The 56,923-nt window shown below is 71.4% G+C and carries 44 protein-coding genes and 1 pseudogene (1 of these 45 cut by a window edge); 15 read left to right on the top strand and 30 right to left on the bottom strand.

Going from position 1 to position 56,923, the window contains the following annotated elements; genetic code table 11:
- The first annotated feature begins 194 nt into the window (after window positions 1–194).
- The gene (locus ACZ69Q_RS41880) at window positions 195–1,241 is read left to right on the top strand and encodes a tellurite resistance/C4-dicarboxylate transporter family protein (protein ID WP_471053188.1); all 1,047 of its coding nucleotides are present in this window, start codon (window positions 195–197) and stop codon (window positions 1,239–1,241) included.
- Here ACZ69Q_RS41880 and ACZ69Q_RS41875 read toward each other — a convergent pair.
- Window positions 1,219–1,572 (bottom strand): hypothetical protein, encoded by a 354-nt coding sequence (locus tag ACZ69Q_RS41875; protein ID WP_471053186.1) that lies wholly within the window; start codon window positions 1,570–1,572, stop codon window positions 1,219–1,221. The genes ACZ69Q_RS41880 and ACZ69Q_RS41875 overlap by 23 nt on opposite strands.
- 565 nt (window positions 1,573–2,137) lie before the next feature.
- Here ACZ69Q_RS41875 and ACZ69Q_RS41870 point away from each other — a divergent pair.
- Entirely contained in the window at window positions 2,138–3,199 is a 1,062-nt protein-coding gene (locus tag ACZ69Q_RS41870) for a C40 family peptidase (RefSeq protein WP_471053183.1), read from the top strand.
- Window positions 3,200–3,211: 12 nt separating this feature from the next.
- Here ACZ69Q_RS41870 and ACZ69Q_RS41865 read toward each other — a convergent pair whose 3' ends face one another.
- Window positions 3,212–3,931, bottom strand: a complete 720-nt coding sequence (locus ACZ69Q_RS41865; protein ID WP_471053181.1) for a LuxR C-terminal-related transcriptional regulator — start codon at window positions 3,929–3,931, stop codon at window positions 3,212–3,214.
- A complete protein-coding gene (locus ACZ69Q_RS41860; RefSeq protein ID WP_471053179.1) occupies window positions 3,928–5,253 on the bottom strand; it encodes an ATP-binding protein in 1,326 nt (441 codons plus the stop codon). The genes ACZ69Q_RS41865 and ACZ69Q_RS41860 overlap by 4 nt, the downstream gene beginning before the upstream one ends.
- 143 nt (window positions 5,254–5,396) lie before the next feature.
- Here ACZ69Q_RS41860 and ACZ69Q_RS41855 point away from each other — a divergent pair, with 143 nt between their 5' ends.
- Entirely contained in the window at window positions 5,397–6,785 is a 1,389-nt protein-coding gene (locus ACZ69Q_RS41855) for a PspC domain-containing protein (RefSeq protein WP_471053177.1), read from the top strand.
- Entirely contained in the window at window positions 6,772–7,011 is a 240-nt protein-coding gene (locus tag ACZ69Q_RS41850; RefSeq protein ID WP_471053175.1) for a hypothetical protein, read from the top strand. Before ACZ69Q_RS41855 ends, ACZ69Q_RS41850 begins: the two co-directional genes overlap by 14 nt.
- Window positions 7,012–7,044: 33 nt before the next feature.
- Here the strand turns inward: ACZ69Q_RS41850 and ACZ69Q_RS41845 are convergent, their stop codons facing one another.
- Complete coding sequence (locus ACZ69Q_RS41845; protein ID WP_471053173.1) at window positions 7,045–7,575, bottom strand: DoxX family protein; 531 nt, start codon at window positions 7,573–7,575, stop codon at window positions 7,045–7,047.
- 696 nt (window positions 7,576–8,271) lie between these two features.
- Window positions 8,272–9,552: a hypothetical protein gene (locus ACZ69Q_RS41840; RefSeq protein ID WP_471053170.1), complete on the bottom strand. Its 1,281-nt coding sequence runs from the start codon at window positions 9,550–9,552 to the stop codon at window positions 8,272–8,274.
- 319 nt (window positions 9,553–9,871) lie between these two features.
- On the opposite strand from ACZ69Q_RS41840, the gene ACZ69Q_RS41835 reads away from it, so the two are divergent.
- Entirely contained in the window at window positions 9,872–10,756 is an 885-nt protein-coding gene (locus ACZ69Q_RS41835; protein WP_471053167.1) for a DUF4429 domain-containing protein, read from the top strand.
- Window positions 10,757–10,976: 220 nt separating this feature from the next.
- Here the strand turns inward: ACZ69Q_RS41835 and ACZ69Q_RS41830 are convergent, their stop codons facing one another.
- Window positions 10,977–11,783 carry a class II aldolase/adducin family protein gene (locus tag ACZ69Q_RS41830; protein ID WP_471053165.1) on the bottom strand — a complete coding sequence of 269 codons (807 nt, stop codon included), beginning with the start codon at window positions 11,781–11,783 and terminating at the stop codon, window positions 10,977–10,979.
- A gap of 142 nt (window positions 11,784–11,925) precedes the next feature.
- Here ACZ69Q_RS41830 and ACZ69Q_RS41825 point away from each other — a divergent pair, with 142 nt between their 5' ends.
- The gene (locus ACZ69Q_RS41825) at window positions 11,926–12,399 is read left to right on the top strand and encodes a pyridoxamine 5'-phosphate oxidase family protein (RefSeq protein WP_471053162.1); all 474 of its coding nucleotides are present in this window, start codon (window positions 11,926–11,928) and stop codon (window positions 12,397–12,399) included.
- A gap of 22 nt (window positions 12,400–12,421) precedes the next feature.
- On the opposite strand, the gene guaA is transcribed toward ACZ69Q_RS41825, so the two are convergent.
- Window positions 12,422–13,996, bottom strand: coding sequence for a glutamine-hydrolyzing GMP synthase (gene guaA, locus ACZ69Q_RS41820; RefSeq protein ID WP_471053159.1), 1,575 nt, complete (start codon window positions 13,994–13,996; stop codon window positions 12,422–12,424).
- 321 nt (window positions 13,997–14,317) lie between these two features.
- Between guaA and ACZ69Q_RS41815 the strand changes: the two are divergent.
- A pseudogene (locus ACZ69Q_RS41815) lies at window positions 14,318–14,608 on the top strand (chorismate mutase); the annotation flags it as partial.
- A gap of 650 nt (window positions 14,609–15,258) precedes the next feature.
- Here ACZ69Q_RS41815 and ACZ69Q_RS41810 read toward each other — a convergent pair.
- The gene (locus ACZ69Q_RS41810; RefSeq protein ID WP_471053156.1) at window positions 15,259–16,386 is read right to left on the bottom strand and encodes a hypothetical protein; all 1,128 of its coding nucleotides are present in this window, start codon (window positions 16,384–16,386) and stop codon (window positions 15,259–15,261) included.
- 244 nt (window positions 16,387–16,630) lie between these two features.
- Between ACZ69Q_RS41810 and ACZ69Q_RS41805 the strand changes: the two genes are divergently transcribed.
- Entirely contained in the window at window positions 16,631–17,686 is a 1,056-nt protein-coding gene (locus tag ACZ69Q_RS41805) for an LAETG motif-containing sortase-dependent surface protein (protein WP_471053153.1), read from the top strand.
- 92 nt (window positions 17,687–17,778) lie between these two features.
- On the opposite strand, the gene ACZ69Q_RS41800 is transcribed toward ACZ69Q_RS41805, so the two are convergent.
- The 8 genes from ACZ69Q_RS41800 to ACZ69Q_RS41765 all read right to left on the bottom strand — a co-directional run bounded on the left by ACZ69Q_RS41800 (window position 17,779) and on the right by ACZ69Q_RS41765 (window position 33,620).
- On the bottom strand, window positions 17,779–19,596 hold the full coding sequence (locus ACZ69Q_RS41800) for a GMC family oxidoreductase N-terminal domain-containing protein (RefSeq protein ID WP_471053151.1): 1,818 nt from the start codon (window positions 19,594–19,596) through the stop codon (window positions 17,779–17,781).
- Window positions 19,597–19,644: 48 nt separating this feature from the next.
- On the bottom strand, window positions 19,645–21,258 hold the full coding sequence (locus ACZ69Q_RS41795) for a succinic semialdehyde dehydrogenase (protein WP_471053149.1): 1,614 nt from the start codon (window positions 21,256–21,258) through the stop codon (window positions 19,645–19,647).
- A 131-nt stretch (window positions 21,259–21,389) separates the two neighbouring features.
- The gene (locus tag ACZ69Q_RS41790) at window positions 21,390–23,243 is read right to left on the bottom strand and encodes a protein kinase domain-containing protein (protein WP_471053146.1); all 1,854 of its coding nucleotides are present in this window, start codon (window positions 23,241–23,243) and stop codon (window positions 21,390–21,392) included.
- 38 nt (window positions 23,244–23,281) lie between these two features.
- On the bottom strand, window positions 23,282–25,000 hold the full coding sequence (locus tag ACZ69Q_RS41785) for a serine/threonine-protein kinase (RefSeq protein WP_471053143.1): 1,719 nt from the start codon (window positions 24,998–25,000) through the stop codon (window positions 23,282–23,284).
- A 92-nt stretch (window positions 25,001–25,092) separates the two neighbouring features.
- Complete coding sequence (locus tag ACZ69Q_RS41780; protein ID WP_471053140.1) at window positions 25,093–26,313, bottom strand: serine/threonine-protein kinase; 1,221 nt, start codon at window positions 26,311–26,313, stop codon at window positions 25,093–25,095.
- A gap of 130 nt (window positions 26,314–26,443) precedes the next feature.
- On the bottom strand, window positions 26,444–28,147 hold the full coding sequence (locus ACZ69Q_RS41775; RefSeq protein WP_471053138.1) for a serine/threonine-protein kinase: 1,704 nt from the start codon (window positions 28,145–28,147) through the stop codon (window positions 26,444–26,446).
- A gap of 152 nt (window positions 28,148–28,299) precedes the next feature.
- Window positions 28,300–31,311 (bottom strand): protein kinase, encoded by a 3,012-nt coding sequence (locus ACZ69Q_RS41770; protein WP_471053135.1) that lies wholly within the window; start codon window positions 31,309–31,311, stop codon window positions 28,300–28,302.
- Window positions 31,312–31,496: 185 nt separating this feature from the next.
- Complete coding sequence (locus ACZ69Q_RS41765; RefSeq protein WP_471053133.1) at window positions 31,497–33,620, bottom strand: serine/threonine-protein kinase; 2,124 nt, start codon at window positions 33,618–33,620, stop codon at window positions 31,497–31,499.
- Between the two features lie 210 nt (window positions 33,621–33,830).
- Between ACZ69Q_RS41765 and ACZ69Q_RS41760 the strand changes: the two genes are divergently transcribed.
- Entirely contained in the window at window positions 33,831–34,916 is a 1,086-nt protein-coding gene (locus tag ACZ69Q_RS41760) for a serine hydrolase domain-containing protein (RefSeq protein WP_471053206.1), read from the top strand.
- Between the two features lie 84 nt (window positions 34,917–35,000).
- On the opposite strand, the gene ACZ69Q_RS41755 is transcribed toward ACZ69Q_RS41760, so the two are convergent.
- Window positions 35,001–36,707: a glycerol-3-phosphate dehydrogenase/oxidase gene (locus ACZ69Q_RS41755; protein ID WP_471053131.1), complete on the bottom strand. Its 1,707-nt coding sequence runs from the start codon at window positions 36,705–36,707 to the stop codon at window positions 35,001–35,003.
- A gap of 263 nt (window positions 36,708–36,970) precedes the next feature.
- Between ACZ69Q_RS41755 and ACZ69Q_RS41750 the strand changes: the two genes are divergently transcribed.
- Window positions 36,971–38,179, top strand: a complete 1,209-nt coding sequence (locus ACZ69Q_RS41750; protein ID WP_471053128.1) for a nucleotide sugar dehydrogenase — start codon at window positions 36,971–36,973, stop codon at window positions 38,177–38,179.
- Between the two features lie 98 nt (window positions 38,180–38,277).
- Here the strand turns inward: ACZ69Q_RS41750 and ACZ69Q_RS41745 are convergent, their stop codons facing one another.
- From ACZ69Q_RS41745 to ACZ69Q_RS41730, 4 genes are all read right to left on the bottom strand, one after another.
- Window positions 38,278–39,402, bottom strand: coding sequence for a GuaB3 family IMP dehydrogenase-related protein (locus tag ACZ69Q_RS41745; protein WP_471053125.1), 1,125 nt, complete (start codon window positions 39,400–39,402; stop codon window positions 38,278–38,280).
- Window positions 39,403–39,507: 105 nt separating this feature from the next.
- The gene (guaB, locus tag ACZ69Q_RS41740; RefSeq protein WP_471053122.1) at window positions 39,508–41,013 is read right to left on the bottom strand and encodes an IMP dehydrogenase; all 1,506 of its coding nucleotides are present in this window, start codon (window positions 41,011–41,013) and stop codon (window positions 39,508–39,510) included.
- 153 nt (window positions 41,014–41,166) lie between these two features.
- Complete coding sequence (locus ACZ69Q_RS41735) at window positions 41,167–41,754, bottom strand: sigma-70 family RNA polymerase sigma factor (protein ID WP_030946246.1); 588 nt, start codon at window positions 41,752–41,754, stop codon at window positions 41,167–41,169.
- A gap of 329 nt (window positions 41,755–42,083) precedes the next feature.
- Window positions 42,084–42,695 (bottom strand): response regulator transcription factor, encoded by a 612-nt coding sequence (locus ACZ69Q_RS41730; protein ID WP_003948568.1) that lies wholly within the window; start codon window positions 42,693–42,695, stop codon window positions 42,084–42,086.
- A gap of 381 nt (window positions 42,696–43,076) precedes the next feature.
- Here ACZ69Q_RS41730 and ACZ69Q_RS41725 point away from each other — a divergent pair, with 381 nt between their 5' ends.
- The gene (locus tag ACZ69Q_RS41725) at window positions 43,077–43,406 is read left to right on the top strand and encodes a WhiB family transcriptional regulator (RefSeq protein WP_150500306.1); all 330 of its coding nucleotides are present in this window, start codon (window positions 43,077–43,079) and stop codon (window positions 43,404–43,406) included.
- 58 nt (window positions 43,407–43,464) lie between these two features.
- Here the strand turns inward: ACZ69Q_RS41725 and ACZ69Q_RS41720 are convergent, their stop codons facing one another.
- On the bottom strand, window positions 43,465–44,361 hold the full coding sequence (locus ACZ69Q_RS41720) for a LysR family transcriptional regulator (RefSeq protein ID WP_471053118.1): 897 nt from the start codon (window positions 44,359–44,361) through the stop codon (window positions 43,465–43,467).
- A 79-nt stretch (window positions 44,362–44,440) separates the two neighbouring features.
- On the opposite strand from ACZ69Q_RS41720, the gene ACZ69Q_RS41715 reads away from it, so the two are divergent.
- The 3 genes from ACZ69Q_RS41715 (at window position 44,441) to ACZ69Q_RS41705 (ending at window position 46,805) form a co-directional block, all read left to right on the top strand.
- Window positions 44,441–45,109, top strand: coding sequence for an MOSC domain-containing protein (locus ACZ69Q_RS41715; protein ID WP_471053115.1), 669 nt, complete (start codon window positions 44,441–44,443; stop codon window positions 45,107–45,109).
- A gap of 145 nt (window positions 45,110–45,254) precedes the next feature.
- Window positions 45,255–46,028 carry an SDR family NAD(P)-dependent oxidoreductase gene (locus tag ACZ69Q_RS41710; protein WP_471053112.1) on the top strand — a complete coding sequence of 258 codons (774 nt, stop codon included), beginning with the start codon at window positions 45,255–45,257 and terminating at the stop codon, window positions 46,026–46,028.
- Window positions 46,029–46,112: 84 nt separating this feature from the next.
- Window positions 46,113–46,805 (top strand): ester cyclase, encoded by a 693-nt coding sequence (locus tag ACZ69Q_RS41705; protein ID WP_471053110.1) that lies wholly within the window; start codon window positions 46,113–46,115, stop codon window positions 46,803–46,805.
- A gap of 70 nt (window positions 46,806–46,875) precedes the next feature.
- On the opposite strand, the gene groL is transcribed toward ACZ69Q_RS41705, so the two are convergent.
- From groL to ACZ69Q_RS41685, 4 genes are all read right to left on the bottom strand, one after another.
- A complete protein-coding gene (gene groL / locus ACZ69Q_RS41700) occupies window positions 46,876–48,501 on the bottom strand; it encodes a chaperonin GroEL (protein WP_471053107.1) in 1,626 nt (541 codons plus the stop codon).
- 118 nt (window positions 48,502–48,619) lie between these two features.
- A complete protein-coding gene (gene groES / locus ACZ69Q_RS41695) occupies window positions 48,620–48,928 on the bottom strand; it encodes a co-chaperone GroES (RefSeq protein WP_003998759.1) in 309 nt (102 codons plus the stop codon).
- Between the two features lie 355 nt (window positions 48,929–49,283).
- The gene (locus ACZ69Q_RS41690) at window positions 49,284–50,114 is read right to left on the bottom strand and encodes a polysaccharide deacetylase family protein (RefSeq protein ID WP_471053104.1); all 831 of its coding nucleotides are present in this window, start codon (window positions 50,112–50,114) and stop codon (window positions 49,284–49,286) included.
- Window positions 50,111–51,118: a polysaccharide deacetylase family protein gene (locus tag ACZ69Q_RS41685; RefSeq protein ID WP_471053101.1), complete on the bottom strand. Its 1,008-nt coding sequence runs from the start codon at window positions 51,116–51,118 to the stop codon at window positions 50,111–50,113. The genes ACZ69Q_RS41690 and ACZ69Q_RS41685 overlap by 4 nt, the downstream gene beginning before the upstream one ends.
- Before the next feature lie 259 nt (window positions 51,119–51,377).
- Here ACZ69Q_RS41685 and ACZ69Q_RS41680 point away from each other — a divergent pair, with 259 nt between their 5' ends.
- Complete coding sequence (locus tag ACZ69Q_RS41680; protein ID WP_471053099.1) at window positions 51,378–52,604, top strand: THUMP-like domain-containing protein; 1,227 nt, start codon at window positions 51,378–51,380, stop codon at window positions 52,602–52,604.
- Here the strand turns inward: ACZ69Q_RS41680 and ACZ69Q_RS41675 are convergent, their stop codons facing one another.
- The 4 genes from ACZ69Q_RS41675 to ACZ69Q_RS41660 form a co-directional block, all read right to left on the bottom strand.
- A complete protein-coding gene (locus tag ACZ69Q_RS41675; RefSeq protein WP_471053096.1) occupies window positions 52,605–53,918 on the bottom strand; it encodes an RNA polymerase sigma factor in 1,314 nt (437 codons plus the stop codon). It abuts the gene before it with no gap.
- A gap of 46 nt (window positions 53,919–53,964) precedes the next feature.
- Complete coding sequence (locus ACZ69Q_RS41670; protein WP_471053093.1) at window positions 53,965–54,321, bottom strand: YciI family protein; 357 nt, start codon at window positions 54,319–54,321, stop codon at window positions 53,965–53,967.
- 173 nt (window positions 54,322–54,494) lie between these two features.
- A complete protein-coding gene (locus ACZ69Q_RS41665; RefSeq protein ID WP_471053090.1) occupies window positions 54,495–55,559 on the bottom strand; it encodes an LCP family protein in 1,065 nt (354 codons plus the stop codon).
- A gap of 289 nt (window positions 55,560–55,848) precedes the next feature.
- A protein-coding gene (locus ACZ69Q_RS41660; protein ID WP_471053087.1) for a LacI family DNA-binding transcriptional regulator crosses the window boundary here: on the bottom strand, window positions 55,849–56,923 show its 3' portion. The gene runs 68 nt beyond the window's last position; the window shows 1,075 of its 1,143 coding nt (coding positions 69–1,143); its start codon lies off the right edge, out of view; the stop codon is at window positions 55,849–55,851.

Genomic DNA, 56,923 nt, shown 5'->3' with positions numbered 1-56,923 from the left:
GAGGACGGACACCCCCCGGCACGGCCCCGACCCACCCACCGAACCGTCGGCGCTACACGCACCCCCACCCACCCCGCACAGGCGCCGCAGGCATCACCACGCACCCCCACCCCCACCCCCGGCAACGGGCGATTTCACCCCACCCCCGAGCGCGCCCCACCCCCATCCCCCACCCCGCTCCATAGCATCGCCCCATGCCCGGCCCCACGACCCCCACCTCCCCCCTCCACACCTGGTGGTCGCAGCGACCCCCCACAGCCGGCGCCGCGGTCATGGCCACCGGCATCATCTCGGTGGCCCTGCACCAGACGGGCTACGAGACCCTCTCCCGCATCGCCCTCGCCCTCGCCTGCGCAGCCTGGCTCGCCTTCGCCGCAGACTTCACCGCACGGCTCCTCCTGAACCGCCAGCGGTGGCTGAAGGAGGCGGCCACCCCGGCCGCCCTGACCGCCATCGCCGCGACGACAGTCCTCGGCACCCGTTTCACCACCCTCGGCTGGGTAACCCTCGCCGAGGCCCTCCTCGCCCTCGCCACCGCACTCTGGCCGGCCCTAATGTTCACCGTCCGGCGCCACTGGCGCCGCCACATGCCCGGCGCGGTCTTCCTGGGCTGCGTGGCCACGGAGGGCCTGGCGGTCCTGGGCGCGACACTGGCCGCCGCCGAGACCACGGCATGGCTCGCCCACATCGCTCTGGTGTTCTTCTGGCTCGGCCTGGTCCTCTACGCCGTGGCCCTGCCCCGCTTCGACCGGGCCCAGCTCGCCCGAGGCGCCGGCGACCAGTGGGTGGCGGGCGGCGCCCTCGCCATCTCCGCCCTGGCCGGCTCCAAGCTCCTCGCCGCCGACGGCCCCGACCTGTACCTCTGGAACGACGACGACTACGGCGTCCTGCGCACGGTGACCGTCGCCCTGCTGGTACTCGACCTCGCCTGGTACGCCGTCCTGCTCCTCGCCGAGTTCGCGTGGCCGCGCCTGCGCTACGACGTACGCCGCTGGGCGACGGTGTTCCCGATGGGCATGACGGCGGCGGCGACGCTCTCCGTCGGCACCGCCGTGGACGTCTCATGGCTGGAGCGGCCGGGCGAGGCACTGATGTGGATCGCGGTGGCGGCATGGCTCGCGGTAGCCGCAGGCGCGGCATGGAACTACACGAGCCGCGACTACCGGCGGCCCGGAACCCCGAAACCCCCCGGACCCGAGTCCGGCCCCGGGAGCGACGTCACGTCCACAACACAGCGATGAAGATGTTCGCCACGGTCAGCAGCCCCACGACCCCGAACAGCCGCTTGTCCACCGTCTCCTCGTCCCGCTTCACATAGACGAGCCCGAGGATCACGATCAGCAGCGCAAGCTTCACGCCGATCTTGATGTTGTTGACGGACTGGTCGTCCGCCTGATTGAGGCCGACGAGGATCACCCCGGTGACCAGCATGGTCAGCGCACCGTGCAGCATCGCCGGCACGAACCGGGCGGTGCCCTGCCCCATCGCCTTCATCTGGGTGAAGAAGCCACCGAGCAGCGCGGCTATACCGATGATGTGCAGCCCGACGAACAGATGGATGAGTACGTCCATGGCCCCGGAGCCTAACCACCAAGAAAAACCCACCCGACACCGCCCCGCACCGACTCCCCCGCCCCGCATAGGCACCCCCCGGCCCGGCACACCCACCTGCCCCGCATAGGCACCCCCCGGCCCCGCATATATGCGCGCCATAGCACCCCGCCACCCCCACGCACCCCTCAAACCGCCACTTCGGTCAGCACACAGCGTGAACCCGACGCCCCCGTCCCGGGATCACGCTCACTTACGGTCACCCGCGGTCCGCTCCCAGCACTTCCGCACAACGCGTCACCGACCCGACGCAGTCAGGTTTAGCGTCCTTCACCAGGTGGCCGGCTCCCCACCGCCGCCCGGGCCAGGGGCGGCAGTCGGACACCACCGCCGAGGAAAATCCGGCGGCGGCCCGCTCCCCCTGTGCGGGCCGCCGCCGGACGCATGACCCGCCCCGGGCGGTCGTACGTCCGCTCCCCCCCCAGGCGGTTCGTACACCCGCCGTTCCTCCGGGGCGGCGTACGCCCGGCGCCGCTCCGGCGGACGTACGGGACGTGGCGGTCGTACGAAAGGACGTGCAGTCCACGTGGCAGCGCACCGAAAGCCCCGTCAGCGCTCGGCCGGCGGCAATACGGCCCGCACGGCATGGACGATCGCGCTGGCGGGCGCGGCGACGGCGACCGGCTTCGACGGGGCCGCTCACGCCGAGCCGGAGCTGACACCGGCGCAGGTGAAGGCGAAGGTGGACAGGCTGTACCAGGAGGCGGAGGCCGCCACCGAGAAGTACAACGGTGAGAAGGAACAGGCGGATGAGGCCCGGCAGCGGATCAGGTCGCTCCAGGACGAGGCCGCCCGCAAGACGGAGAAGCTCAACTCGGCGCGGGAAGCGCTCGGTTCGATGGCGGCGGCGCAGTACCGCGACGGCGGCGTCGACCCGGCCCTCCAGCTCGCCCTCTCCGAGGACCCCGACCGCTACCTGGACGGCGCGGAGTTCGCCGAACGCGCCGGCAACCGGCAGGCCGCGTCCGTCGCGAGCGTCCGCAGGCAGCTTCGCGAGATCGAGCAGCTACGCGGCGCCGCACACCTCGAACTGACCGCACTGAAGTCCCGCCAGGCCGAGCTGAAGCGGCACGAGAGGACGATCACCGGCAAGCTGGACTCGGCCCGGGACGTACTCGCCGAGCTGACGGCCCAGGACCGCGCCCGCCTCGGCGACGCCACGAACCGTGCCGCCCGCTCCTCGACGGACGCCCGCGACGCCCTGACGTCCCCCGGCTCCGCCACCGCCCAGGCCCCCAACTCCCGCGCGGCGGCCGCGGTCTCCTACGCCTACGCCAAACTCGGCAGCCCGTACGTCTGGGGCGCGACCGGCCCGAACGCCTTCGACTGCTCCGGCCTCACACAGGCCGCGTACCGGGCGGCCGGTGTCTCCCTGCCCCGCACGACCTACGCCCAGATCGACTCGGGCCGCCGCGTCTCCCGCTCCGAACTGCTGCCGGGCGACCTGGTGTTCTTCTACTCCGGCATCAGCCACGTCGGCCTGTACATCGGCAACGGCCAGATGATCCACGCCCCGAACCCGTCCGCACCGGTCCGGGTGGCACCGCTGGACGAGATGCCGTTCGCCGGTGCCGCGCGCGTGGCCTGACCGACCCCGCTCTCACACCAGTCGCCGTGCCGTCGCCCACCGGGTCAGCTCGTGCCGATTCGACAACTGGAGCTTGCGCAGCACCGCCGAGACATGGGACTCGACCGTCTTGACGGAGATGAAGAGCTGCTTGGCGATCTCCTTGTACGCGTACCCCCGCGCGATCAGCCGCAGCACCTCCCGCTCGCGCTGGGTGAGGCGGTCGAGGTCCTCGTCGACCGGCGGCGCGTCCGTCGACGCGAACGCGTCCAGGACGAACCCGGCGAGGCGCGGCGAGAACACCGCGTCGCCGTCCTGGACCCGGAAGACGGAGTCGACGAGGTCCGTGCCGGTGATCGTCTTCGTCACGTATCCGCGCGCACCGCCGCGGATCACCCCGATGACGTCCTCCGCGGCGTCCGAGACGGACAGCGCGAGGAAGCGGACGGGCTGCTCGGCGTCCGCCATCAACGGGGCGCAGCGGCGCAGCACTTCGACCCCGCCTCCGCCCGGGAGGTGCACATCGAGGAGGACGACCTCGGGCCGGGTCGCGGTGATGACCGTGACCGCCTGGTCGACGTCCGCGGCCTCGCCGACGACCTCGACGCCGGTCTGCTCGGTCCGGCCGATCTCGGCCTGGACTCCCGTACGGAACATGCGGTGGTCGTCGACGAGGACCACGCGTACGTGCCGCTCGGCCGCTCCCCCGCCGGTCGACTCCACGGGCTCACTCGCCTCGGTCGGGTCGCTCATGACGTCTTCTCCGCCCTCTCCATCTCCAGCTCGACCTCCGTGCCGCCGCCGGGCACGGCCCGAAGCCGGGCCGTACCGCCGTTGCGCTCCATGCGGCCGATGATCGATTCTCTGACGCCCATGCGGTCGGCGGGTATCGAGTCGAGGTCGAAGCCCGGACCGCGGTCCCGGACGGACACGAAGACGGTCTTTCCCTCCACCTCGGCGTAGACCTGCACGGCGCCGCCCTCGCCACCGTACTTCGCGGCGTTCACCATCGCCTCGCGCGCGGCCTGCATCTGTGCGGCGATCCTCTCGTCGAGCGGGCAGTCGCCGACGACCACGACCTCTATGGGGACGCCGTGTTTGTCCTCGACCTCGGCGGCGTTGCGCCGCACCGCGTCGGCGAGGTTGGCGGGTTCGTCGGCCTCGTCCTTGCCGGTGCCCTCGGGCTTGTACAGCCAGGTGCGCAGGTCGCGCTCCTGGGCGCGGGCGAGGCGGCGGACCTCGTTCGCGTTCTCCGCGTTGCGCTGTATCAGGGTCAGGGTGTGCAGCACCGAGTCATGGACGTGGGCGGCGACCTCGGCGCGCTCCTGGGCGCGGATGCGCATCAGGCGTTCCTCGGAGAGGTCCTGGGTCATCCGGACCAGGTACGGCCCCGCGAGGAGCGTTATGCCGACGAGGACAGCGAGCGCCGCCTGGAGGACGGAGCCGAGGTGGGCGGCGGAGCCCTGGAGGACGAAGATGCCGGAGACGCCGGCCGTGACGAGGACGACGCCGCCCGCGGCACGCAGCAGGCTGAGGGTGCGCCGGCGTCGCCCGACCTCCATCCAGCGGGCCCGGCGGGCGTTGTCCGCCTGGCGCCAGACCAGGGCGACGCCCGCGCCGACGAGGACCGCTGGCAGCAGATACGCCTTGGCGCCGTTGCTCAGATCCACGCTGCCGACGAAGACCATCGCCACGGCCACCATGAGCAGCAGCGCGACGATCTGTCCCTTGTCCGGCTTGCGGGCGACGAGTTTGCGGCGGCCGTCGGAGGCGGTCTCGGTGGCGAAGGGGGGCGGCCGCTGCGCGTCGACCCCGCCGAGGCCGAGCGGCACGAAGAACCAGAACGCGGCATACAGCAGCGCACCGAGGCCGTCCGCCATGAACAGGCCGACGAAGACGAGCCGCACCCAGATGACGGGCAGGCCGAGATGCCCGGCGAGCCCCCGCGCCACGCCCCCGAGCCAGCGTCCGTCACTGCTGCGGTAGAGCTTGCGCGGCGGCCGCGGTTCGGCGAGTGGCGCTGTTGCGGCTTCCGGCATGCCATCGATGTTCACACGCCCGGCCGAGCAGGGCATCAGGGTCGACCCCCTAGACTCCCCTGATCTTCGAGGCCCACCGCCTCGAACACCTCCCCCGCACCCGCCTCAGGGCCGATATCAGGGTCCGACCAGGGTCATTCCGACTCCCGCCGGGCCGACCCGCCCGTCACCATGGACACATGACTGATCACCAGCACGCCGCGGACTCCGTGCCCGGGCCGGACGGCGTGCCCACCACGGGCACGCCGTCCGGCCCGGCACCCGCGAGCGCCGCGGGTGAGGAAGCGGGCGCACTCGCCCCGCCGCACCGGTTCCGGCGCGACCGCCGGCACAAGATGCTGGCCGGTGTGTGCGCCGGGCTCGGGCGGCAGTGCGACATGGACCCGGTGATCTTCCGGATCACCCTCGCCGTGCTCTCCGCGACCGGCGGCATAGGCCTCATCTTCTACGGCTTCGCCTGGCTCTTCGTCCCGTACGACGACGAGGACGAGAACGAGGTGCGCAAACTGCTGACCGGCCGCGTCGACGGCCAGGCGCTGACGGCCGTGCTGTTCGCGCTGGTCGGCTGCGGGGTGTTCCTGACGCTGCTGACGAACGGCGGCGTGCTGGCCTTCGCCGTCGTCCTCTCCCTCCTCGTGGCCGGCGCCGGCTACTGGTCACGGCACCGCGGCACCCCCGACCCGGACCCGCTCGCCGCCCAGGCCGTCGCCGACGCCCCGCCGGAGGCGCAGGCCCCGCCGGTCCCCGCCTACTCCTCCTGGTGGCGCGACCCGATCGTCAAGGACGGCACCCACGAGGGCGGCACGGGCTATCTCTGGGGCCCGCGCGACTCCCGCGACCGCGACATCGCGGCGGCCGTCAACATCGGCCTCGGCGGCACCTGGAGCAGCCGCCAGGACATCCGGACCCGACGCTCCCAGCAGCCCAAGCCCCGCGGCCCCCGCTGGATCGGCGGCTGGGTGTTCCTGCTGGCCCTCCTCGCGGGCGCCCTCGGCACGGGCGCGACCTGGGAGGAGCACGCGCTCGGCACCAGCCTCCAGACGGGCCTGGCGTGCGCGCTGCTGGTCATAGGCCTGGGCATAGCGATCAGCGCGTTTCTGGGCCGCACGGGAGCGGGCTCCGTCTTCCTGGCGATCATCACCGCGGGCCTGCTGGCCGCGTCGGCCGCCCTGCCCAAGGACATCAGCACTCACTGGATCGAAAAGAACTGGCAACCGGCAGCAGCCGCGGACGTACAGAACCAGTACGACCTGGGAACGGGCGTAGGCACCCTGGACCTCACCCGACTGAACCTCTCCAAGACACAGACAGTCACGACGGGGGCCGACGTAGGCGTAGGCCGGCTGAAGGTGATCGTCCCGAAGGACGCGACCGTGAAGGTGAGCATCGACGTGGGGGTGGGAGACATCCAGTTGCCGGGCGAGGACAAACAGGACGTGGACGTGGCACCCGGCAAGCACAAGGAACTGACCCTGAACCCGCCCACGGGCACCAAGAGTGCGGGCACGCTGGACATCGATCTGAGCGTCGGCGTCGGACAGGCGGAGGTGAGCCGTGCTACGTCATGAGTTCCAGCCGGGAAGGCTGGTGGCCGGCGCCTTCCTGACCATCGCGGGCATCGTCTACACCGGAGACGCGGGCGGCGCCTGGGAGACCCCGTGGTTCGCGGTGATCCCCCTGGTCATCGGTGGCCTGTGCCTGGCAGGCGCGACAGCACTACTGGCCCGAGCGATACGCAGACGCACCGGCGCCCCCCGAAGGCCTCACACACAACAGCCACCCCCACAACCCTGAATCCACCCCCCACCAACGGGAGCCGGCCGAGTACTACCGATACCCACCCGACCGCTGCCGTCGCCGCGCCCGCAAGACGGCATCCAGCGACAACAGGGGAGCGCCCGCGAGCACGAGCGGCAGCCAGGCCATCAGATAGGCCAGGTCATTGCCGTAGTAGTACGGATCGGAGGCCCAGCTCACCGTCAGCCACAGACTCAGCGAGATCAGTGCCCCGCCGAGCGCCGCCAGACGGGCGAACAGTCCGATCAGGGTGCCGATCCCGACGGCCAGCTCACCGAAGGCGATGGCGTAACCGAAGGCCACCGGGTGGTCCAGGGCCATGTCCACCATGGCCGGGATGGCCGCGGAGTCTCGAACGGCACGCATCATGTCGCCGATCGAGCCCGCCCCGGCGTCCTTCATGAACGCGCTGTCCGTGAGCTTGTCCAGCCCGGCGTAGATAAAGGTGACGCCGAGGAAGACGCGGAGGGGAAGCAGGGCGTAACGGCTGGCGGTGTCCCGCCAGCCCCGGTCGCCATCGAGGTAAGGGGAGTGCGTGTCCGTGTGCATACCGTGAGTCATCGCCCGTAGCCGCCTCTCGCCCGCCGTGCCGTGACCCCTCAAACGACGATACGTACGCAATCGCTGCGCCGCTCAACCATGCAGCCCGTATTCTCCGCCGCCCCCGCCCCCCTGAGAACCCCACGCCACCAAAACCCGACGGCGTACCCCCACGCACCCCGGGTCCGGCGACTGCGGGCCCGTCGTGGCCGGTCGCGCAGTTCCCCGCGCCCCTAGGGGGTAGCAGCCGACCCGCCTCACGAGGGGGCCGCGGGCTTCCACCGCGTCCGGCGGCTGCGGGCCCATGGGGGCTGGTCGCGCAGTTCCCCGCGCCCCTGGGCGGGTGCAGGCGGCCTGCGTCACGAGGGGGATGCGGCTTCCACCGCGTACATCGGCTGCGGGCCTGTGGGGGCTGGTCGCGCAGTTCCCCGCGCCCCTGGCGGGGTTGCAGGCGGCCTGCGCCAAGACGCGCCGCACCCGCGTACGGCGTAAGGAACCGTGCCAGCGATGGCGCAGCACCCGCGTACGGCGGCAAGGGGACGTGCCGGGGGGTGTCCGCCCGCAGCGGCGGGCGTCAACAAACAGCCCCTCCCTGCCCGACAGCAACCGCCCGACCGAGGACGGACACCCCCCGGCACGGCCCCGACCCACCCACCGAACCGTCGGCGCCACACGCACCCCCACCCACCCCGCACAGGCGCCGCAGGCATGGTCGGCTCACTCGGTCACGTCGATCACGTACCGATTCGTCTCCACCCCCACCGCAGTGACCACCTGCACCTCCACCCGCCCCGGCTCCACGTCCGCCGGCACAGGCACCGTCAGCACCGCGTCCGTCGGATTGCTGAACCCCCCGGCCACCGGCACCAACGGCACATGCACATGCACCGCCCCGATCCGCACCACCATCCGCGACAGCCGATCAGCGCCCTGCGCCCCCGGCGGCACGAACCCGGCCCCCCGGATCTCGATGTCGTCCCCGGTCCGGATCGGCGCGTCCAGATCGCCCGCCTCCCGCGCCCGCACCACGGACAGAATCACCGGCCGACCCCCCTCGGCGTACTTCCCGGCCAGATACGTGGCCGCCGAAACCAGCACCACCACCGCCAGCCCCCACGGCAGATCCGGCAACTGATCCGGCCGCCGCCCCAACCGCACCGCGGCGAACAGCAGCGCAACCCCACCGATCACGACGTACTGAATGTCCGCGAAGGTCCCCCGCCCCGCATCGTCCGTCAGCAGATCAGCAGCCCGAGGCCGATGCGCCCGCACCTTCTGCAACCGCTGCCCGAGCACCCGCACCCCGACGACCCGCCGCACCAGCACCGCGATCGCACACACCACGGCAAGCACGGTCACCACACCCGCGCCCCGCCCCAGATCGAGCCCGGCGATCAGCGCATCGCGCTCCGCGTGCCCGGACGCCGCCGCCAACCGCCCCACCAGCACGAGCACGGCGTACGCCACGAACAGCACCCACGCCCCGGCCACCGCCCGCGACGTGGACAGCCGGTTGTCCTCACCGATGAGCGGCGCCAGCGCACCGCCCCGCGCCCGGTGGAACCAGGACGCCGCCGTCAGCGCCCCGGCCGTCAGAACGGCCGCGAGCAGCCCGGCCGTACGCGCCGCCGTCCACCCGGCGCCGATCGCGGTCAGCGCCTGCACCAGCAGCAGCACGACCACGAGCCCCCAGGCCACGCACGCCGTACGCCACCACAGCCGCGCGAGCCACGCGTCACCCTCCGCCCGCCCCCGCTCGGCGACGAGTTCCGCCGACTGCGTCAGCTCTTCGGAGACCCACTGCCGAGAGGCCGACACCGAGTGCGCCACCGCTGCCGGCAGACCCTGGCCGGCGGCGAATTCGTCCCGCTTCAGCAGGAATTCGGCGACCGCCCGCCGATGTCCCGCACGCGCCCCGTGCGGGCAGTCCCCACAGGTGCAGCCGCCCCCGTGCGCGCCCATCACCGCGCCGCCCTGCCCAGCCTCCTGCACCGCCACGCCCGACGCCCGCCTTCCTCGAAGTCACCGACCCACAACCCACGGCCCAAAACCCACGGCCCAAAACCCGCAACCCGCAACCCGCAACACACCGCGGGTGTCCACATCCCCCCATGGCCTTATAGCCCACAACCCCACCACCGGCAGCCGCATCTCACATACCGGCCACCGCCGTTTTCGGGCAGCCGCCCGGGTCCCCCACAACTCCCCAACGACGACAGCGAATTGTGCCGTACGCCACCCGCCCCCCACCCGGCAGGTCCGGCCGACGCGGGTGATGAAAGCACCCACATGTTGACCCGGCTGCGAGAATTTCCCCATGGCCGAGATCATCCAGCGCGACGGGACCTGGGCCTTCGACGGCACAACGGTCCGGATCACGCCGGGCCTCCACCGCTCCGTGCCACTGTTCAGGCAGACGTACGGAGAGATCGCCGTGCCCCTCGAAGCCGTCGCGAGCATCGTCTTCGAGCCCGAACGCAAGCGCGGCCGGCTGCGCATGCGGCTGCGCGAGGGCGCCGACCCGCTGCTCCACGCGACCGGCGGCAGGCTGCCCGACACGGCGGATCCGTACCGGCTGGCGGTGGACGTCGACCGTGCGGGGATCGCCGAGTACGTCGCCGAGGAGATCCGCCGCGCGCTGCTCCTGGACCAGATCCCCAAGGACCCGACCAAGACCTATCTCCTCCCCGGCCCCCCGGTCCCGGTCTCCGTCCGCTCCTCCGACGGCACGGTCTCCTTCGACGGCACCCAGGTGCGGATCGACTGGTCCGACTCCTCCGACCGGGTCAAACGGGCGACCGGCCCGCGGATCATCCACGTGGGCGACCTGGTCCAGATCGAGTGGCTGCCCAACTCCGGCTACGAGGACGGCTTCCTGCGCTTCGTGACCCGCGAGACGGTGTTCTCCAAACTGCCGCCGGAGAAGGATCCGTACGCCCTGGACCTGTGGGGCAGTGCCCGTCGCGACCTGCTCACCGCCCTGGTCGCCACCGCGGTCACCGCCCGCCTGCCGCACCCGTCCACCCGCACGGGCGTCGACCAGGCCGACCGCCCGCAGCTCGCGGCAGCCGTCCCGCCCCCGGCCGACCACCACGACGTACTTCTGCGCAGACTGCGGGAATTGGGCGAGCTGCACCGCGACGGCGTCCTCACGGACGAGGAGTTCGCGATGACGAAGGCAGTGGTCCTCCGAGGCTTCTGACCAGCACCCACCGGTCGTTCAACGGATCCAGTCAGCACCCACCGGTCGTTCAACAGATCCAGTCAGCACCCACCGGCCAGCTCAACAGATCCGGCCAGCACCCACCGGCCGGCTCAACGGATCCAGTCAGCACCCACCGGTCGTTCAACAGATCCAGTCAGCACCCACCGGTCGTTCAACGGATCCAGTCACCACCCACCGGCCGGCTCAACGGATCCGGTCAGCTCAACAGATCCGGCTCGCTCCGGCTGATGTCCTGCCACAACGGCTGATAGTTGATCCACGCCACCAGATCCCCGCCCAGTTGCTCCCGCGTGGCGACGGCCTGCCGGTGCTCGATCAGCACCGGACGTCCCGCCGCCCTGGCGGTGAGCTGGACCTGGCAGGACCGTTCCATGGACAGGAACCACCAGGCCGCCGCGTCCACGGAGTCGCCGACGGTGAGCAGGCCGTGGTTGCGCAGGACGAGCGCCTTGTGGCAGTCGAGCGCCGTCGCGATGCGCCGGCCCTCCACGGCGTCGACGGCGACGCCGGAGTAGGCGTCGTAGAGCGCGTGGTCCTCGTAGAAGGCGCAGCTCTCCTGGGTGATCGGGTCGAGCAGGTCGCCCAGCGCCGCGAGGGCGCGCCCGTGCACCGAGTGGCAGTGGGCGACCGCGACGACGTCGGGGCGGGCGGCGTGGACCTGGGAGTGCACGGTGAACGCCGCCTGGTTGACGTGGTAGCGGCCTTCGATCACCTGGCCCTCCGAGTTGGCGAGGACCAGGTCGCTCACGGTGACGTGCTTGAACGGCATCCCGAACGGGTTGACCCAGAAGCAGTCGCTGAACTCGGGATCGCGCGCGGTGATGTGCCCGGAGACCCCGTCCTCGAACCCGAGCCGGCCGAAGATCCGCAGCGCGCCCGCGAGCCGTTCCTTGCGATGCCGGCGCTCGTCCTCGAGCGACTCGTGCATGGGCGGCATCGCGAACCGCAGCCGGTCGGTCGGCAGCGGCGAGGGCGGAGTGGGCCCGAGGGGCGTCCCGTGCATCTGTCCTCCAGCACTGGGTTGCTTACGGGGCGGAAGTTACCGTCGGTCAGCGCAGGAGAACAGAGATGTTCTGTAAAGATCCCACTCCCCGGACAGCGGAAACCGGACAGAGGATGTCGGGTATGGGCGCCAGACTGGCCGTATGACAGTGAACTGGGCAGCTTTCACCGCGGCGGAACCGGACCTCGCCCGCACCGCCGAGGAGCGCTTCGGCGCCTTCACCCACCACACCCTCGCCACCCTCCGCAAGGACGGCTCGCCCCGCACGACCGGCCTGGAGGTCCGCTTCCTGAACGGCGAGCTGTGGCTCGGCATGATGCCGGACTCGCTCAAGGCCCTGGATCTGCGCCGCGACCCGCGCTTCGCGCTCCAGGCGAACCCCGGGGTGGGCCAGTCCATGGGCGGCGGCGATGTGCGGATCGCCGGGCGGGCGGTCGAGGTCGAGGATCCGCAGCAGAAGGCCGCCTACGGCGAAGAGGTGGAACCGCCGGAGCCGTTCCACCTCTTCCGCACCGAGCTCACCGAGGTCGTGAGGACCTACATCGAGGACGACAAGTACCTGGTCGTCCAGATCTGGCACCCCGGCAAGCCCCTGCGCACGGTCAAGCGCACCTAGGGCAGGGGAAAGCCCAGCGGGCCTACTCCCACTCGATGGTCCCCGGCGGCTTCGAGGTCACGTCGAGGACGACACGGTTGACGTCCCGCACCTCGTTGGTGATCCGGGTCGAGATCCGCGCGAGGACGTCGTACGGCAGTCGCGACCAGTCGGCGGTCATCGCGTCCTCGGACGAGACGGGCCGCAGGACGATCGGGTGACCGTAGGTCCTGCCGTCACCCTGCACGCCCACGCTGCGGACGTCCGCGAGCAGGACCACCGGGCACTGCCAGATGTCGCGGTCGAGGCCGGCCGCCGTGAGCTCCTCACGGGCGATGGCGTCGGCGTCGCGCAGGAGGTCGAGACGCTCCTTGTTCACCTCGCCGACGATGCGGATGCCCAGGCCGGGACCCGGGAAGGGCTGGCGCTGGACGATCTCGTCCGGGAGGCCGAGCTCCTGGCCGACCATCCGGACCTCGTCCTTGAACAGCTTGCGCAGCGGCTCGATGAGCTTGAACTCGAGGTCCTCGGGGAGGCCGCCGACGTTGTGGTGGGACTTGATGTTGGCGGTGCCGGTGCCGCCGCCGGACTCGACCACGTCCGGGTACAGCGTGCCCTGCACCAGGAACTCGACCGCCGGGCCCTCGTCCGCGATGATCTCGGCCTGCGCCTGCTCGAAGACGCGGATGAACTCGCGGCCGATGATCTTCCGCTTCTCCTCGGGGTCGGAGACCCCGGCCAGCGCCTTGAGGAACCGCTCCTCGGCGTCCACGACCTTGAGCTGTACGCCGGTCGCGGCCACGAAGTCCTTCTCGACCTGCTCGGTCTCGCCCTTACGCATCAGGCCGTGGTCGACGTAGACGCAGGTCAACTGGGAGCCGATGGCCTTCTGGACCAGCGCCGCCGCCACGGCGGAGTCCACACCGCCGGACAGACCGCAGATGGCGCGCCTGTCGCCGACCTGCTCACGGATGGCCGCGACCTGCTCGTCGATGACGTTGCCGGTGGTCCAGTCCGGCTTCAGGCCCGCGCCCCGGTACAGGAAGTGCTCCAGCACCTGCTGCCCGTGCGTGGAGTGCATGACCTCGGGGTGGTACTGGACGCCGTAGAGCTTCTTGTCGTCGTTCTCGAAGGCGGCGACCGGTACGACGTCCGTGGACGCGGTGACGGCGAAGCCCTCGGGGGCGGCGGAGCAGGCGTCGCCGTGCGACATCCACACGTGCTGCTCGGCCGGGGTGCCCTCGAAGAGGGTGGAGGACGACTTCGACACGTGCAGGTCGGTGCGGCCGTACTCGCGCGCACCGGTGTTGTCGACCGTGCCGCCGAGGGACCGTGCCATGAGCTGGAAGCCGTAGCACATGCCGAAGACGGGGACGCCGGCCTCGAAGATCTCGCGGTCGAGGCCGGGGGCGCCCTCCTCGTACACGGACGAGGGGCCGCCGGAGAGGATGATCGCCGCCGGGTTCTTGGCGAGCATCTCCTGGACCGGCATGGTGCTCGGCACGATCTCGCTGTAGACCCGGGCCTCGCGGACGCGACGGGCGATGAGCTGGGCGTACTGCGCGCCGAAGTCGACGACCAGGACGGTGTCGGGGGCGGCGGGGTTCGCTGATGACACGGGTTGCCTTCCGGCGTTGAGCGAGGTGTGTGTGGGGCCGAGTCTACCGGGATCCGCCGGACCGCCCCCGGGGCAAGCCATGTCTCAGGATGCGAACCGGCTTGGACACCTGCTCGCCGCGCGGCATACTGACCCCATGCTCACGCAGACGACCTTCCTCTTTACCTATGGCACCCGGCCCGCCGGCTGCCATGGTCGTGCCGCTTGAGCAACTGACAAGCGACTTCCCAGGCGCCCCGGGCCGACAAGGCCCGGGGCGTCTGGCGTTTTCCGGGTCCTGTCGGCCCGGGGCACCCGCCGCCGCAACACGAGACCGACGAGGAGCCCCCTATGACCGCGACCGACGTGACCGGTGCCCGTACCCCCGAGGCCGCCGACGTGATCACCGGCGCCCGCGAGCGCATCGACTCACTGGACGACCGGATCATCGGTCTGATCCAGGAACGCATGGCCGTGTCAGCCGTGATCCAGCAGGCGCGAATCGCCTCCGGCGGCCGGCGCGTGAACCTCTCCCGGGAGATGGACGTCCTCGGCCACTACAGGGACGCCCTGGGCAAGCCGGGTACGTCCCTCGCCATGACGCTGCTCGAACTGTGCCGCGGTCGCATCTGAGTTCGGCCGCCCTCTCACCCGTACGGCGCGTGACGCCTCCGGCACCCCTTCGTTGGTATCGGTGTCCGTGCCAGCCAGGGGCGGGCCCGAAAGAACCACGCGTGGCTCGCTGGAGCGATGAGGCGGACGGATCAAGCCGTGCGCCGTGGGACCTCGCTCCAGGTAAGTGACCGGACGGCAGGGGACAGCAGCCCGGTCACCCAAGAGAACGGTCGGCTCCGGGGACGCCCGGGGCCGGCCGGCGGAAAAGGCAAGAAGGAGTACCGGGCCGGATCGAACGGTTGCGACGACCGCATCCTTCCAGCACGATGCACAGAAAAGCCCCATAGTCCCACCGCCGGTCCCACCGCCTGCGCCCTCACCGCTTCAAGTCCCGCCGCGGACAACCGCATCGCCCTGGCCCGGTCGTGCGTTGCCGCCCTGCCAGAGGTCGAGACCGAACGAGGCCCGCCGCGCGTCCGCCGAGACGGAACGCGGCGACCCGGACCAGCGGCGCGCCCCCCGGCGCCGCTCCCAGGCACCGACGCTGCCCTGACGTCGGTGCTGACGAAAGAAGGGCCCCGCGACTCCGTCCCGCGGGGCCCTTCTCATGCCGGTCGACTCGTGCCGGTCAGCTCATGCCGCCGGTCGGCTCATGCCGCCGCGCGTCGTCACGTGCGCGAGACGGTGCCGCAGTCCTCCTCCGCCCCGTTCAGCTCCCTGCTGCGGTCGTACGGGTCGACGGCCGCGCCGGAGGACTCGGGGCGGGACATCTGGTCGGCCTGGAACAGCGGGCGGATGACGCCGTCACCGAGCCGGCAGTCGTCGTTGGAGATCTCGCCGTCGATGGCGGACACCCAGATGCGCCCCTCCGTGCCCTGGTACTTGGCCGGGTCCGAGACGTCCACCTCGACGATCCGGCGGACGATGGCACGGGTGACCTCACTGCCGCCACCGGCCTTGGCCAGCGGATACACGAAGGTGTAGTCGGCCCGGATCGTTGCCGTGCCGCCGGCGTCACCGGGTTCGACGGTCATCCGGCCGCGGACCTTGACCTCGGTGCCCACGAGCTCGACCTCTTCGGGGTCGAAGCGGGTGAAGGTCCAGGTGGGGTCGTTCTTCACGGTGGGGTGGCGCAGCGCGGAGCGCACGTCCGCCAGGTAGTCCTTCTGCAACGGGTCGACGAGCGCCAGCGCGGCCTTCGGTTCGGCGCCGTACAGCACCTCGCGGTCGAGGTTGGCGGCGACCACGAAGTCCTTGGTCAGCCGCAGGGCCGTCCCGATCCGCGCGGCGGGGACCCCGCCGACGGCCTTGGCCTTCGGTACCTCGATCGCCCCTGCGCCTGCCGCCCAGCGGTCGGCCGGGGAGCCGGTGAACGGCCGCTGCCGGGTGGGGAGACCGGCGGCGTCGGCGGGCGCGCCACTGGGCCGGCTCGTCTCCGGGGCCAGCGGCGAGGCCGGGGCGGCGCCGGGTTCGGAATCCGAACCGCCGGACAGCCAGGGCAGGACGGCGGACGGCTTGAGGGCGATCACTGCCACCGCGACGGCGAGCAGCACGCCGAGTGCGCTCCAGACCTTGCGGCGGCGTGAGCGGCCGCTCATCTCCTGCCAGGCGGGTCCGGTACGCCAGCCTGCGGGCTCCTCGCCCCGCGCCTGCTGTTGGCGCAGTCGTTCGGTCACCATCCGGGCCCGCGCGGACGGTTCCTTCGGGGCGGCGTCCTGGTCGCGCTCGGCGTCCTGGACGAACTTCTCCCAGGCCTCGTCGGATATGGACGAGCCCTCGGACGACTTGTCGGTCACGGCGGTGTGCGCTTCCTCTCATCGGGCTGTCGGCCGGCTGAGCGTACGTCAGTTCCAAGCCGCCGAAATGAGCCCTCCGCGTGTGACGCAGGCCACATAAGAAATCTGTTAGTGAAGGCACAACCATTCACCCGTGTCACCGATCAAACCCTGCGAATCAAGGGCCACAGCCGCGCCCCACACGCGGAGGCCTCCCTATAGCGCGTGCTGCGAGGTCGCAGCACTCCGGACTTTCGAGGTCTTCATGAAGCTTCGCCGTGCACTGGCCGCCGCGGCCACGACGGCCGTCATAGCGCCTATCGCGCTGCTGTCGGCACCGGCCGCGTTCGCCACGGACGAGACCACCTCGACACCGACGGTGTCGGAGAGCACGCCGGCCGCCGAGGAGAGCACTCCCGCGGCCGAGGAGAGCACGCCCGCCGCCGAGGAGTCGACCCCGGCCGCCGAGGAGTCCACGCCCGCCGCGGAGGAGTCCACCCCCGCGGCCGAGGAGAGCACGCCCGCCGCCGAGGAGTCGACCCCGGCCGCCGAGGAGTCCACGCCCGCTCCGGAGGAGAGCACCCCGTCCGAGGGGGACGACTCCTGGAACCCGTACGAGGACTGCGAGACCTTCGACCTCGACGACAACCTCAAGGCCGAGATCTCCGGTCTGCCGAGCAAGATCGTCGCGGGTTCGGGCTGGCACAACTTCGAGTTCGTCGCCACGAACAACTCGGACAAGGACCTGGAGAACGTCTGGATCGAGGCGCTCACCGAGTACGCGGACGAGAACACCGACGAGTCGCTGTACCTGAACATGGCCGAGATCCAGGTCAAGCAGGACGGCAAGTGGACCAGCAGCTACCAGGACTCCTACAAGGACGAGGACGGCAACGTCGTCTTCACCGGCAGCTTCGTCGCCTCGCTGGACAAGCTGGAGGCGAACTCCACCTCCTCGCTGGACCTGCGTGTCCGCGTGAAGTCGTCCGCCCCGGCCGGTTCGTCCTTCGCGCTGAGCCAGGCGATCTACGCGGGCGAGGACTCCGCGTGCTACGGCAACGGTGAGTTCTACGAGTTCACCGTGCTCGCCGCGGGCACCGAGCCGGGCGACGTCGACCCGGCCAAGCCGAACGGCGAGAAGCCCTCGGGCATCGACGGCAAGAAGCCGCAGGGTGAGGTCGAGGAGGTCACCGGCAACCTCGCCGAGACCGGCTCCAGCTCCAACCTTCCGGTCATCGGCACCATCGGTGGCATCGCCATCGTCGCCGGCGCCGGCGTCGTGTTCGCGATGAAGCGCCGCAAGGTGGGCGCGGAGGCGTAAGCCTCGGCACAGCTTCACGCAAGACAGAGAAGGACCTGCGCTCGGAGGGGGGCGCAGGTCCTTTCTCTTTGTACGGCCGGTTCTGCCGCCCGCTACTTCTTCGGCGGTACCGCCGGCATCCCGAGGAAGGGCAGCTTCAGCGCGCCGAAGGCCTCCGCCGGGACCGCCGGGGACTTCGGCTCGACCGGGTTGAGGCGCTCGTACGCCGCTCCCTGCGCCGGACGCTGGTCGGCCTCGCCGCTGTTGGGCCAGTACGACATCGCCCGCTCGGCCTGCGCCGTGATCGTCAGGGACGGGTTGACGCCCAGGTTGGCCGAGACCGCCGCCCCGTCGACGACCGAGATGCCGGGGTGGCCGTACAGCCGGTGGTACGGGTCGATCACGCCGGTCTCCGGCGAGTCGCCGATCGGGCAGCCGCCGAGGAAGTGGGCGGTGAGCGGGGTGCCCATGAGCTCGCCGACGTTGGAGCCGGCGAAGCCGTTGATGTCGGCGGCGATGGCGGACGCGGCCTGAGAAGCGGCCTTGATCTGCTTGGGGTTGGGCGCCCCGTGGCCCTGGCGTGCGGTCAGCAGGCCCTTGCCGACACCGTCCGGCTTCAGGTACGTCGTCAGCGAGTTGTCCAGCGACTGCATCACCAGGCCGATGATGGTCCGCTCCGACCAGCGGCGGTTGGACAGGGAGCGCAGGACCAGCATGGGGTGCCGGACCGCGTTCGCCAGCCAGCCCGCGACCCGCGAGGAGCCCTCCGCGTAGGGGACCTGGAGGATCGACAGGCCGCCCATCGAGTTGGAGCCCTTGCCGTAACGGACCGGCTCGATGTGGGTGTTCTCGTCGGGGTGGATCGAGGACGTGATGGCGACGCCGCGGGTGAAGTCGACCTTCGCCTCGCCCGTGGCCCTGCGGTAGCGCCGGTTGTCGGTCTGCGCGCCGACCAGGGCCTCGGAGTTGGTGCGGGTCAGCTCGCCCAGCTTCGGGGAGAGGTACGGCAGTTGACCGCCGGCCTTCATCCGGTGCAGCAGGGTCTGGGTGCCGTACGTCCCGGCCGCCAGCACCACCCGGCGGGCCTTGAACAGCCTGCCCTCGCCGGTCTTCTTGCCGTCGGTCGGCAGCGTCGCGACCGCGTACCCGCCCTGCGAGTCGTCGGTGACGGAGACGACCGTCGTCATGGGGTGGACGACCGCGCCCGCCTTCTCGGCCAGGTAGAGGTAGTTCTCGTTCAGGGTGTTCTTCGCGCCGTGCCGGCAACCGGTCATGCACTCACCGCACTCGGTGCACGCCTTGCGCGACGGGCCCGCCCCGCCGAAGTACGGGTCGGCCACCTCCTGCCCCGGCGAGACCCGGGCCTCACCCTCGGCGTCCTCGCCGTCCCCGAAGAACACGCCGACCGGCGCCATGTGGAAGCTGTCGCCGACGCCCATCCGCTCGGCGGCCGCCTTCAGATGCACGTCGGACGGGGTCATCGTCGGGTTGAGCCGTACGCCGAGCATGCGCCGGGCCTGGTCGTAATACGGCTTCAGCTCCTCCTGCCAGTCGGTGATGCCACGCCACTGCGGGTCGTCGAAGAAGGCCTTCGGCGGTACGTAGAGGGTGTTGGCGTAGTTGAGGGAGCCGCCGCCGACGCCGGCTCCGGCCAGCACCATGACGTTGCCCAGCAGATGGATGCGCTGGATGCCGTACATGCCGAGCTTGGGGGCCCAGAGGTAGTTCTTCAGGTCCCAGGAGTTCCTCGGCAGGCTCTCGCGGGTCCAGCGGCGGCCCGCCTCCAGGACGCCGACGCGGTAGCCCTTCTCGGTCAGACGCAGGGCGGTGACGGAACCGCCGAAGCCCGACCCGACGACGATGACGTCGTAGTCGTATCCGTCGTGATCCGAGCCGTCGTCCTGTTTTCGGGCGGAGTTCTCCTGTGACACGTGCTCTCCTCGTTGAAAGCGGTGGTGCGGTGGGGCTCGGAACCGGGCCTAGCGGAAACGGAACGCCTTCATCAGGCGCAGGCTCCGGCTCATGAACTGCGCGTACTTCTCGTCGTCCATGCCCAGCGACGGCGCCATCGGCAGCAGCCGCTGCTGGGCGACCGTCTGGGCCTCCGTGTACTTGAGGATGCCCTCGGAGCCGTGGCGGCGGCCGAGGCCGGAGTCCTTCATGCCGCCCATGGGCGACTGGACGCTGCCGTACGCGGGGGCGTAGCCCTCGTTGACGTTCACCGTGCCGGTGCGCAGGCGGGCGGCGACCGCGCGGCCACGGCCGCCGTCCTTCGTCCAGACCGACGAGTTGAGGCCGTACGGCGTGGAGTTGGCGTGCTCGACCGCCTCGTCCTCGGTCTTGAAGCGGTAGATGGACACGACCGGCCCGAAGGTCTCCTCGGAGCAGACGGTCATCTCCGGTACGACGCCGTCGAGGATCGTCGGCTCGAAGAAGTACGGGCCGATGTCCGGGCGGGCCGTGCCGCCCGCGACGAGCTTGGCGCCCTTGGCGACGGCCTCCTCCACGTGCCGGGTCACCGTCTCGAGCTGGCGCTCGCCGACCAGGGAGCCCATGTCGGCGCCGTAGGCGAGGGACGTGCCGAGCCGCATCGCCTTGGTGCGGGCGGCGAAGCGCTCGACGAAGGCGTCGGCGATCGACTCGTGGACGTACAACCGCTCGATGGAGATGCACAGTTGGCCGGCGGAGGAGAAGCAGGCGCGGACGGCGCCGGCGGCGGCCTTCTCGATGTCGGCGTCCTCCAGCACCAGCATGGCGTTCTTGCCGCCGAGTTCGAGGGAGACGCCGACCAGCCGGGCGGCGGCACCCTGCGCGACCTGGCGGCCGGTGCGGGTGGAGCCGGTGAAGGAGACGTAGTCGGCGTGCTTGACGACCTCGGGGCCGACGACGGGGCCCTCGCCGAGGACGACCTGGAAGACGTCGGCGGGCAGCCCGGCCTCTATGAGCAGGTCGCGGGCCCACAGGGCGGTCAGGCAGGTCTCCGTGTCGGGCTTCATGACGACGGCGTTGCCCGCGACGAACGCCGGGAGCGCGTCACCGACGGACAGCTCCAGGGGGTAGTTCCAGGGGGCGATCTGGCCGACGACACCGCGCGGGTGGCGCAGCTCGGTGACCCGGGTGAGCGTGGGCACCGCGCCCGCGTGCCGCTTCGGCTTGAGGTAGGCGGGTGCCTTACGGCCGTAGTGGCGGGCGGCGACGGCGACGGCCTGCACCTCTTCGTGCGCGTGCAGCCTGGCCTTGCCGGTCTCCAACTGGATGAGGTCGAGGACCTCCGCCTGCCGTTCGAGCACCAGGTCGTGGAAGCGGAGCAGGACGGCGGCGCGCTGCCGCACCGGGACCTGGGCCCAGACGGCCTGCGCCGCACGGGCCGCCTCGAAGGCCCGCTCCACGTCCTCGGGCGTGGATTCCGGCAGGTCGGCCAGCTTCTCACCGGTGAACGGCGTGTGGTTCGCGGTACGGCCGGAACCCACCACGCCCTTGGTGAGCTGGGCCACCAGCTCGGGCGTGACCACGTCGGCGGCGGTACGGGCGCCCTGCGGGGCGGGGGCGAGGGGGTTGGTGCCGGTCTTGGCCGGGGCCTGCGCGTCCGTCATGAGGCGCAGAGTATGCCGGAGCGGGGGCTTTGTGTACCCGTCGGTAACGGGGATTCACCGAGTGCTCACATGCCGCCAGTGTCCACTGGCAACAAACGAGCTGATCAGGGCGTTGCCGAGTCGGCGGCGGATCACTCGATCTCGAGTCGGTCACGGGCGCCCTTGAAGACCGCGGTGCCCTTCTTCTCCGTGGGCGTGCCCTTGGGCATGTCGACACGCAGCTCGTACATGCGGTCCTCGGCCGTGACCACGATGAGCTGCATGACGCGGGTCGGGGAGACGTCCTTGTCGTAGGTGGTGTCGGAGAAGACGGCGTCGTGGCCCTTGAACGTGGTGCGGGTGGACTGGGTGCTCGCGTCGTGGTTGTAGCTGTCCCAGGTGTCGTGCGCCTCCTGCGCCTGCTCCAGCAGCGGGCGGGGCGCCTTGTCCCACTGGGTCAGGCGGACCTGGACGAGGCCGATGTCGTAGACGACGAGCCGGGGCTGGTCGGCGGCACCGCCCTCGCGCGCGGCCTCCTTGTACTCGGCGGGGAGGAAGAGGACCGCGTCCATGTCCCGCTCCCGGTGCTCGGTCCAGCCGCCGGAGGTGGGGCCGGGCTTGGTCGCCGGGGCCAGGGGGGCCGAGCTGTAGGTGGGGTTCATCTCCCGCACGTCGTCGCCCTTGTCCCTGTCGACGAGGAAGGAGGAGGCGGTGAACCAGGTGCCGACGACGAGGAGGACAGCGAGGACGGCCACGGGGACGGGGCGCAGCAGCCAGGAGCGGCGCCGCGGTTTCGAGGCGGCGGTGGTGGAGGAGGCGGTGGCCGAGGTGGCGGTCGCCGGTTCGGGATCGGTGGTGGCCGAGGTGGCGGTCGCCGGTTCGGGATCGGTGGTGGCCGAGGTGGCGGTCGCCGGTTCGGGAGAGGTAGTCGTGGCCGAGGTGGCGGTCGCCGGTTCGGGAGAGGTAGTCGTGGCCGAGGTGGCGCTCGCCGGTTCGGCAGTGGGGCCGGTGGCCGGTTCGGGGGTGGGCTCGGGTGTGCCGCCGGACGTCGGCCCGGTGACCGGCTCACCCCTCAGCCGTACGGTCCCGGAGTCCTCGGCGAACTCCCTGAGCCCGGAGGCGTCCTGAGGCCCCGACGCCGCCGCGCCCGCGGGCTCCGGTACCGGCCAGCCCTTCACGACCGCCTCCAGCACCGCCTCGACCTCGTCCGCGTCGGGCCGTCGCTCGGGGTCCTTCACCAGCAGCCGCACGATCAGCGACCCGAGCGGCCCCGCCTGTTTCGGCTCGGGCGGCTCGGCGGCGAGGATCGCGGCGAGCGTGGACTCCAGGGTCGTACGGCGAAAGGGCGACCAGCCCTCCACGGCGGCGTACAGCAGCACGCCCAGCGACCACAGGTCGGAGGCGGGGCCCGCGCCGCGGCCGGACATCCGCTCGGGGGCGATGAACTCCAGGGAGCCGACGAACTCGCCGCTGACCGTGAGGGATTCCTCGCCCTGGATGTGGGCGATGCCGAAGTCGGTCAGGACGACGCGGCGGTGCGCGCCGAGCAGCACGTTGGCGGGCTTGACGTCGCGGTGGACGATGCCGACGTTGTGCGCGGCGCGCAGGGCGCCGAGGACGGCGATGCCGATGCGGGCCGCCTCCGGCGCCTCCACGGGGCCGCGCTTGAGGGCCTCGTGCAGGGACTCGCCGCGGACCAGCTCCATGACGATCCACGGCAGTCCGTCCTCCTCCACGACGACGTCATGGATGGATACGGCGGCCGGATGGTCCACCCGGGCGGCGGCGCGGGCCTCGCGGTAGAGGCGGTTGGCGGCCCGCTGATGGGCGGCGTCCTCCGGGTCGCCGGGCAACCTCGGCTGCTTGACGGCGACTTCGCGGTCCACCAGCTCGTCGAGCGCCCGCCAGACGGTGCCCATCCCGCCGGATCCGATGCGCTCGACCAGGCGGTAACGCCCGCCGATCACACGCCCGTTGGGTCCGGTGCGGCCACCGTCTTCGCTCATGCCCCATGCCTACCTTGCGGGGTGGGCACTTCGCCAGTTCAGAGCTTGCCGATCTCCAGGTTCTCGATCACCGTCTTCGCCACCTCACGGCCTCGGTCGGTGAAGTCGCCCTTGCCGGGGTAGCCGATCTCCACCTTGTACATGTCGCCGGCCGAGGTCTTGTAGTAGAAGATCTTCAGCTCGCGGGGGCGCGGGTTCTCGGTGTCGGTCGTTTTGTACACGACCGTGTTCTCGGCCGACTGCCTGCCCTGGTACTTGGTCTGCTGCGGCTTCGTCGTGGGGCTTTCGGGCATGGAGAGGTCGTAGCTGCCCTGCTCCTTGAACACCTCGTTCTCGGCGTACATCTCGGCCGCGGCGGAGTTCTTGATCTGGTTCGAGGTGTCCTCGGACTTCTTGGCCAGATTCACGCGGACCCAGATGCTGCCGCTCCAGTCGGAGTAGGTGACCCAGTTCTTCTCGCTGTCGTCGGCGTCCGGCCTGCCGACCTGGTAGGTCGCGGGCACCTGGAGTGTCACCCCCAGCTTCGGGTTCGCCCGTTCCGCCCAGCCGTCCGGCAACGGCCCCGCGAACGGGTCGGCGATCACCAGATATGCCGCCACCGCACCGGCGACGATCGCCGCCCCGATGCCGAGCAGGGCCTTCGGCCCGATCCGTATCCCGGCCTTGACGCCCTCGGGTATCCGTACGACCTGGGTGGCGGCCTGCACGGGCGGGTTGGCGGCCTGTTCCAGCAGCGCCCGTGTCTGCGCGGCGTTCGGGCGGCGTGCCGGGTCCTTCTGGAGGAGGCCGTTGATGGCCTCGGCGAGCGGGCCCTTCGCGGAGGCCGGCGCCGCGGGCACGGCGTTCAGGACGGACTGGAGGGTCGCCGGGGTGTTGCTGCGGCGGAACGGCGAGACGCCCTCCGCCGCCGCGTACAGGACGACGCCCAGGGACCACAGGTCGCTGGCCGGGCCCGGGCGCTGGCCCAGCACCCGCTCCGGCGCGATGTACTCCGGCGAGCCGACGAAGCCGCCGGTGTCGGTCAGATTGGTCTCGCCCTCGATCTGGGCGATGCCGAAGTCGGTGAGGACGACACGGTCGTGGCGGCCGAGCATGACGTTGTCCGGCTTCACGTCGCGGTGCAGGATGCCCGCCGCGTGCGCGGCCTCCAGCGCGCCGAGCACTTCGAGGCCGATTCTCGCCGCGTCCCGGGCGCCGAGCGTGCCCTCCTGCAGCGCGTCGCCCAGCGAACGGCCCTGCACCAGCTCCATCACGATCCAGGGCCGGCCGTCCACGACGGCCACGTCATGGACGTTCACGACGGCCGGGTGGTCGAGCCGGGCCGCGGCTCGGGCCTCGCGGCGCATCCGCTCGAAGGCGTTGGCGCGTTCGCGTTCGGGAAGGTGATCCGGTACGCGGGGCTCCTTCACCGCGACTTCGCGGTCCACCGTCTCGTCCTTGGCCCGCCAGACGGTGCCCATGCCGCCGTGCCCGAGCTTGGCGAGCAGGCGGTAGCGTCCGGCGATCAGCCGACCGGTGCCGGGTTCGGGGGCGGGAGCCTGAGCGGGGGCGGCGGGGTGCGCGGGCCCGGCGGTCGCGGATGCGGCCTGCTGCGGTGCGGTCTGCTGCGGTGCGGCCTGCTGCGGTGCGGTCTGAGCGGGCGCCGCGTACGGATTGTCCGGGTGCGGCACCGGCGCCGAAAAGTTCGGCTGCGGTGGTTGCAGTTCAAAACTCGTCGGCTCGTCGGACCGATAAGGGGCTCCCCCGTTGCTGCTCATGGCTCCATTCGTATCGCGGGGGGCGTCCGGGTAGCCAGCGGGAATGCTTTCCAGTCACAGAGCCGTGACTCAGGTCGCTACTTATTTCCCCTTTATTCGGAGTTGGTGGGAGAGAGGCCCGGAGTGGCCGATGAGGGAGACATGCTCGGCGAGGGAGACGCGGTGGATGGGCTCGGTGAGGGAGACGCGGTGGATGGGCGCGGTGAGGGAGACGTGGTGGATGGGCGCGGCGACGGAGACTTGGTGGAGGGGCCGGCGGAACTCGCCGTAGGGGACGGCTTGTCCGAGCTCTCCGGCGCCGAACTGGTCGGCACGACGCCCCCGTCCCCACCCCCGTTCACCAGCAGCGCCGCCGCCGACACCCCCGCCACAGCCATGGCGGCGACCAGCACGACGGTGGCCAGCACGCTGCGGGGCGAGTAGGTGCGATCGGTTCGATCGGTGCGATCCGCCCTGCCGAACCGTTTCATCACAAGGGTGAGCCCCGTCTCCAGGAACTCCCGGAGCATCCGCTCCGCCTCCACGGCGTCCAGCCGCAGCCCCGGATCCCGCTCCAGCAGCCCCTGTACGACGGGCAGGATCGGCGCCGCCTGCGCGGGCGGACGTATCTCGTCGGACACCACGGCGAGCACCACGCCGCTCAACGAGTCGCGCCGGAACGGCGACTCGCCGCTCAGGGCCGCACACAGCAGCGCGCCCACCGACCACAGATCGGAGGCGGGGCCCGTCCCGGCGCCGGACATCCGCTCGGGCGCGGTGTACTCGGGCGAGCCGACGAAGGACCCGGACTCGGTGAGCGTGGAGGCGCCCGGCATCTGGGCGATGCCGAAGTCGGTGAGGACGACGCGGTCGGTGCCGTTCTCGATGAGCACATTGGCCGGTTTGATGTCCCGGTGCAGCACGCCGGCCTCGTGTGCCGTGCGCAACGCGCTCAGCAGGTCGGCGCCGATCCGGGCGGCCTCCCGGGCGTCGACGGGCCCGTGGGCCGTGATCCGGTCGGCGAGAGAGTCGCCGTCGATCAACTCCATGACGATGTACGGGCGTTCGCCGTCCTCGACCACGTCATGGACGACCATGACATGCGGGTGGCTGAGCTGCGCCACCGCCTGGGCCTCGCGCAACGTCCGTTCGCGCTGATGCCGGGCCTCGGCCGCCGAGAGCGTGTCGTCGAGTGGGAGCTCCTTGACGGCCACCCTGCGCCCGAGCAACTGGTCGGTCGCCCGCCATACGACGCCCATGCCGCCGCGACCGAGCCTCGCCTCGAGGCGGTAACGCCCCGCGATCACACGGAAGTTGGCCCCCTCGGTCCCCATGCGCCCCATCATGCCGCACCGGACGGACCGACTCCGGGGTGCCGATCGGCCAACTATGCAAAGGAGCAAACGACTTCAAAAGCCGCTCGGCGGTCAGGAATCCCACGGGACCGCCCGGCGATCGGACGCCTCAGGACCCGCTCGGCTGCCACCCCTGGAGCACCGACGTGAACTGCTTGCGCATGGTCGTCCAGTCGGCGATCGGCGTGGACAGGTAGATCGCGTACTCCGTGCCGTCCCGGTCGATGTAGGCCTGGTCGATGGCGCGGCGTGGCCCCGGGAACGGCGTGTCCTTGGCCAGCGCGGTCCACGTGTACTCCCACAGGGAGCCCTGGCGGTCGCGGTACAGGTTCTGCTTCAGGTACACCGTCTTGTAGTCGACCAGCTTCTGCCCCAGCAACTCCTCCAGGTCGCGGAAATGGTCGTAGGAGTTCGCGAATTGGGGCGAGGTGTCGACGGCGATTCGGACGAAGTGATCACCCCCGTCCGGCGAGTAGTCGACCTGCTGGAGGCCGTCGACCTCCTTGCCGACCACCTCCCGCTCCCAGCCCGCGGGCAGGTACAGGCTGAACCCCAGGGGGTCGTCGTAGCGCTTCCAGGAGGCCAGTACACCGCCCGGCGCGCCCGGGTCCTGCGACCCCGAGGGGCCCGGCGAGGCGGAGGCGGGCGGGCCGCTCTGCGGCCCCCACTTCTGGAGCACCACCGCGGTGCCGCCGCCGATGACCGCGGCGAGCGCGACGACGAGCGCCAGCGTGCGCAGCCGACGGCGCTTGCGCGACGGTGCGCCGCCCGTGCGGGTGGGCGGGTACGGGGTGCCGGTCACCGGCGGGTACGGGGTGCTGCTCGCCGATCCGTACGGGGTGTTGCTCGCCGACGGGTACGGGGTGTTGCTCGCCCCTGCCTCCGCGCCGGTGCGTGCGGCCGTTCCGGGGTGCGCGGGGCCCTGCGAGGGCCCGGTGTGCGCCTCCGGCTCGTAACGGTTGTGCTGCGTCGGCACGTACACCTGCGCCGCGCTCGGTCGTCGCCCCTCCGCCGCCTCGGCCAGCATCTGCTCGGCCTCGGACGCGTCGGGCCGGGTGGCCGGATCCTTGCGCAGCAGGGCGGTGATCACGGGCGCGAGCGGGCCGGCGTGCTGCGGCTCGGTGGCCTCTTCCTCGACGACCGCCTGCATGGTGGTCAGCGGCGAGGTGCGGCGGAAGGGCGAGCGGCCCTCCACGGCCGTGTACAGCGTCGCGCCGAGCGCCCACAAGTCGGAGGAGGCGCCCGGGTCGTGGCCGCGGACCCGCTCGGGGGCGAGGTAGTCGACCGAGCCGACGACCTCTCCGGTGCGGGTGATGGTGGTGTCGCCCTCGATCTGAGCGATGCCGAAGTCGGTCAGCAGGACCCGGCCGTCCTCGGAGAGCAGGACGTTGCCGGGCTTGACGTCGCGGTGCAGGACCCCGGCGGAGTGCGCCGCGCGAAGCGCCCGCAGCACCCACAGACCGATCCTGGCGGCCTCGGCCGGTTCGACGCGCCCGCGCTCCTTGACCGCGTCGGCCAGCGAGTTCCCCTCGATCAGCTCCATCACGATCCACGGCCGGCCGTCGTGCTCCAGCACGTCGTGCACGGTGACGACCGCCGAGTGGTTGATGCGCGCGGCGGCCCGCGCCTCGGCCCGGGTACGGGCGAGCAGCCGCTCCTGGTCGCTCTCGGAGACGTAGAGGGCGGCGGTCAACTCCTTGATTGCCACGGCCCGATGCAGCACCTCATCGTGCGCACGCCAGACGCGCCCCATGCCGCCGCTGCCGATCGCGTCGGCGAGCCGGTAGCGGCCCGAAACGAGCTGGCCCTGCATCTGATTCACGTTGCCCCGCAATGTTCTTGACAGGGTCAGGTTAAAGACCGGCCGACGCGACCGGAACCACGGGGGTGCCATGGAGACCGCACTGTGATGGTTGTCGCTTTCGCCATCGGGAAGCAACCATCACACAGGGTTCTTGGGCGCAATCATCCGGTGACCTGGTAGGTCGCCGACGCCTGCTCGAACAGCCGCGTGACCTCGTCCCGCTCGGCCTCCGGCCCGCGCACCTGCACCACGTGGTAACGCCCGTCGATCAGGATCGCGAGATTACGCACGAACAGCTCACGCCCCTCGCCGTCGGTCCAGGTGAACTGCCCCTCGGCCATGGTCCGCTCGCCGACCTGAATGGTCTTCAGCCCGCCGGAGGAGGCCCAGCTCGAGTCGCGGTACGGCTGCAACTCCCGCTCGTGCTCACGCTGGTAGACCATCGGGTCGCTGCCGTACTGGTCCGCGGTGTCGCGGCCCGGTACGACGAAGAGGTCGAAGTCGCCGTGGGAGTACACGACCTGCCCGCGCCCGTTCTTCGGCGTGCGGTCCCAACCGTTGGCCACCGCGACCTGGAAACCGGCGTCGTCCTTGCGCAGCGTGAAGCCGTCGGGGACCTCGGGGTCGTTGCTCTGCGTCTCGGAGGAACCCGCCGACTCCGAGGGGCCGTTGCCGGACTCCGGGGAGGTCTGGTCGGGCCGCGGTTCGCTGCTCGCCTCGGCGGACTCCTCGGTGTCCGCGTCACCGGCCTGGCCGGCGGCGCCCGTGCGATCCCCTCCGGCCGTACCGGCGTTGCCCTCGTCGGCCTTCGGCATGAACAGCATGGCGTACGCGATCGCCGCGGCCATGCCGAGCAGGACCAGCAGCAGCAACGTACGGCCCAGCCTGCGCGGCGAAGCCGACTCCTGCTTGGCCCGCTTGTGCCGCCCGTGATGTGCGGGCAGCCCGGCTCGCCGACGGCGTACCAACTCGCCCCGGCGCCGCACGATCGGCAGCCGGTTCGGGTCGACGGGCGGCGCGGCGACGACATGCGCACCGGCCTCCGGCTCGGGCGCGGACCGCACCAGCGAGCGGAGCCAGCCGCTCAGCTCCTCGTAATCGAGGCGCTCGGTGGGGTCCTGACGCAGCAGCGACTCCACGACCGGCCTGAGCGGCCCGCACTCCTCGGCGAAGGCGGGCGGCTCCGCGCACACCATCTGCACCAGCTCGGCCGTCGACTCCTCCGGGTACGGCGCGTGCCCCTGCACGGCCCGGAACAGCAGCGCGCCCAGCGCCCACAGGTCGGTCGCGGGCCCGATCGGCGCGGCGAGCCGCCAGTTCTCGTGCACGGGCCCGGCCTGCTCCGGCGCCCACCGCTCGGTCACGGGCCCGACCACGGCCATCCGCGCCTGCCGAGCCCGCTCTGCGGCGAGCGCGGTGGTGGGCCCCCGATGAGCGGGAACACCCTTGGCGAGGTCGTTCCAGCGTGCCGGGGGGTGGGGGGAGTTGGCGGGGGTGCCTGAGGTGGCATGGGCACCCGTCGCTGAGGGAGTGCCGGAGGCGGGGATGCCTTGCGCGGGGAACGCGCCAGCACCGTGCACGGGTGTGCCGACACCAGACGCGGAGGAGCCCGGTGCCGGGGCGCCGGGCCCGGGGAATCCGCCGACGCCGGGCGCCGGCACCGTGGTGCCCGGTGGCGTACCGAAGCCGGTCCGGGCGCCGGTGTCCTGGCCCGCCGGGGGCAGTGCCACGCGGTCGTGGCCCGCTTCCGTGGGCGTGCCGGGCGCCTCGCGACGGGGCGCGGCGCCGTGCCAGGGCGTGGCCTGCACGCCGTACGGGTCGGCGATCTGCCCCGGCGGCGTCGCGACGCCGTCGCCGGAAGGGCCGGAGGGATACGGCTGCTGCGCCGCGCCGTTGGCCTGGTACGCCGGGCCGCCCTCGGGCGCCGGACGGGCACCCGGCAGCGCGACGCGTCCGTTCTGCCGGCCTTCCTGCACCCGGGCCGCGGCACGGGCACCCGCGCGATACGCGGCGATCGCCCCGGCCCGCGCGGCCCTGATGTCCCCGCCGGTCTCGGGAGCACCGCTCGGCGCCTCTCCCGAGGCTCCCGCGCCAGTGCCCCCCTCGCCCGCGGGCACCGACAGCCCACCGGCCGCCCGCGCCTCTATCGCGGCACGCCGAGCGGCCTCGGGATCGGTACCACCGACACCGAGCCCACCGGTACCAGGCCCACCAGCACCAGGTCCACCAGCACCGGGTCCAGCGGCGCCGGGTCCACCAGCACCGGGTCCAGCGGCCCTGGGTCCAGCGGCCCCAGGGCTACCGAGGCCTCCGGCACTGCCGGGACCTCCAAGGCCACCAGGGCCACCAGGACCTCGTTGGCCACCAGGGCCACCGGGACCTCGTTGGCCTCCAGGGCCTCCAGGGCCACCAGAGCCACCCTGCCCAGACCCTCCCCCAAGCTGTCCGGAAGCTCCGCCGCCCCCCGGCCCACCGACGCCGCCCCCCGCAGACGGCCCCCCGCCGAACGTGGCGAGCCCGCCGCCCCCGCCCCCGTCACCGTCCTCGGCCGGCACCGGGTCGTACCCGCACAGTGCCTCCTCCGCGGCCCCCACCGCGAGCCCGGTCAGCATCACCCGGCCGTCGTCGCAGACGAGCACCGTGCGGGCGGTGATGTTCCGGTGGACCCAGCCGTGCGCGTGCAGCACCCGCAGCGCCATGAGGACGTCGGAGGCGACCTCGGCCGCCCGGTACGGCGTCAACGGCTTCTCGGCGAGCAGTGCGGCCAGCGGACGCGAGGCCACGAACTCACTCACTATCCACAACGAGCCGCCCTCGGCGAACACGTCGAAGACCTGGTCCAGCCGCGGATGGTCGGGGATCCGCGCCGCGGCCTGCGCCGCTTCGACCGCCCGCCGCACCGCGGGATCACTGGGCCGACGGGTGCTGGACCGCGCCGAGGCCCGCCGCCCCGCCCCGCGCTCACGCGCGTCCCGCGCGGTGAAGCCCTCGGGCAGGCCCTCGGCGTCGAGCACCTCCGCCTCGACGACCTCCGGCAACGGCACCTGCCGGACCAGGACTTCCTGTCCGCTGTAGGTGTCGAAGGCCCGGGTCTCGGTGAGTTCGTACTCGTCGGAGGGTGGCAGCGGCAGGCGGTAGCGGTCGGCGAGCACCCGACCCGCATAGTCGTCCACGTTGCCTCCCCCGGCAGCCCGGTTGGTCAATTCCGTTCGCCTTGCGTCGCTTTCCGGGCACGCGACTGGATGCGCACGGTCCGCAAGCATTCACGATACGTGCCGGAGGCAACCCACAAAGAGGGGTTGCCGTATCTCACAACTCGAACCCGGCCCTCGCGAACCCTTGCGGAGACCCGCTCACCTCATGACTTCGGCTGGAACGAACCGGTCAGTGTCTTCCAGGTGTCCTTACGGAGATCACTGTCCCAATCGGCGGCCTTCGCGGTGTACATCAGCGCATAGCCGCGACGGCTGTCCACGACGAACCCACGGTCGATCGTCCGGTACTTCGTCCCGCCCTCGGCATAGGTGAACTCCCAGTCGGCCGTGTTCCAGTCGCGATAGTCCACCTTCTCTATGCGGATCCGGTCGTACTGCGAGCGGACCATGTACTGCTCCTGGTCCTTCCAGTCCGCCACCGGGTCGTCCTGCGGCGTGGACGTCCAGGCGACGAGCAGCTTCTGCCCGTCGGGCCCGGTGAACCGGTCCCCCGCCGACCCCGTGGACTGGAACGCCCATCCCTCGGGCAGCCCGATCGAGTACCCCTGGCTGCCCTTGTGGTTCGAGACGGACCCGCTGCCACCACCGGACCCCGCCTCGGCACCGCTGCCTCCGGTTGCGCTCGCCTCGGCGCTCGGCTTCTTCCCGTCCCCGGAACCCGAACCCGAGCCGTTCGGCGCCGACGAGGACTTCCCGCCGTCCGTACGGCTCCCCTCGTCGTCCCGCTTGGTGTCGGTGCTCGCGCTCGCCTTGGCGGAGGCCTTGGCCCCGCCGTCGCCCGCCGCTCCGGTCGAGTCGTCGCCGTCGCGCAGCGCCACGGCCAGCACCACGCCGAGCACGGCGAGCGCCACGACCACCGCGATGATCACCAGCGTCCGCTTCGGCACCACATCGGTGAGCGGAGCCCTCGGCACGGGCCGCTCCGGCATGTCCGGCGGCGACATGACGGGCCACCCCGAACTCCGGCCCCCGCTCGGTCCGTTCCCGCTCGTGACGTCCCGCTCACCGGAGCCGGCCTTGGCCCCGGCGCCCGCGGCGGACCCGGCGACCACGCCGCCGCCCTCGGAACCGGAACCCCGACCCGAACTCCCGGCCCCCGCCGAAGTCCCGGCGCCGCCCCCTGCCGTGGCCGACCCACCGGTCGCTCCACCGCCCGATACGGAACCGGAATCAGCCTTCTCGCTCTTGGACTTGCCGCGCGTGGCAGCCCCGGCCGCCCCCGCGCCCACGGCGGCCTTGCGCACGGAACGCAGCGCCCCGCGCAACCGCTCCCCGGCTTCTTCGCCCTTCTTGCTCGCGGAGCCGGCGCCCGAACGCCCCTTGCCCTCCGGCCCGTCGGGCTGCGGCGGCAGCGGCACGACCTTCGTCGCGTCCGCCGGCTCCGGCTCGGCCTTGCGCTCGGGCGCGTGGATGACGGCGTTGAGCATCGCCCGCGCACCGGCGTCGTCGAGCCGCTTCTCGGGGTCCTTGGTGAGCAGGCCGTAGATGACGTCCCGCAGCGGACCCGCGTTCTTCGGCTCCTCCATCGGCTCGGTCATCACCGCGGTGAGCGTGGCGATCGCGGAGCCCTTGTCGTACGGCGGCACACCCTCGACCGACGCGTACAACAGCCCGCCCAGCGACCACAGGTCGGCCGCGGGGCCCGGCTTGTGACCGCGGGCCCGCTCAGGGGAGATGTAGGAGGGCGCGCCGACGAGCATTCCGGTCGAGGTGATGGACGGGTCGCCCTCGACCTGGGCGATGCCGAAGTCGGTGAGCACGACCCGGTCGGTGTCGGACTCCAGCAGTACGTTCGACGGCTTCACGTCGCGGTGCAGGATGCCCTCGCGGTGCGCGGACCGCAGCACATCGAGAACCGCGAGGCCCACCTCGGCCGCCCGCTTGGGCTCCAGCAGGCCGTCCTCCCGGATGACCTCGGCGAGCGACTTGCCCTCGACGAGCTCCATCACGATCCAGGGCCGGTCGTCCTCGTCGACCACGTCGAACACCGTGACCGCGCTGTTGTTGCGGATCCGGGCGATCGCCTTGGCCTCGCGCAGGGTGCGCGTGATCAGGCGCCGCTTCTCCTCCTCGTCGATGTTCGACGGGAACCGCAGCTCCTTGACGGCGACGGTGCGCCCCAGTGTCTCGTCGACGGCACGCCACACCGTGCCCATGCCGCCCCTGCCGAGCACGCCGCCCAGCCGGTACCGCCCCGCGAGGAGACGCTCACGGTCGTCCTGACGAGTGTCCTGACGAGATGTCCCCGCCCGCTCCGCCTCCGACATGCGTCCCCTCATACAACCCGCCCTGAAAGAGCCTCCATTGTCTCTCACCCGACAAGTGCCCAGCGCCCAGGGTGCCCCTCGCGCGGCCACCCGCCCGCACGGCGCGGGCGCCCGGGTCCGCTCAGACCCGAGGCCCCGTGTACCGCGCGTAACACCGCCCGGCATGATGGGCCACGGTGAGGGGAGGAAACCCGCATGGCGCGACCGGTGATGCCACTGCTTCGGACACTACTGGCCTTCCCTGTGCTCCTGACGCTTCTCGGCCTCGTGTCCCCGGCTCTCCTCGGTCTGTCCCCCGCCGGCCGGCCGGCTCTCACCGCCTCGTCGACGGCCGGGGCTCCGGCGACGGACGCCCTCCTGGCGCGGCTCGTCACCCGGGGCGAGGCCCCCGCGGCGGCCCTGCTGGCCCGCGAGGAGACCGGTACCCACTACACCCGCGCCGGCCAGGGCATCGCCCGCGCCGACCACTTCCGCGCCGGCAGCATGACGAAGACCTTCATCGCGACGGTCGTCCTGCAACTGGCGGCCGAGCGACGCCTGTCCCTGTCCGACTCGGTGGAGCGGCACCTGCCGGGTCTGGTGCGCGGCGCGGGCAACGACGGGCGCACGCTGACCCTCCGTGCCCTGCTGACCCACACCAGCGGCCTGTACGACTTCACCGCCGCGACCAGGGGTGCCCTCCCCTTGACGCCGCTTCAGGCTGTCCAAATAGCGCTCACCCACCCCCCCTCCGCCCGTGGCGGCTTCTCATACTCGAACACCAACTACGTGTTGCTCGGCCTGGTCATCGAGCAGGTCACCGGCCGCTCCTACGCCGCCGAGGCCGAGCGGCGCGTCATCGCTCCGCTGGGTCTGACCGGCACCTCCTTCCCCGGTTCCCGCACCTCGCTGCCCTCCCCGCACGGCCGCGCCTACGCCGCCGACGGGACCGATGTCACCGAACTCGACCCGCGGGTGGCCGGCGCCGCCGGTGAGCTGGTGACCACGCTCGCCGACCTCGACCGCTTCTACGCCGCGCTGCTCGGCGGCGAGCTGCTGCCCCCGCGCTGGCTGCGCGAGATGCTCGACACCCGTGCCGCACACGGCTCGTACGGCATGGGGCTCTTTCCCGTGAAACTGCCCTGCGGCACCGTCGTATGGGGGCACAGCGGGCGCATATCCGGCAGCTATGTGCGCTCCGCGGCCACCGTCGACGGGCGTCGTGTCATGACATTCCGGGTGAACACGACGGCGATCGCAGATCCCGGCCTCGAACCCCGGCTGCTCGCCGCCGAGTTCTGCCCTCGCACCAGGTAGAACGGCCGGGGTTCGAGCAGAGATCCCGCATCCGATCGCCCGTTCGGGTGACGTTGTCCCAGGCGGCGGGGTCGTGCCGGGGAACTACAGCGGCACGATGTCCGGCGCCCCCAGCCGCGCCGCGTCCGCAGTCAGGTCGTCCGGTTGGCGCTGCGACTCACGCTCGGCCTCCACCCGCTTCTGGTAGTGCTCGACCTCGCGCTCGATGTGGTCCTTGTCCCAGCCCAGCACCGGCGCCATCAGCTCGGCAGCCTCCCGCGCGCACCTTGTGCCCCGGTCGAACGTCTCGATGGAGATGCGCGTGCGCCGGGTCAGCGCGTCGTCCAGATGGCGCGCCCCCTCGTGCGAGGCGGCGTACACGATCTCGGCGCGCAGATAGTCGTCACCGGACCCGAGGGGCTCGCCCAGCGCCGGATTCGCGGTGATGAGTTCGAACACCTCCTCGGCGAGCGATCCGTACCGGTTCAACAGGTGTTCCACGCGCACCACATGAAGGCCCGTCCGCACCGCGATCCGCGCACGCGCGTTCCACAGCGCCCGGTACCCCTCCGCGCCCAGCAGCGGAATGTCCTCCGTGACGCACTCGGCGACCCGCATGTCGAGCCCGTGCACCGCCGCGTCCACCGCGTCCTTGGCCATCACCCGGTACGTCGTGTACTTGCCGCCGGCCACGACCACGAGCCCGGGCACCGGGTGGGCCACAGTGTGCTCGCGCGAGAGCTTGCTGGTCGCGTCCGACTCGCCGGCCAGCAGGGGCCGAAGTCCCGCGAACACGCCCTCCACGTCGTCCCGGGTGAGCGGCACCGCGAGCACCGAGTTCACGTGTTCCAGCAGGTAGTCGATGTCCGCGCTGGACGCGGCCGGGTGGGCCTTGTCGAGGTCCCAGTCGGTGTCGGTGGTGCCGACGATCCAGTGCCGGCCCCAGGGGATGACGAACAGCACGGACTTCTCGGTGCGCAGGATCAGCCCCGTCGAGGAGTGGATGCGGTCCTTGGGCACGACCAGGTGGATGCCCTTGGAGGCGCGGACGTGGAACTGGCCGCGCTCCCCGACCATCGACTGGGTGTCGTCGGTCCACACACCGGTGGCGTTGACGATCTGCTTGGCGCGGACCTCGTACTCCCCGCCCCCCTCGACGTCCTGCACCCGGGCCCCGACGACACGCTCGCCCTCGCGCAGGAACGCCGTCACGCGCGCGCGGTTGGCGACCCTCGCGCCGTAGGCCGCCGCCGTGCGCACGAGGGTGGCCACATAGCGGGCGTCGTCCATCTGGGCGTCGTAGTACTGCAACGCGCCGACCAGGGCGTCCTTGCGCAGGGCCGGGGCGACGCGCAGGGCGTGACGGCGGCTCAGGTGGCGGTGCAGGGGCAGGCCGCGCCCACGGCCGCGGGCCATGGACATCGCGTCGTAGAGCGCGACGCCCGAGCCGGCGTACAGCCGCTCCCAGCCCTTGTGCTGGAGCGGGTACAGGAACGGCACCGGCTTCACCAGGTGCGGGGCGAGCCGCTCCAGCAGCAGCCCGCGTTCCTTGAGCGCTTCCCGTACGAGGACGAAGTCGAGCATCTCCAGATAGCGCAGGCCGCCGTGGATCAGCTTGCTCGACCTGCTGGAGGTGCCGGATGCCCAGTCGCGGGCCTCGACCAGTCCGGTTGACAGTCCGCGGGTCACCGCGTCGAGCGCTGTGCCCGCGCCCACGACGCCACCGCCCACGACCAGTAGGTCCAGCTCGCCCTCGGCCATTGCCGCCAGTGACTCGGCGCGCTCGGCCGGCCCCAGTGTCGCTGTCCTCACCGCTGCCTCCCGCTCATCGGTCGCGTCGGCCGCACCCGTCGGGCGAAGCCCGGTTCGTACCCCCCATGCCCAAGATTCTGACCGGGTTGCCCGACTTCAGCCACCACTCGCCCCCAGCCTGTGGACAACACTCACGGAAACGCGATCATTCAATGCCGCAAATCGGTCATATTTACTCCTAGTCTGACATTGCGCTCCCTCGTCCTGTCCACAGGGGTTGCGCAACCGCCCCACTTCGGTTACTGGGAAGGACGGCCCACGCCATGCCCGCAGATCTCGCCGTCATCGGACTAGGCCCGTACGGCCTGCCGCTGGCCAAGGCCGCCGTCGCCGCCGGCATCCCCACGCTCGGTTACCGGACCGGGCCCGAGGCCGGCTCGATCAGCCCCGCCGAACTGCGCCGGATGCTCTCGGGAGGCTTCCGGCACGCCACCAACCCCGCCGAGCTCGGCAGGGTCCGCACCGCCGTCATCTGCCCCCTGACCCCGCGCGGCGCGGACGGCTCCCTCGACCTCGGCCCGGTGGAGGCGGCCGCCCGCACCCTGGCCGGACAGTTGCGCCCGCACACCACCGTCATCCTGGAGTCGCCGGTGCCGCCGGGCACCACCGAGAACGTGCTGCGTCCGCTCCTCGAAGAGGGCTCCGGGATGCGCGCCGGCCGCGACTTCCACCTGGCGTACTCCCCCAGCCGCGTGGACCCCGGCAACCGCCACTTCTCGCCCGCCAACACGCCCCAGGTGATCGGCGGGCTCACCCCCGCGTGCACCGAGTCGGCAGCCGCCTTCTACGGCCGTCTCACCGACAAGGTGGTACGCGCGCGTGGCACGCGCGAGGCGGAGACCGTGCAGGTGCTTGAGACAAACTTCCGGCACGTCAACATCGCCCTCGTCAACGAAATGGCCGTCCTCTGCCACGACTTGGGCGTCGACCTGTGGGACGTCATCCGCTGCGCGGAGACCAAGCCCTTCGGCTTCCAGGCCTTCCGCCCCGGCCCCGGCGTCGGCGGCCACGCCGTCCCGCAGGACCTCTCAGGACCCGCCGGCCGCACCCTGCGCATGGTCGAACTGGCCCAGCAGGTCAACAGCCAGATGCCCCGCTACGTCGTCCAGCGCGCCGCCGCCCTCCTCAACGAGCACGGCAAGTCCGCACGCGGCGCCCGCATCCTCCTGCTCGGCGTCACCTACAAGCCAGACCTCGCCGACCAGCAGTCCACACCCGCCCAGGAGGTCGCCACCCGCCTGCTGGAGCTGGGCGGGTCCATCAGCTACCACGACCCCTACGTCGCCTCCTGGAGCGTCCTGAACCGCCCGGTCCCGCGCGCGGACGCGCTCTACGAGGCCGTCGCGGACGCCGACCTGACGATCCTGCTCCAGCAGCACCGGACGTACGACCTGCAAGGTCTGTCGGTGAAGGCCCAGCTCCTGCTGGACACACGCGGCGCGGCGCCCACGGGGGCGGCGCACCGCCTGTAGCGGGGAGCCCCCACGCGCGCGTGAGCCGCTCCACGCGGGAAGGGCCGGTCACCCCACCCGGGGTGACCGGCCCTTCCCTGACGAAGACGTCGTACGGGCTACCGCATGTGCTGCGAGTCCGCGACCGTCACCTCGACGCGCTGGAACTCCTTGAGCTCGCTGTAGCCGGTCGTGGCCATGGCCCTGCGCAGGGCGCCGAAGAAGTTCATCGAACCGTCGGGGGTGTGCGACGGGCCCGTCAGCACCTCCTCGATCGTGCCGACGGTGCCGAGGTCGACCTTCTTGCCGCGCGGCAGCTCCTCGTTCACGGCCTCCATGCCCCAGTGGTGGCCCCTGCCCGGCGCGTCGGTGGCGCGGGCCAGCGGGGAGCCCATCATCACGGCGTCGGCGCCGCAGGCGATTGCCTTCGGAAGGTCGCCGGACCAGCCCACACCGCCGTCCGCGATCACGTGGACGTACCGGCCGCCGGACTCGTCCATGTAGTCGCGGCGGGCCGCGGCCACGTCGGCCACCGCCGTCGCCATCGGGACGCGGATGCCGAGGACGTTGCGCGTGGTGTGCGCGGCGCCGCCGCCGAAGCCGACCAGGACGCCCGCCGCGCCGGTGCGCATCAGGTGCAGGGCCGCGGTGTACGTGGCGCAGCCGCCGACGATCACCGGGACGTCGAGCTCGTAGATGAACTGCTTCAGGTTCAGCGGCTCGTGCGAGGACGAGACGTGCTCCGCCGAGACCGTCGTGCCGCGGATGACGAAGATGTCCACGCCGGCGTCGACGACGGCCTTGGAGAACTGGGCCGTGCGCTGCGGGGAGAGCGCGGCGGCCGTGACCACGCCCGAGTCGCGCACCTCCTTGATGCGCTGCCCGATCAGCTCCTCCTTGATGGGGGCGGCGTAGACCTCCTGGAGGCGGCGCGTGGCGGCCTCGGTGGGCATCGCGGCGATCTCGTCGAGGAGCGGCTGCGGGTCCTCGTAGCGCGTCCACAGGCCCTCGAGGTTCAGCACGCCGAGGCCGCCGAGCTCGCCGATGCGGATCGCGGTGGCCGGCGAGACGACCGAGTCCATGGGAGCGGCCAGGAAGGGCAGCTCGAAGCGGTAGGCGTCGATCTGCCAGGCGATCGAGACCTCCTTCGGGTCCCGCGTACGGCGGCTGGGGACGACGGCGATGTCGTCGAAGGCGTACGCCCGGCGGCCGCGCTTGCCGCGCCCGATCTCGATCTCAGTCACGTCTGTGGCCTTTCCCTGATGCGTTCAGCGTCTTCCAGTATCGCCGACGGGCACGACGAGGGCGGCCCCGGATGTTTCCGGGGCCGCCCTCGTCAGGCGCGGTGCCTACTTACGGCTGTAGTTCGGCGCCTCGACCGTCATCTGGATGTCGTGCGGGTGGCTCTCCTTCAGGCCCGCCGACGTGATCCGCACGAACTGGCCCTTGTCCTGGAGCTCGGGGACCGTGCTGCCGCCGACGTAGAACATCGACTGGCGCAGACCGCCGACGAGCTGGTGGACGACGGAGGACAGCGGGCCGCGGTAGGGCACCTGGCCCTCGATGCCCTCGGGGATCAACTGCTCGTCGGAGGCGACGCCCTCCTGGAAGTAGCGGTCCTTGGAGAACGACTTGCGGTCGCCGCGGGTCTGCATGGCGCCGAGCGAGCCCATGCCGCGGTACGACTTGAACTGCTTGCCGTTGATGAACAGCAGCTCGCCCGGGGACTCCTCGCAGCCCGCGAGCAGCGAGCCGAGCATCACGGTGTCGGCGCCCGCGACCAGGGCCTTGGCGATGTCGCCGGAGTACTGCAGGCCGCCGTCGCCGATGACCGGGATGCCGGCCGCCTTGGCGGCGAGCGAGGCCTCGTAGATGGCAGTGACCTGCGGGACGCCGATGCCGGCGACCACGCGGGTCGTACAGATGGAGCCGGGGCCGACGCCGACCTTGATGCCGTCCACACCGGAGTCGATGAGCGCCTGGGCGCCAGCCTTGGTGGCGATGTTGCCACCGATGACGTCGACGCCGGAGGAGTTCGACTTGATCTTGGCGACCATGTCGCCGACCAGGCGGGAGTGGCCGTGCGCGGTGTCGACGACGATGAAGTCGACGCCCGCCTCGATCAGCGCCTGGGCGCGCTCGAAGGAGTCACCGGCGACGCCGACCGCGGCGCCGACGATCAGCCGGCCCTCGGCGTCCTTCGCGGCGTGCGGGTACTTCTCCGCCTTGACGAAGTCCTTGACGGTGATCAGGCCCTTGAGGATGCCGTGGTCGTCGACCAGCGGCAGCTTCTCGATCTTGTGCTTGCGCAGCAGCTCGATGGCCTCGATGCCGGAGATGCCGACCTTGCCGGTGACCAGCGGCATCGGCGTCATGACCTCGCGCACCCGGCGCGTACGGTCGCTCTCGAAGGCCATGTCACGGTTGGTGACGATGCCCAGCAGCTTGCCGGCCGGGTCGGTGACCGGGATGCCGCTGATGCGGAACCTGGCGCACATCGCGTCGGCCTCGGCGAGCGTGGCGTCCGGGTGGATGGTGATCGGGTTGGCCACCATGCCGGACTCGGAGCGCTTCACCAGGTCGACCTGGTTGGCCTGGTCCTCGATGGAGAGGTTGCGGTGCAGAACGCCGACGCCGCCCTGGCGGGCCATCGCGATCGCCATGCGCGACTCGGTGACCTTGTCCATGGCGGCGGACAGGAGCGGGATGTTGACCCGCACGTTCCTGGAGACGTACGAGGCGGTGTCGATCTCGTCGGGTGCCATGTCCGACGAGCCCGGCAGCAGCAGCACGTCGTCGTAGGTCAGCCCGAGAGTCGCGAATTTGCCGGGCACTCCGTCGACGTTGGCAGTCATGACACCTTCCCCAAATGGCCTTGATCGGTGCGGATGTCCATGCTAACGGGAAGCATGGCTTGCAAATTCCACGGTTCTGGGCGGCCGAGGGCTTCGTATGTTCGTACGGAACCGAGGCGAGGACGGTTCATTTGCGGCGCACGCAAGGGCGCACTACTGCTCGGCGAGCGCCCGCAGTCTGCTCAGCGCCCGGTGCTGGGCCACCCGTACCGCGCCGGGTGACATTCCCAACATCTGTCCCGTCTCCTCCGCGGTCAACCCCACGGCGATCCTCAGCAGCAACAGCTCGCGCTGGTTCTCGGGCAGGTTGGCCAGCAGTTTCTTGGCCCACTCGGCGTCGCTGCTGAGCAGCGCCCGCTCCTCGGGGCCCAGGGAGTCGTCCGGGCGCTCGGGCATCTCGTCCGAGGGGACGGCGGTGGAACCCGGGTGCCGCATCGCCGCGCGCTGGAGGTCGGCGACCTTGTGCGCGGCGATGGCGAAGACGAACGCCTCGAAGGGGCGGCCGGTGTCCTTGTAGCGCGGCAGCGCGAGGAGGACGGCGACACAGACCTCCTGGGCGAGGTCCTCGACGAAGTGGCGGGCGTCACCCGGAAGGCGGGACAGCCTGGTGCGGCAGTAGCGCAGGGCCAGGGGGTGGACATGCGCGAGCAGATCGTGCGTGGCCTGCTCGTCCCCGTCCACGGCGCGATGGACGAGCGCACCGATCGCCCCTGCGGCTTTGGCCGCCTCGTCGTCGCGCATCGGTCCATGGTGCCTTGCGGCCGAAGGGTCCGTGGCATCGCGCCCGATGTTGTGCACCGAAGCGTTATGAGCAGGTGCGCCGGAACTCATACCCTGCGCCCTCCCCTTCCGCTCGACCGACTCGTCCCCGAGAGACTCCACAACTCAAGGATGCGGCATCCGCGGCGAAACGAGCAGCGGGCGCCGACAGGATCGGTTGACCGACCCCGCAGCCGCGCCCCCGAAGGGGCGCGGGCCCAAACATTGTGCGGCTTTGCCACGCGGGCGCGACCAGCCACAACGAACCCTCGGCCGCCGGACGAAACGACGCGGGACCCACGGTGGGGCGCTTAGCGGACCAGGCCCCACCGGAAGCCGAGCGCCACCGCGTGGGCACGGTCCGAGGCGCCGAGCTTCTTGAACAACCGCCGGGCGTGCGTCTTGACCGTGTCCTCGGAGAGGAACAGCTCGCGACCGATCTCCGCGTTGGAACGACCATGGCTCATACCTTCGAGCACCTGGATCTCGCGTGCCGTGAGCGTCGGCGCGGCACCCATCTCGGCCGAGCGCAGCCGACGCGGGGCGAGCCGCCAGGTCGGGTCCGCCAGTGCCTGCGTCACCGTGGCCCGCAACTCGGCGCGCGAGGCGTCCTTGTGCAGATAGCCCCGCGCACCGGCGGCGACCGCGAGGGCCACGCCGTCCAGGTCCTCGGCGACGGTGAGCATGATGATGCGCGCACCGGGGTCGGCGGACAGCAGCCGCCGCACGGTCTCTACGCCGCCCAGACCGGGCATGCGTACGTCCATCAGGATCAGGTCCGAACGGTCCGCACCCCAGCGGCGGAGGACTTCCTCGCCGTTGGCCGCGGTCGTCACGCGCTCGACGCCGGGCACGGTCGCGACCGCGCGGCGGAGCGCCTCTCGGGCAAGCGGGGAGTCGTCGCAGACGAGGACGGATGTCATGGCCGCCCTCCGCAGCTGATGCACGTCACCTTGAGCCTCCAGGCTGGTACGAAATCGTCACCTGTGCGGTCGACCGTCTCGGACGCCTGCCCGAGCGCTTGTTGCTTCAACCGCCTCCGCCCTCTCAACGACGGTCACTCGAAAGAGTTACGGGGGCATGTGCCATCTTCGGCACTCTACGTGAGGGGACGGACACGGGGCAGACATGCAGGGCGGACCCTCAAGGTTTCATCACAACCGGTGCCCCATTCAGCCCTTTTTCTTCCCGTTTCTTGGCGTTTGGAGCTAGATTCGCAATGAGTCATATTTTCATCTCCTTAGATCGTAGATGTACGGTCGTAGACACCGTATCCGCCCAGAACGGCTACAAGGGGTCACGCAATGGCAGATTTCTCCCGCCTTCCCGGACCGAACGCGGACCTGTGGGACTGGCAGCTCCTGGCTGCTTGTCGCGGGGTGGACAGCTCGCTCTTCTTTCATCCCGAAGGCGAGCGCGGTGCGGCCCGGAGCGCTCGAGAGAACTCGGCCAAAGAGGTCTGCATGAGGTGCCCCGTGCGCGCGCAGTGCGCGGCACATGCGCTGGCGGTACGCGAACCGTACGGCGTCTGGGGCGGCTTGACCGAGGACGAGCGCGAGGAACTCATGGGGCGGGCCCGCAACCGGCTGGTGTCGGCATCGACGACCAGCGGCGACGCCGGTCCGCACACCTGAAGGAACGTTTCTTCACACCAGGGCGCGCGCAGGCGTGCCCTTCCTTCTGTCCGCTGCCCTAGCGGGCGGCGGCCCGCGCCAGCTTCTCCAGCGTCGCGGCGACGGCCGGCACCTGCGCCAGGTCACTGAGCGTGAGCGCGACGATCTCCCGCCGGACGGCCGGTTCCAGCGTCAGCATGCGCGCACCCCGCGGCCGTACGGACTCGACGGCGAGCTGGGGCAGGACGGCCACGCCCAGGCCGGCGCCCACCAGGCCGACGACCGCCGGATAGTCGTCGGTGGCGAAGTCGATGCGGGGCGTGAAGCCGGCGCTCTCGCACACCTCGACGAGCTGACCCCGGCAGCGCGGGCACCCGGCGATCCACGGCTCGGCCGCGAGTTCGCCGATGGAGACGGACTGCGCGCGTGCCAGCCGGTGCCGCTCCGGCACGAGGCCGACGAGACGGTCCGTCAGCAGGGGACGTACGACGAGGTCGTCCCACTCCCCTTCCTGCGCCGCACCCTCGTAGCGGAACGCGAGCGCCACGTCGCAGTCGCCCTCGCGCAGCATCTCGACGGATTTCGGGGGCTCGGCCTCCTCCAGGGAGACACGGGTGCCGGGGTGCGCGGCGCGCAGGGCGGCGAGGGCGGTCGGGACGAGGGTGGAGCTGCCGCTGGGGAAGGAGACGAGCCGTACGCGTCCGGCGCGCAGGCCGGCGATCGCGGCGACCTCCTCCTCGGCGGCGGTGAGCCCGGAGAGGATCCCGGCGGCGTGCCGCACCAGCGCCTCGCCGGCCTGGGTCAGCCGCATCTCGCGCCCGCTGCGGACCAGCAGGGGCGTGCCGACGGACGACTCCAGGGCCTTCATCTGCTGGCTGACCGCGGGCTGGGTGCAGCCCAGCTCGCGCCCCGCCGCGGAGAAGGAGCCGGTGGCGGCGACGGCGCGCAGTACTCGGAGATGACGGGCCTCGATCACTCCATGAGCATAAGCGAACCTTGGGTATGGCGCTCAATAATGCATGGACGCTTTGACTGCGGTCGCCTACCGTGCCGCCATGAAGCTTCTCTCTGTGAACCTGGGCCAGCGGAAGCACGTGCCCTACACCGATCACCCCGAAGGCGTGACCGGGATCGACAAGCGGCCGGTGCAGGGGCCGGTGCGGGTGGCGGCGCCCGGGCCCAAGGGGACCGCGGGCAGCGGCGTGGCCGGGGACGACGTGTGCAGCCTGCGTCACCACGGCGGGGACGACCAGGCCGTGTACGCGGTCGCGCGCGAGGACCTCGACGACTGGGAGCGCGAGCTGGGGCGCCCGCTGGCGAACGGCGTCTTCGGCGAGAACCTCACGACTTCGGGCCTGGACGTGTCCCGCGCGCTGATCGGCGAGCGCTGGCGGATCGGGTCCGAGGTTGTGCTGGAGGTCACGAGCGGCCGGATTCCCTGTCGCACCTTCCAGGACCACGTGGGTGAGAAGCAGTGGGTGAAGCGGTTCACGACGAAGGGTGCGCCGGGCGCGTATCTGCGGGTCATCGAGCCGGGCGAGCTCCGGGCGGGCGACACCGTGGAGATCATTCACCGTCCGGGCCATGACGTGACGGTGGCGCTCCAGTTCCGGGCGGTGACGACGGACCGGACGCTGCTGCCGCGACTGCTGGCGGCCGGCGAGGCGCTGCACCCGGAGTCGCTGGAGGCGGCACGGAAGTACGCGGCCCAGCAAGGATCTTGACGGCCCGTCACGGGAGGGCTGCGAACTCGCGCACCCGCGCCCGCTGACGAACTCTCGCGGCAGCGGGTCTTCGCCCGGGTTTCACCGATCGGGAGAGCCCGTGCAGGAAACGGATGCCCGTGGTCCGGGTCACTAATCTTGCGCCATGACAACGGCATTGATTACGGGATCGACCGCAGGTATCGGCGCCGCGTTCGCGCGGCGGCTGGCCTCCGACGGACATGACCTCGTCCTGGTGGCCCGGGACACCAAGCGGCTGCGGGAGCAGGCGACCGAACTGCACGACCGGCACGGCATCGAGGCCGAGGTACTGACCGCCGACCTCGCCGAGGACACCGGCATCGAGGCGGTCGCCGCCCGCCTCGGCGACCGCAAGAACCCCGTCGACCTGCTGATCAACAACGCCGGCTTCGGCAACAAGGGCCGCTACCTCGACGTCTCCATGGCCGACGAGCTGAAGATGCTCAAGGTGCACTGCGAGGCGGTGCTGCGCCTGACGTCGGCGGCGACGGAGGCGATGCGGGAGCGCGGGCGCGGGGGTGTCGTCAACGTCGCGTCGGTCGCCGCCTTCGTACCGCGCGGGACGTACGGCGCGTCCAAGGCGTGGGTCGTGCAGTTCACGCAGGGGGCGGCCCGGGATCTGGCCGGCAGCGGAGTGCGGCTGATGGCGCTGTGCCCCGGGTTCGTGCGCACGGAATTCCATGAGCGGGCCGGCATGGGGACGGACAACATTCCGGGGTGGATGTGGCTGGACGCGGACAAACTGGTGTCCGCGGCACTGGGGGACCTGGCCCGGGGGAAGTCGCTGTCCATTCCGGATCCCCGTTACAAGGCACTCATGGGGGCGGCGAAGTTGGTGCCCCGGGGAATGCTCGGGGGGATCAGTTCCCGCACCGGGCGCAAGTACGGGCCGCAGTAGACGGGCCGACAGGCACAGCCCCCCATCCGCGACGACAATGGAAGTGTCCAGCCGCACCCAGCCCCACCGGGAGGCGACGGCGTCATGACCTTCGTGCAGCTCATCGATTGCAGGACCAGCCGGTTCGACGAGATGAACGGGCTGATGGACAGGTGGGTCGAGCAGACCAAGGGGAAACGGACGGCGACACACGACGTCATCGGGAAGGACCGCTCCGACTCGGGGCACTTCATCGAGATCGTGGAGTTCGCTTCGTACGAGGACGCGATGCGGAACTCGAACCTCCCCGAGACCGATCGGATCTTCCAGGAGATGGTCGCGCTCTGCGACGAGACGCCGACGTTCACCGATCTCGACGTGGTGCGGGACGAGCAGCTCAATGTGCTGGCCGCGCGTAGCTTCTTCGAGGACATGGGGAGGATGGCGCCGGAGGCCATCGGGAACCATCTCACCGACGACTACGTGGACAACGATCCGTCGTATCCGGAGCCGGTGCGCGGCGTCGGCGGGATCCAGGAGCAGTACGCCGGGTGGCGCGCCGCCTTCGACTTCGCCTTTCGGATCGACGACCAGATGGCCCAGGGCGACCAGGTGTGCACGCGCTGGACGTGGAGCGCCCGGCACACGGGTGAGTTCCTGGGGATCCCGGCGACCGGGCAGGACGTGACCATGCAGGGCATGACCTGGCAGCGGTTGCGGGACGGCAGGATCTGCGAGAGCCACTGGCTGTACGACCGGGCCGGGCTGCTGGAGCAGCTAGGGGTACTCGGTCAGTGAAGCCCGCGAAGGGGAAAGCCCCGGTCCCGCGCGTATGTGCGGGACCGGGGCCTTCTACGAGCGTCTGAGCTCAGTGGGCGTGTCCGTGGCCGTGGCCACCGGCAGCCGGCTCTTCCTCTTCCTTCTTCTCGACGACCAGGGTCTCGGTCGTCAGGAGCAGGGAGGCGATGGAGGCGGCGTTCTCCAGGGCGGAGCGGGTGACCTTGACCGGGTCGATGACGCCGGCCTTGACCAGGTCGCCGTACTCGCCGGTCGCGGCGTTGAAGCCCTGGCCCTTGTCGAGCTCGGCGACCTTGGAGGTGATGACGTAACCCTCCAGGCCGGCGTTCTCGGCGATCCAGCGCAGCGGCTCGACGACCGCGCGACGGACGACGGCGACACCGGTGGCCTCGTCGCCGGTCTTGCCCAGACCGCCTTCGAGCACCTTCGCGGCGTGCACCAGCGCGGAGCCACCACCGGAGACGATGCCCTCCTCGACCGCGGCGCGGGTCGCGGAGATGGCGTCCTCCAGACGGTGCTTCTTCTCCTTCAGCTCCACCTCGGTGGCGGCGCCGACCTTGATCACGCACACGCCGCCGGCCAGCTTCGCGAGGCGCTCCTGGAGCTTCTCGCGGTCCCAGTCGGAGTCGGTGTTCTCGATCTCGGCCTTGATCTGGCCGACGCGGCCCGTGACGTCCGCGGAGTCGCCGGCGCCGTCGACGACCGTGGTGTCGTCCTTGGTGACGGTGACGCGGCGGGCGCTGCCGAGCACGTCCAGGTCGGCCTGGTCGAGCTTGAGGCCGACCTCCTCGGAGATGACCGTGGCGCCGGTGAGGACCGCGAGGTCCTGCAGCATCGCCTTGCGGCGGTCACCGAAGCCGGGGGCCTTGACCGCGACCGCGTTGAAGGTGCCGCGGATCTTGTTGACGACCAGGGTCGACAGGGCCTCGCCGTCGACGTCCTCGGCGATGATCAGCAGCGGCTTGGAGCCACCCGACTGGATGACCTTCTCCAGCAGCGGCAGCAGGTCCTGGATGGAGGAGATCTTGCCCTGGTTGATGAGGATGTACGGGTCCTCCAGGACGGCCTCCATGCGCTCCTGGTCCGTCACGAAGTACGGCGACAGGTAGCCCTTGTCGAAGGCCATGCCCTCGGTGAAGTCCAGCTCCAGACCGAAGGTGTTGGACTCCTCGACGGTGATGACACCGTCCTTGCCGACCTTGTCCATCGCCTCGGCGATGAGCTCGCCGACCTGGCTGTCCTGGGCGGACAGGCCGGCCACGGCAGCGATGTCGGACTTCTCGTCGATCGGGCGGGCGGTCGCGAGGAGCTCCTCGGAGATCGCGGCCACGGCCGCGTCGATGCCCTTCTTCAGCAGCGCCGGGGAGGCACCCGCGGCGACGTTCCTCAGGCCCTCGCGGACCAGCGCCTGGGCCAGCACGGTGGCGGTGGTGGTGCCGTCGCCAGCGATGTCGTTGGTCTTGGTCGCCACCTCCTTCACGAGCTGGGCGCCGAGGTTCTCGAACGGGTCCTCGATCTCGACCTCACGGGCGATCGTGACACCGTCGTTGGTGATGGTGGGCGCGCCGAACTTCTTGTCGATGACGACGTTGCGGCCCTTGGGGCCGATCGTCACCTTGACCGTGTCGGCAAGCTTGTTGACGCCGCGCTCGAGGGCGCGACGGGCGTCCTCGTCGAACTTCAGGATCTTCGCCATGGGAGCGGTTCAGCCCTCTCGGAAAACGTGGGTGAAACGAACTGCGCCCCTGACGCCCGGCTTCATAAGGTCGCGGGGGCCCGGGGCGCAGCTCACAAGCAAAAGTGCTTGAAGTGAATTACTTCTCGATGATCGCGAGCACGTCGCGAGCCGAGAGGACGAGGTACTCCTCGCCGTTGTACTTCACCTCGGTGCCGCCGTACTTGCTGTACAGCACGATGTCGCCGGTCTTGACGTCGAGCGGCAGGCGCTCGCCGTTCTCGAAGCGGCCCGGGCCCACGGCCAGGACGACGCCCTCCTGGGGCTTCTCCTTGGCGGTGTCCGGGATGACCAGGCCAGAGGCGGTGGTCTGCTCGGCGTCGAGCGGCTGGACCACGATGCGGTCCTCAAGCGGCTTGATGGCAACCTTGGAGCTGGTGGTCGTCACGATCCGACCTCCCCCTTCGGAGATCTCACGGGGTTAACTGTCTGAGGTGGCGACCAGGTGGATCCGTCGTCGCGGGTGCCGGACCTGCCCGTCGCGTTGTTGGCACTCTCCAGTGGGGAGTGCCAGAGCTGAGACTATGACCGCGATTAGCACTCGGTCAAGCGGACTGCTAATTCGCTGCGCTGGCCGAGCCGCGTTCGGGTGACAGGTGCTGTCAGTGGGCGGCGTTGGCGTGGCCGTCTGGGGGCTGCCGCCCCAGACCCCCGCCATCGGCCTGAACGGCCTCGTCCTCAAGCGCCGGACGGGCTGTATTTGCCTGGACCGGCGCCGAAGGCATCCCTCGGACGCCGGGCTCTCAGACGTAGTCCTCCAACCGGCCCACCGTCAGCCCGCGCTTGTGGACCTCCCGCAGCAGGCGTGTCGTCCGCTCCCGCAGGCTCAGCCCGGCCGGCTCACCCGAAGGGACGGACACGATGTCCCCGGCGCGCAACCGGGCGGGCCCCTCGGCGTACGTCAGTCCGCCGTCGCCCTCCATCGCCGCCCGCCACAGCACGACCGCCGTGACACCGCAGTCGGCGGCGGCGCGGAGCGTGGTGGTGTCGTACGTGCCGTAGGGCGGGCGGAAGAGACGGGGGCGGATGCCGAAGCGGGCGCTGAGCTTGTTCTGCTGGCCGCAGATCTCGGCGCGCTGGCCGGCGTACGGCAGGCCGCGCAGGGCGGCGTGGTCGAGGGTGTGGTTCTGGATCGACGCGCCCACCGAGCGCAGGCGCGCGAAGTGGCCGTAACCCGGGCCGACCACGCTGTCGGTGAGGAACATGCTCACGGGCAGCCGCAGCTCACGGACCATGTCGACGAAGCGGGGGTCCTTCTCGGCGCCGTCGTCGTAGGTGAGGAAGACGACCCGGTCGCGGGTGGGTACGTGATGCACGACGGGCAGCCGGTCGCCGGCCGGGCGCGGCGGCTTGCGGACGGGCGGGGACGGGGGCGCGGACAGCGGGGCGCTCAAGCCCCAGCGGCGGTACGGCTGTTCCGTGTGCGTGGGGTTCTTCGCCGAGCGTGGCGACCGCTCGGCCGATCCTCCGCGGGGGTCGGCCGGACCGGCCGGCTGCGCACAGCCCGCGAGCAGGGCGGACGCCAGGACCACCGCCGCGAGGGCCCGCGACCCCGGCGTCCGCGCCGATCTCACAGGTAGTCCTCCAGCCGCGCCACCGCGTACCCCTCGGCCGTCACCTTGTTCAGGAACCGGCGGATCATGTCGGGCATTGTGCCCTTCCAGTCCTCCCGGCCCCGGAAATGACTGAGCACGATGTCACCCGGTCGGATCTTCCGGTCCCACTCGCGGTAGTCCCAGTGGTCGACGAAGACCTCCTCGTTCCACAGCGGGACGTACTCGATGCCGCAGGACTTCGCGGCGCGCAGGCTGTTGCGGTTGTAGTTGCCGAAGGGCGGGCGGAAGAGCAGCGGGCGCTTGCCGTAGTGCTCCTCGATGACCTCCTGCATGCCGCAGATCTCGTGCTGCTGGCGGCGATAGGACAGGGCCGGGAGGTAGGGGTGGTGCAGGGTGTGGTTGTTCAGGACCACGCCGCTGCGCTGCATCCGCCTGAAGTAGCCGTAGTCGTCCTTGATCAGGTAGTTGCTGAGGAAGGCGGTGTACGGCACCTGGAGGTCGCTCATCATCCGCAGGAACGTCGGGTCCTTCTCGGCGCCGTCGTCGATGGTGAGGAAGACGACCCGCTGTTTGGTCGGGACGGTCGTGAAGACCGGTGGCAGGCCAAGCTCCTCGTGTCCGTCGACCTCGAAGCCTTCGCGGGTGGTGATCTTCGGCTTCTGGGCGGGGGGTGGCGGGGGCGTGAGCGGGACGCCGTCCAGGCGCCAGCGGCGGGCGGCGGCGATGCGCGAGGTGCGGGCCTCCTGGGCCGACTGGAACTTCTTGGCCTGCGGGTTCGCACTGGTGGCCGGGGGCGGCGACTTGAGCGGCCGCCGGCTCGGCGTGGAGCCCGCGGCCTCGGATCCGTCTCCCGGCCCGGACACCCCTTCCGGACCTGACGCGCCTCCTGCCCGGGGTACGGCTCCGGCCCCGGATCCGCCGGGCTGCGCACAGCCGGAGGCGATGGCGGCCGCGACGAGCACGGCGATGGCGCCGCGGGCGCGCGCATGCCGGGCCGTCCGCCGACGGCGCCCTACGACCATCGCCCCATTTCCGGCGCTTTTGTCATTTTGTACTACTAGTCGCATGGAGCCGGATCCTGGCAGGCTCCCGCCCCGAACCCGGGCCGACACCGCCGCAGCCGACGGACCATCCACCGACTGGCCCACAGCGAGGGCGGTGCGCCGCGTGCCGACGGCCGGTGAGAGTGCGCCGCGCGCCGACAGCCAGTGGGAGTGCGCCGCGCGCCCACCGCCGGTGGGCGGTACGCCACCCCTGCCGCACCTGGCCGACAATGTTCCGGTGAACGACCACCTCGCCTCCCTCTCCCGCCTCCTCACCCCCGAGGGCCGCGCCCTCCTCGACGCCGTCCGTGACACGGACCCGGCCGACGAACTCGCCGTCGCCACCCGGCTGCGCCGCGAGCACCCCGCCGAGCTGGTGTCGGCGGCTCTCGGGCAGGCGCGGCTGCGGCAGCGGGCGGTGGCGAAGTTCGGGGCGGCGGACGCGGGGCGGATGTTCTTCACGCCGAACGGGGTCGAGCAGTCGACGCGCGCGAGTGTGGCGGCGTACCGGGCCGGGCGGATGAAGGAGCTGGGCATCGGCTCGGTCGCCGACCTGTGCTGCGGGATCGGGGGCGACGCCATCGCGTTGGCGCGGGCAGGGATCCGGGTGCTGGCGGTGGACCGGGATCCGGCGACGGTCGCGGCGGCACGGGCGAACGCCGAGGCCCTCGGGCTCGCCGACCTCATCGAGGTGCGGGAGGCGGACGTCACCGGAGTGGACACCAGCGGCTACGACGCCGTGTTCGTCGACCCTGCCCGGCGTGGCGGTCCATCAAGGGGGGCCGCGCGAAGCGCGTCGGTGAGGGGTGGCGGTCGGGTGACGGGCGGGCGGATCTTCGATCCCGAGGCGTACTCGCCGCCGCTTTCGTGGGCCGTGGAAGCGGCGCGCAAGGCCCCTCGCGCCGCGCTGAAGATCGCACCCGGCGTCCCCCACGAGGCGATCCCCGACGACGCCGAGGCCGAGTGGATCTCGGACGGCGGGGACGTGAAGGAGGCGGTGCTGTGGTTCGGCACCGCCGCCGGGGCGATCCGCGCCACCCTGCTGCCGGGCCCGCGCCCGCTGCTCTCCCGCGGCCTGCCCGACCCCGAGGTCCGGCCCGTCGGGCGGTACTTGTACGAGCCCGACGGCGCCGTGATCCGCGCGCATCTGGTCGCCGAGGTCGCCGACCAGCTCAACGGCGGGCTCGTCGACGCGACCATCGCGTACGTCACGGCGGACGAGCTGCGGCCGACGCCGTACGCGACGGCGTACGAGATCACCGATCAACTCCCCTTCAACGTCAAGAAGTTGAAGGCGCTGCTGCGCGAGCGCGAGGTGGGCATCCTGACCGTGAAGAAGCGTGGCTCCGCCGTCGAGCCGGAGGAGCTGCGCAAGAAGGTCAAGCCGCAGGGGCCGAACTCGGCGACGGTGTTCCTGACCCGGGTGGCGGGGGCGCCGACGATGCTGGTCGGACGGCCCGCCTAGTCACGCTCCGGCGTCCGCGGCCCGCCTCAGCAGCATCTCCCGCTCCGGCTCGTTCCGCGTCAGCGTCGCCGCGCGCTCGAACTCCGCCCGTGCCTCCGCCGTACGGCCCAGGCGCTGGAGCAGGTCGCCGCGGACGCTCGGCAGCAAGTGGTAGTCCCGCAGGGCGGGTTCGGCGGCGATGGCGTCGACGATCTCCAGGGCGGGCTGCGGGCCCTCGGCCATCGACACGGCGACCGCGCGGTTCAACTCGACCACCGGGGAGGGCACTCGGGCGGCGAGGAGGCCGTAGAGGGTGGCGATGGTCTTCCAGTCGGTCTCCTCGTACCGGTATGCGTGCGCGTGGCATGCGGCGATGGCCGCCTGGAGGGCGTACGGGCCGGGCCCGCCCGTGGCTGCGGCGTCCGCGCGGGACAGGGCCGTGATGCCGCGGGCGATGAGCATGCGGTTCCAGCGGCCGCGGTTCTGGTCCTTGAGGAGGATCGGCTCGCCGGAGGGGCCGGTGCGGGCCGCCGCGCGGGACGCCTGGAACTCCAGCAGTGACGCCAGGGCGTGCACCTCCGGCTCCTTCGGCATCAGCCCCGCCAGCACGCGGGCCAGCCGCAGCGCGTCCTCGCACAGGCCCGGGCGCAGCCAGTCGTCGCCGGCCGTGGCGGCGTACCCCTCGTTGAAGATCAGGTAGATGACGTCGAGGACGGAGCCGAGGCGGGCCTCGCGGTCGGGGCCGTAGGGGACCTCGAAGGCGACGTTCTTCGTGGCGAGCGTGCGCTTGGCGCGGACGATGCGCTGGGCGACCGTCGGCTCCGGGACCAGGAAGGCCCGGGCGATCTCCGGGGTGGTCAGACCGCCGAGCAGGCGCAGGGTGAGGGCGATGCGTGCCTGCGGCGACAGCACCGGATGGCAGGTGGTGAAGACCAGGCGCAGCAGGTCGTCGTCGATGTCGTCGGGGTCGGACGGTTCCTCCGGGGGTGCCGTCGTCTCCAGGTCGCGGCCGATCTCGGCGAGCTTGCGGGCGTAGTTCTCGCGCCGGCGGATCAGGTCGACGGCGCGGTGCTTGGCGGCGGCCATGAGCCAGGCGCCGGGGTTGTCCGGTACGCCGTCGCGCGGCCACTGCTCCAGCGCGGCGACCAGCGCGTCCTGCGCGAGCTCCTCGGCGATGCCGACGTCGCGGACTATGCGGGTGACCGCGGCGATGACGCGCGGTGACTCGATACGGAAGACGGTCTCCACGGTCGCGGCCGGGTCGGCCGAGGCATGGCCGGTGACTGCGGGCGCCGGGGGCCCGGTGGCTGCGGTGGGCTGGGGCTGTGGTTCCACAGCCCACCATCAGACACCCGTACGGCTACGGAGCCAAGGAAGCGGCTCAGCCCTCGGCGATCTCCCGCACCTCGCAGGTCACCGTCCACTCCTCGCCGTGCACCTTGACGAACCGCTTGGTCCACTCCAGGGCCTCGGCCATGTCCTTGCACTGCATGAGCGCGTAGCCGCCGATGACCTCCTTGGACTCGGTGAAGGGCCCGTCGGTGACGGAGATGTTGCCGCCCTCCCAGTGCACGCGGCTGCCCTGCGCGGACGGCGTCAGTCCGGCCGTGTCGAGCATGACGCCGGCCTTGGTGATCTCTTCCAGCAGCTCGCCCATCCGCTGCATCAGCTCGGGGCTCGGGCCCTCGGCGGGGGCGGTGGACTCGTCGATCTTCACGAGCGACAGGTAGCGGGGCATGGTGGCTCCTCGTGTGCGTGGGGCCGGGTCCTTCCCGGCCTCTCACCCCTGCGTCGAACGGCGGACCGCCCGATCGACACGCTCACCGGATTTCTTAGAAGATTTTTCCCGGCCGGTTCCGCTCACCGGTTCGCCGGCCGGTTCCGCCGACCGGTTCCATTCACCGGTTCCGCTCACCGCAGCGACTCCCACAGCTCGCCCGCCTCCGGCTCCTCGGCGACCACCCGGTTGCGGTCCGACGCCGCCGGTACGACCGGCATCATGACCGTCCGCACCGCGTCCGACGACAGGCCGCTCAGGCTGCGGCCGAGGCTCACCAGCTCGGTCAGGGAGTCCAGGCCGGTGTCGGTGGTCAGGCCGGCCGTCACCGCGTCGGCGACCCGGTAGAGCTTGGTGGGGTCGGTGAGGAGCGAGGTGGCGGACATCTGGTCCAGGAGGGCCTTCACCAGCGTCTGCTGGAGGCCGATGCGGCCGAGGTCGCTGCCGTCACCTATGCCGTGCCGGGTGCGGGCGAGGGCCAGCGCCTGCTCGCCGTCCAGGTGGTGCGTGCCCGCTTCCAGCGTCAGGTGGCTGTCCTCGTCGTCGATGTCCTCGTCCGTGGTGACGGTGACGCCGCCCAGCGCGTCCACCAGCCTCGCGAAGCCGGAGAAGTCGATCTCGATGAAGTGGTCCATGCGGATGTCCGTGAGGGACTCGACGGTCTTGACCGCGCAGACCGGGCCGCCGACCGAGTACGCGCTGTTGAACATGGAGTTGTACGCCACCTCGGTCGACCCGCCCGACGGCAGCGGGCAGGACGGCCGGGTGACCAGGGTGTCGCGCGGGATGCTGACGACCGTCGCCCGGGTGCGGCCTGCGTCGATGTGGACCACCATCGCGGTGTCGGAACGGGCGCCGGTGCTGCTGCCGCCGCCGAGTTCCTGGTTCTCCTCGCCGCTGCGCGAGTCCGAGCCGAGGACCAGGATGTTGAGGGAGCCCGTGGGCAGCGGGGACGCGGAGGCGGAGGGCGCCGGGGTCGTCATCGCTCTCGGCGGGCGGTTGTCACCGAGCGCGCTGTTGATGTCGACGCTCTTGATGTTGCCGTTGAGGTGCCAGTAGACCCAGCCCGCCGCGGCGACGGCCAGGGTCAGCAGGCCGGCGAGGAGGAGGCCGACGGTCTTCAGCGCTGTCGACCGCCGGCCCATGTGTCTGCCGTCGTCCCCGTCCGTTTCCCGCCCGTTCGCGCCAAGTCCCGTCATGGGCAGGAACGTACGTCCGAATTATTACGGGCAGCGACGCCAGACCGCCTTTTCTTCGGAAATTCTCAGAATTCCGGGCCGAACCGGACTCGTTGCCCCCGAACGCAGCCCAACCGCCGCCGGGAGCCGACCCGTTGTGCGAGGCGCTGGAACAGGTGATGGGCTCGTTCGTCCACCGGCTCGGTTCGGCCGGCGTCCAGCTCCCCGTCGAAAGTTTCGGTTGAGCAACCGACTGGCTTCGGTGCGGTGTGGGATGCCGCGCAGCACCCGTCGATACGGCAACGCGCCGCTACCGCTGAACCGTCGGCGGCTCCCCCGTACTGCTGCGCACCACCAGGCTGGTCGCCAGCTCCACCCTCCCCCAAGGCCTCGACTGCGTGCGGCCGGAGGGTGCCCCCTCCTCCCGCGCGAGGTCGAGCACCAGCTTCGCGGCGGCCTCGGCCATCTCCGTCAGCGGCTGCCGTACGGTCGTCAGCGGCGGCCCGACCCAGCGGGCGACGGGCAGATCGTCGAAGCCGACGACGCTCAGGTCCTCCGGGATCCGCAGCCCCAGCTCGCGAGCGGCCTCGTACAGCCCGAGCGCCTGGAGGTCGTTGCCGGCGAAGACGGCGGTCGGCCGGTCCGGGAGGCGCAGCAGCTCCAGACCCTGCCGGTAACCGGTCTCGTGGTGGAAGTCGCCGGGCCGGATCAGGTCCTGGTCGACCGGCAGCCCGGCGGTCTCCAGGGCGGCGCGGTAGCCGTCGAGGCGGGCGCGGCTGCACATCATCCGGGACGGCCCGGTGATCGCGCCGATCCTGCGGTGACCGAGCTCGACCAGATGCCGGGTGGCGGCGAGTCCGCCCTGCCAGTTGGTGGCCCCGATGGACGGCACGTCGGCGCCCGGGTCGCCCGCCGGGTCCATCACCACGAACGGGATCGAGCGGCTGGTGAGCAGGGCGCGCTGGGACTCGTCGAGGCCGGACAGCACGAGGATCACGCCGTGCGGGCGCCGGGCGGCGACCTGGTCGGCCCAGGTCCTGCCCGGGGTCAGGCGCCCGGCGCTCTCGCTCAGCACCACGCTCAGCCCGGCGTCGCGGGCGACGTTCTCCACACCCCGGATGACCTCCATCGCCCACGCGCTCTCCAGCTCGTGGAAGACCAGGTCGATCAGGGGCGAGCGGCCGGCCTCGGCGCGCCGGCGGCGGTAGCCGTGGGCACGCAGCAGCTCCTCGACGCGGGTGCGGGTGGCCGGGGCGACGTCGGCGCGTCCGTTCAGGACCTTCGAAACAGTCGGCGCGGACACGCCGGCCTCGCGGGCGATCTCTGCGAGCGTCGCGGTCTGCGTGGACCGGCCGGTCGCCGGCGGCGTCGTCGGGGTCGTCCGG

The organism is Streptomyces sp. NPDC036764, assembly GCF_055609385.1.
This window is presented reverse-complemented; position numbering and strand designations above follow the sequence as displayed.

Coding starts and splice junctions, on each gene's coding strand:
- ACZ69Q_RS41775 (WP_471053138.1), bottom strand. CDS start 28,147: ATGCAGGGCCAGCTCGTTTCGGGCCGCTACCGGCTCGCCGACGCGATC.
- ACZ69Q_RS41735 (WP_030946246.1), bottom strand. CDS start 41,754: ATGCGCGACGACGAGGCGGCCAAAGCCGCAGGGGCGATCGGTGCGCTC.
- ACZ69Q_RS41705 (WP_471053110.1), top strand. CDS start 46,113: ATGACCTTCGTGCAGCTCATCGATTGCAGGACCAGCCGGTTCGACGAG.
- ACZ69Q_RS41830 (WP_471053165.1), bottom strand. CDS start 11,783: ATGCACGGGACGCCCCTCGGGCCCACTCCGCCCTCGCCGCTGCCGACC.
- ACZ69Q_RS41725 (WP_150500306.1), top strand. CDS start 43,077: ATGGCAGATTTCTCCCGCCTTCCCGGACCGAACGCGGACCTGTGGGAC.
- ACZ69Q_RS41875 (WP_471053186.1), bottom strand. CDS start 1,572: ATGGACGTACTCATCCATCTGTTCGTCGGGCTGCACATCATCGGTATA.
- groL (WP_471053107.1), bottom strand. CDS start 48,501: ATGGCGAAGATCCTGAAGTTCGACGAGGACGCCCGTCGCGCCCTCGAG.
- ACZ69Q_RS41795 (WP_471053149.1), bottom strand. CDS start 21,258: ATGACGGACGCGCAGGCCCCGGCCAAGACCGGCACCAACCCCCTCGCC.
- ACZ69Q_RS41685 (WP_471053101.1), bottom strand. CDS start 51,118: ATGGTCGTAGGGCGCCGTCGGCGGACGGCCCGGCATGCGCGCGCCCGC.
- ACZ69Q_RS41730 (WP_003948568.1), bottom strand. CDS start 42,695: ATGACATCCGTCCTCGTCTGCGACGACTCCCCGCTTGCCCGAGAGGCG.
- ACZ69Q_RS41670 (WP_471053093.1), bottom strand. CDS start 54,321: ATGCCCCGCTACCTGTCGCTCGTGAAGATCGACGAGTCCACCGCCCCC.
- ACZ69Q_RS41710 (WP_471053112.1), top strand. CDS start 45,255: ATGACAACGGCATTGATTACGGGATCGACCGCAGGTATCGGCGCCGCG.
- ACZ69Q_RS41765 (WP_471053133.1), bottom strand. CDS start 33,620: ATGTCGGAGGCGGAGCGGGCGGGGACATCTCGTCAGGACACTCGTCAG.
- ACZ69Q_RS41835 (WP_471053167.1), top strand. CDS start 9,872: ATGGCCGAGATCATCCAGCGCGACGGGACCTGGGCCTTCGACGGCACA.
- ACZ69Q_RS41715 (WP_471053115.1), top strand. CDS start 44,441: ATGAAGCTTCTCTCTGTGAACCTGGGCCAGCGGAAGCACGTGCCCTAC.
- ACZ69Q_RS41790 (WP_471053146.1), bottom strand. CDS start 23,243: ATGAGCGAAGACGGTGGCCGCACCGGACCCAACGGGCGTGTGATCGGC.
- ACZ69Q_RS41825 (WP_471053162.1), top strand. CDS start 11,926: ATGACAGTGAACTGGGCAGCTTTCACCGCGGCGGAACCGGACCTCGCC.
- ACZ69Q_RS41785 (WP_471053143.1), bottom strand. CDS start 25,000: ATGAGCAGCAACGGGGGAGCCCCTTATCGGTCCGACGAGCCGACGAGT.
- ACZ69Q_RS41860 (WP_471053179.1), bottom strand. CDS start 5,253: ATGCCCTGCTCGGCCGGGCGTGTGAACATCGATGGCATGCCGGAAGCC.
- ACZ69Q_RS41750 (WP_471053128.1), top strand. CDS start 36,971: ATGCCCGCAGATCTCGCCGTCATCGGACTAGGCCCGTACGGCCTGCCG.
- ACZ69Q_RS41865 (WP_471053181.1), bottom strand. CDS start 3,931: ATGAGCGACCCGACCGAGGCGAGTGAGCCCGTGGAGTCGACCGGCGGG.
- ACZ69Q_RS41855 (WP_471053177.1), top strand. CDS start 5,397: ATGACTGATCACCAGCACGCCGCGGACTCCGTGCCCGGGCCGGACGGC.
- ACZ69Q_RS41760 (WP_471053206.1), top strand. CDS start 33,831: ATGCCACTGCTTCGGACACTACTGGCCTTCCCTGTGCTCCTGACGCTT.
- ACZ69Q_RS41780 (WP_471053140.1), bottom strand. CDS start 26,313: ATGGGGACCGAGGGGGCCAACTTCCGTGTGATCGCGGGGCGTTACCGC.
- ACZ69Q_RS41880 (WP_471053188.1), top strand. CDS start 195: ATGCCCGGCCCCACGACCCCCACCTCCCCCCTCCACACCTGGTGGTCG.
- ACZ69Q_RS41805 (WP_471053153.1), top strand. CDS start 16,631: ATGAAGCTTCGCCGTGCACTGGCCGCCGCGGCCACGACGGCCGTCATA.
- guaB (WP_471053122.1), bottom strand. CDS start 41,013: ATGACTGCCAACGTCGACGGAGTGCCCGGCAAATTCGCGACTCTCGGG.
- ACZ69Q_RS41845 (WP_471053173.1), bottom strand. CDS start 7,575: ATGACTCACGGTATGCACACGGACACGCACTCCCCTTACCTCGATGGC.
- ACZ69Q_RS41665 (WP_471053090.1), bottom strand. CDS start 55,559: ATGACGGGACTTGGCGCGAACGGGCGGGAAACGGACGGGGACGACGGC.